The organism is Streptomyces sp. NPDC059906 (assembly GCF_042730645.1).
Lineage (GTDB): Bacteria > Actinomycetota > Actinomycetes > Streptomycetales > Streptomycetaceae > Streptomyces > Streptomyces rubrogriseus.
In genome coordinates this window covers 115,773-171,498 of the sequence record NZ_JBHWKU010000009.1, presented here as the reverse complement: position 1 = coordinate 171,498, position 55,726 = coordinate 115,773, and the positions used below count along the sequence as shown (strand labels likewise).

52 protein-coding genes, 1 tRNA gene and 1 pseudogene (1 of these 54 running past the window's edge) are annotated in these 55,726 nt (G+C 72.0%); 24 read left to right on the top strand and 30 right to left on the bottom strand.

Annotation, left to right across the window (positions count from 1 at the left end; translation table 11 throughout):
* The 4 genes from ACFV9J_RS16765 to ACFV9J_RS16750 all read right to left on the bottom strand — a co-directional run.
* Positions 1-173: the 5' portion of a DUF397 domain-containing protein gene (locus ACFV9J_RS16765; RefSeq protein WP_385354781.1), read on the bottom strand. Its footprint begins 133 nt before the window's first position; only the first 173 of its 306 coding nucleotides appear in the window; the start codon lies at positions 171-173; its stop codon lies beyond the left edge, outside the window.
* Positions 170-1,024, bottom strand: a complete 855-nt coding sequence (locus ACFV9J_RS16760) for a Scr1 family TA system antitoxin-like transcriptional regulator (RefSeq protein ID WP_385354962.1) — start codon at positions 1,022-1,024, stop codon at positions 170-172. Before ACFV9J_RS16760 ends, ACFV9J_RS16765 begins: the two co-directional genes overlap by 4 nt.
* 124 nt (positions 1,025-1,148) lie before the next feature.
* On the bottom strand, positions 1,149-1,868 hold the full coding sequence (locus ACFV9J_RS16755) for an ArsR/SmtB family transcription factor (RefSeq protein WP_385354779.1): 720 nt from the start codon (positions 1,866-1,868) through the stop codon (positions 1,149-1,151).
* Positions 1,869-1,932: 64 nt separating this feature from the next.
* On the bottom strand, positions 1,933-2,574 hold the full coding sequence (locus tag ACFV9J_RS16750) for a TetR/AcrR family transcriptional regulator (RefSeq protein WP_385354777.1): 642 nt from the start codon (positions 2,572-2,574) through the stop codon (positions 1,933-1,935).
* 89 nt (positions 2,575-2,663) lie between these two features.
* Between ACFV9J_RS16750 and ACFV9J_RS16745 the strand changes: the two genes are divergently transcribed.
* From ACFV9J_RS16745 to ACFV9J_RS16735, 3 genes are all read left to right on the top strand, one after another.
* Positions 2,664-3,815: an acyl-CoA dehydrogenase family protein gene (locus tag ACFV9J_RS16745; protein WP_385354775.1), complete on the top strand. Its 1,152-nt coding sequence runs from the start codon at positions 2,664-2,666 to the stop codon at positions 3,813-3,815.
* An 88-nt stretch (positions 3,816-3,903) separates the two neighbouring features.
* Entirely contained in the window at positions 3,904-4,221 is a 318-nt protein-coding gene (locus tag ACFV9J_RS16740) for a YiaA/YiaB family inner membrane protein (RefSeq protein WP_385354773.1), read from the top strand.
* Positions 4,222-4,281: 60 nt separating this feature from the next.
* Positions 4,282-4,929 carry a TetR family transcriptional regulator gene (locus ACFV9J_RS16735; protein WP_385354771.1) on the top strand — a complete coding sequence of 216 codons (648 nt, stop codon included), beginning with the start codon at positions 4,282-4,284 and terminating at the stop codon, positions 4,927-4,929.
* Here the strand turns inward: ACFV9J_RS16735 and ACFV9J_RS16730 are convergent.
* The gene (locus tag ACFV9J_RS16730; RefSeq protein WP_385354769.1) at positions 4,920-5,381 is read right to left on the bottom strand and encodes a MaoC family dehydratase; all 462 of its coding nucleotides are present in this window, start codon (positions 5,379-5,381) and stop codon (positions 4,920-4,922) included. The two genes, ACFV9J_RS16735 and ACFV9J_RS16730, sit on opposite strands and share 10 nt — an antisense overlap.
* Before the next feature lie 130 nt (positions 5,382-5,511).
* On the opposite strand from ACFV9J_RS16730, the gene soxR reads away from it, so the two are divergent.
* Positions 5,512-6,039 (top strand): redox-sensitive transcriptional activator SoxR, encoded by a 528-nt coding sequence (soxR, locus tag ACFV9J_RS16725; protein WP_385354767.1) that lies wholly within the window; start codon positions 5,512-5,514, stop codon positions 6,037-6,039.
* 194 nt (positions 6,040-6,233) lie between these two features.
* Here soxR and ACFV9J_RS16720 read toward each other — a convergent pair whose 3' ends face one another.
* The gene (locus ACFV9J_RS16720; RefSeq protein WP_385354765.1) at positions 6,234-6,836 is read right to left on the bottom strand and encodes a hypothetical protein; all 603 of its coding nucleotides are present in this window, start codon (positions 6,834-6,836) and stop codon (positions 6,234-6,236) included.
* 224 nt (positions 6,837-7,060) lie between these two features.
* On the opposite strand from ACFV9J_RS16720, the gene ACFV9J_RS16715 reads away from it, so the two are divergent.
* Complete coding sequence (locus ACFV9J_RS16715; RefSeq protein WP_385354763.1) at positions 7,061-9,895, top strand: penicillin acylase family protein; 2,835 nt, start codon at positions 7,061-7,063, stop codon at positions 9,893-9,895.
* Between the two features lie 16 nt (positions 9,896-9,911).
* Here ACFV9J_RS16715 and ACFV9J_RS16710 read toward each other — a convergent pair whose 3' ends face one another.
* Complete coding sequence (locus ACFV9J_RS16710) at positions 9,912-11,177, bottom strand: exo-beta-N-acetylmuramidase NamZ domain-containing protein (RefSeq protein ID WP_385354761.1); 1,266 nt, start codon at positions 11,175-11,177, stop codon at positions 9,912-9,914.
* Positions 11,178-11,349: 172 nt separating this feature from the next.
* On the opposite strand from ACFV9J_RS16710, the gene ACFV9J_RS16705 reads away from it, so the two are divergent.
* The gene (locus ACFV9J_RS16705; RefSeq protein WP_385354759.1) at positions 11,350-12,120 is read left to right on the top strand and encodes an SDR family oxidoreductase; all 771 of its coding nucleotides are present in this window, start codon (positions 11,350-11,352) and stop codon (positions 12,118-12,120) included.
* 167 nt (positions 12,121-12,287) lie between these two features.
* A complete protein-coding gene (locus ACFV9J_RS16700; RefSeq protein ID WP_109033621.1) occupies positions 12,288-12,881 on the top strand; it encodes a TetR/AcrR family transcriptional regulator in 594 nt (197 codons plus the stop codon).
* Positions 12,882-12,891: 10 nt separating this feature from the next.
* Here ACFV9J_RS16700 and ACFV9J_RS16695 read toward each other — a convergent pair whose 3' ends face one another.
* The 6 genes from ACFV9J_RS16695 to ACFV9J_RS16670 all read right to left on the bottom strand — a co-directional run bounded on the left by ACFV9J_RS16695 (position 12,892) and on the right by ACFV9J_RS16670 (position 17,945).
* On the bottom strand, positions 12,892-14,106 hold the full coding sequence (locus ACFV9J_RS16695; protein ID WP_385354756.1) for an acyl-CoA dehydrogenase: 1,215 nt from the start codon (positions 14,104-14,106) through the stop codon (positions 12,892-12,894).
* Positions 14,107-14,111: 5 nt separating this feature from the next.
* Positions 14,112-15,137 carry a phosphotransferase family protein gene (locus ACFV9J_RS16690; RefSeq protein WP_385354754.1) on the bottom strand — a complete coding sequence of 342 codons (1,026 nt, stop codon included), beginning with the start codon at positions 15,135-15,137 and terminating at the stop codon, positions 14,112-14,114.
* 151 nt (positions 15,138-15,288) lie between these two features.
* Positions 15,289-15,618, bottom strand: coding sequence for a DUF202 domain-containing protein (locus ACFV9J_RS16685; protein WP_385354752.1), 330 nt, complete (start codon positions 15,616-15,618; stop codon positions 15,289-15,291).
* Between the two features lie 2 nt (positions 15,619-15,620).
* A complete protein-coding gene (locus ACFV9J_RS16680) occupies positions 15,621-16,013 on the bottom strand; it encodes a YidH family protein (RefSeq protein WP_109033625.1) in 393 nt (130 codons plus the stop codon).
* 473 nt (positions 16,014-16,486) lie between these two features.
* The gene (locus ACFV9J_RS16675; protein ID WP_385354750.1) at positions 16,487-17,020 is read right to left on the bottom strand and encodes an NUDIX hydrolase; all 534 of its coding nucleotides are present in this window, start codon (positions 17,018-17,020) and stop codon (positions 16,487-16,489) included.
* A 31-nt stretch (positions 17,021-17,051) separates the two neighbouring features.
* The gene (locus ACFV9J_RS16670) at positions 17,052-17,945 is read right to left on the bottom strand and encodes a DMT family transporter (protein WP_385354960.1); all 894 of its coding nucleotides are present in this window, start codon (positions 17,943-17,945) and stop codon (positions 17,052-17,054) included.
* Between the two features lie 320 nt (positions 17,946-18,265).
* On the opposite strand from ACFV9J_RS16670, the gene ACFV9J_RS16665 reads away from it, so the two are divergent.
* Together ACFV9J_RS16665 and ACFV9J_RS16660 are read left to right on the top strand one after the other, a co-directional pair.
* Positions 18,266-19,216, top strand: coding sequence for a hypothetical protein (locus ACFV9J_RS16665; protein ID WP_385354748.1), 951 nt, complete (start codon positions 18,266-18,268; stop codon positions 19,214-19,216).
* 53 nt (positions 19,217-19,269) lie between these two features.
* On the top strand, positions 19,270-20,808 hold the full coding sequence (locus ACFV9J_RS16660; RefSeq protein ID WP_385354746.1) for an APC family permease: 1,539 nt from the start codon (positions 19,270-19,272) through the stop codon (positions 20,806-20,808).
* Between the two features lie 24 nt (positions 20,809-20,832).
* On the opposite strand, the gene ACFV9J_RS16655 is transcribed toward ACFV9J_RS16660, so the two are convergent.
* The 4 genes from ACFV9J_RS16655 to ACFV9J_RS16640 all read right to left on the bottom strand — a co-directional run bounded on the left by ACFV9J_RS16655 (position 20,833) and on the right by ACFV9J_RS16640 (position 24,730).
* Positions 20,833-21,909, bottom strand: coding sequence for an L-idonate 5-dehydrogenase (locus ACFV9J_RS16655; protein WP_385354744.1), 1,077 nt, complete (start codon positions 21,907-21,909; stop codon positions 20,833-20,835).
* Complete coding sequence (locus ACFV9J_RS16650; RefSeq protein ID WP_385354742.1) at positions 21,906-22,667, bottom strand: SDR family oxidoreductase; 762 nt, start codon at positions 22,665-22,667, stop codon at positions 21,906-21,908. The genes ACFV9J_RS16655 and ACFV9J_RS16650 overlap by 4 nt, the downstream gene beginning before the upstream one ends.
* 46 nt (positions 22,668-22,713) lie before the next feature.
* Positions 22,714-24,111: a GntP family permease gene (locus ACFV9J_RS16645; RefSeq protein ID WP_385354740.1), complete on the bottom strand. Its 1,398-nt coding sequence runs from the start codon at positions 24,109-24,111 to the stop codon at positions 22,714-22,716.
* Positions 24,112-24,202: 91 nt separating this feature from the next.
* Positions 24,203-24,730, bottom strand: a complete 528-nt coding sequence (locus ACFV9J_RS16640; RefSeq protein WP_104634654.1) for a gluconokinase — start codon at positions 24,728-24,730, stop codon at positions 24,203-24,205.
* A gap of 136 nt (positions 24,731-24,866) precedes the next feature.
* On the opposite strand from ACFV9J_RS16640, the gene ACFV9J_RS16635 reads away from it, so the two are divergent.
* Entirely contained in the window at positions 24,867-25,568 is a 702-nt protein-coding gene (locus tag ACFV9J_RS16635; protein ID WP_385354737.1) for a FadR/GntR family transcriptional regulator, read from the top strand.
* A gap of 33 nt (positions 25,569-25,601) precedes the next feature.
* On the opposite strand, the gene ACFV9J_RS16630 is transcribed toward ACFV9J_RS16635, so the two are convergent.
* Both ACFV9J_RS16630 and ACFV9J_RS16625 read right to left on the bottom strand, forming a co-directional pair.
* The gene (locus tag ACFV9J_RS16630; RefSeq protein WP_385354735.1) at positions 25,602-25,976 is read right to left on the bottom strand and encodes a YchJ family protein; all 375 of its coding nucleotides are present in this window, start codon (positions 25,974-25,976) and stop codon (positions 25,602-25,604) included.
* A gap of 67 nt (positions 25,977-26,043) precedes the next feature.
* Positions 26,044-26,131, bottom strand: a tRNA-Leu gene (locus ACFV9J_RS16625).
* Between the two features lie 149 nt (positions 26,132-26,280).
* On the opposite strand from ACFV9J_RS16625, the gene ACFV9J_RS16620 reads away from it, so the two are divergent.
* The 3 genes from ACFV9J_RS16620 (at position 26,281) to chpC (ending at position 28,903) form a co-directional block, all read left to right on the top strand.
* On the top strand, positions 26,281-27,612 hold the full coding sequence (locus ACFV9J_RS16620; RefSeq protein WP_385354733.1) for a M20/M25/M40 family metallo-hydrolase: 1,332 nt from the start codon (positions 26,281-26,283) through the stop codon (positions 27,610-27,612).
* Positions 27,613-27,744: 132 nt separating this feature from the next.
* The gene (chpH, locus tag ACFV9J_RS16615) at positions 27,745-27,978 is read left to right on the top strand and encodes a chaplin ChpH (RefSeq protein ID WP_003977150.1); all 234 of its coding nucleotides are present in this window, start codon (positions 27,745-27,747) and stop codon (positions 27,976-27,978) included.
* Between the two features lie 178 nt (positions 27,979-28,156).
* Entirely contained in the window at positions 28,157-28,903 is a 747-nt protein-coding gene (gene chpC, locus ACFV9J_RS16610; protein ID WP_385354731.1) for an LAXTG-anchored chaplin ChpC, read from the top strand.
* A 64-nt stretch (positions 28,904-28,967) separates the two neighbouring features.
* Here the strand turns inward: chpC and ACFV9J_RS16605 are convergent, their stop codons facing one another.
* Positions 28,968-29,156, bottom strand: coding sequence for a DUF5703 family protein (locus tag ACFV9J_RS16605; RefSeq protein WP_003977152.1), 189 nt, complete (start codon positions 29,154-29,156; stop codon positions 28,968-28,970).
* A gap of 47 nt (positions 29,157-29,203) precedes the next feature.
* Here ACFV9J_RS16605 and ACFV9J_RS16600 point away from each other — a divergent pair, with 47 nt between their 5' ends.
* The gene (locus tag ACFV9J_RS16600; RefSeq protein WP_385354728.1) at positions 29,204-29,953 is read left to right on the top strand and encodes a hypothetical protein; all 750 of its coding nucleotides are present in this window, start codon (positions 29,204-29,206) and stop codon (positions 29,951-29,953) included.
* Positions 29,954-30,022: 69 nt separating this feature from the next.
* On the opposite strand, the gene ACFV9J_RS16595 is transcribed toward ACFV9J_RS16600, so the two are convergent.
* On the bottom strand, positions 30,023-32,332 hold the full coding sequence (locus tag ACFV9J_RS16595; RefSeq protein ID WP_385354726.1) for a helix-hairpin-helix domain-containing protein: 2,310 nt from the start codon (positions 32,330-32,332) through the stop codon (positions 30,023-30,025).
* Positions 32,329-33,315 (bottom strand): aldo/keto reductase, encoded by a 987-nt coding sequence (locus ACFV9J_RS16590; RefSeq protein ID WP_385354724.1) that lies wholly within the window; start codon positions 33,313-33,315, stop codon positions 32,329-32,331. Before ACFV9J_RS16590 ends, ACFV9J_RS16595 begins: the two co-directional genes overlap by 4 nt.
* Positions 33,316-33,428: 113 nt before the next feature.
* On the opposite strand from ACFV9J_RS16590, the gene ACFV9J_RS16585 reads away from it, so the two are divergent.
* Both ACFV9J_RS16585 and ACFV9J_RS16580 read left to right on the top strand, forming a co-directional pair.
* Positions 33,429-34,484, top strand: coding sequence for an LLM class F420-dependent oxidoreductase (locus ACFV9J_RS16585; protein WP_385354722.1), 1,056 nt, complete (start codon positions 33,429-33,431; stop codon positions 34,482-34,484).
* A gap of 235 nt (positions 34,485-34,719) precedes the next feature.
* Positions 34,720-35,508: a ferritin-like domain-containing protein gene (locus tag ACFV9J_RS16580; RefSeq protein WP_385354720.1), complete on the top strand. Its 789-nt coding sequence runs from the start codon at positions 34,720-34,722 to the stop codon at positions 35,506-35,508.
* Between the two features lie 34 nt (positions 35,509-35,542).
* On the opposite strand, the gene corA is transcribed toward ACFV9J_RS16580, so the two are convergent.
* The gene (gene corA, locus ACFV9J_RS16575) at positions 35,543-36,538 is read right to left on the bottom strand and encodes a magnesium/cobalt transporter CorA (protein ID WP_385354718.1); all 996 of its coding nucleotides are present in this window, start codon (positions 36,536-36,538) and stop codon (positions 35,543-35,545) included.
* 61 nt (positions 36,539-36,599) lie between these two features.
* On the opposite strand from corA, the gene ACFV9J_RS16570 reads away from it, so the two are divergent.
* The 4 genes from ACFV9J_RS16570 (at position 36,600) to mshC (ending at position 40,088) form a co-directional block, all read left to right on the top strand.
* Positions 36,600-37,286, top strand: coding sequence for a histidine phosphatase family protein (locus tag ACFV9J_RS16570; protein WP_385354716.1), 687 nt, complete (start codon positions 36,600-36,602; stop codon positions 37,284-37,286).
* Between the two features lie 85 nt (positions 37,287-37,371).
* Positions 37,372-37,962: a DUF3090 domain-containing protein gene (locus ACFV9J_RS16565; protein WP_385354714.1), complete on the top strand. Its 591-nt coding sequence runs from the start codon at positions 37,372-37,374 to the stop codon at positions 37,960-37,962.
* Positions 37,926-38,756 carry an SCO1664 family protein gene (locus ACFV9J_RS16560; RefSeq protein WP_385354712.1) on the top strand — a complete coding sequence of 277 codons (831 nt, stop codon included), beginning with the start codon at positions 37,926-37,928 and terminating at the stop codon, positions 38,754-38,756. The genes ACFV9J_RS16565 and ACFV9J_RS16560 overlap by 37 nt, the downstream gene beginning before the upstream one ends.
* A 102-nt stretch (positions 38,757-38,858) precedes the next feature.
* Complete coding sequence (mshC, locus tag ACFV9J_RS16555; RefSeq protein WP_385354710.1) at positions 38,859-40,088, top strand: cysteine--1-D-myo-inosityl 2-amino-2-deoxy-alpha-D-glucopyranoside ligase; 1,230 nt, start codon at positions 38,859-38,861, stop codon at positions 40,086-40,088.
* 160 nt (positions 40,089-40,248) lie between these two features.
* Here mshC and parJ read toward each other — a convergent pair whose 3' ends face one another.
* From parJ to ACFV9J_RS16530, 5 genes are all read right to left on the bottom strand, one after another.
* A complete protein-coding gene (parJ, locus tag ACFV9J_RS16550) occupies positions 40,249-41,265 on the bottom strand; it encodes a filament polymerization regulator ParJ (protein ID WP_385354708.1) in 1,017 nt (338 codons plus the stop codon).
* Between the two features lie 154 nt (positions 41,266-41,419).
* Complete coding sequence (locus tag ACFV9J_RS16545) at positions 41,420-43,033, bottom strand: FAD-dependent oxidoreductase (RefSeq protein ID WP_385354706.1); 1,614 nt, start codon at positions 43,031-43,033, stop codon at positions 41,420-41,422.
* An 18-nt stretch (positions 43,034-43,051) separates the two neighbouring features.
* Positions 43,052-44,590 carry a glycerol kinase GlpK gene (gene glpK, locus ACFV9J_RS16540; protein ID WP_385354704.1) on the bottom strand — a complete coding sequence of 513 codons (1,539 nt, stop codon included), beginning with the start codon at positions 44,588-44,590 and terminating at the stop codon, positions 43,052-43,054.
* A 90-nt stretch (positions 44,591-44,680) separates the two neighbouring features.
* Complete coding sequence (locus ACFV9J_RS16535; RefSeq protein WP_385354702.1) at positions 44,681-45,475, bottom strand: MIP/aquaporin family protein; 795 nt, start codon at positions 45,473-45,475, stop codon at positions 44,681-44,683.
* Between the two features lie 316 nt (positions 45,476-45,791).
* Entirely contained in the window at positions 45,792-46,556 is a 765-nt protein-coding gene (locus ACFV9J_RS16530) for an IclR family transcriptional regulator (protein ID WP_003977167.1), read from the bottom strand.
* A gap of 414 nt (positions 46,557-46,970) precedes the next feature.
* On the opposite strand from ACFV9J_RS16530, the gene metH reads away from it, so the two are divergent.
* The 3 genes from metH to ACFV9J_RS16515 all read left to right on the top strand — a co-directional run bounded on the left by metH (position 46,971) and on the right by ACFV9J_RS16515 (position 53,358).
* Complete coding sequence (gene metH, locus ACFV9J_RS16525; protein ID WP_385354699.1) at positions 46,971-50,483, top strand: methionine synthase; 3,513 nt, start codon at positions 46,971-46,973, stop codon at positions 50,481-50,483.
* A 125-nt stretch (positions 50,484-50,608) separates the two neighbouring features.
* The gene (locus tag ACFV9J_RS16520) at positions 50,609-51,310 is read left to right on the top strand and encodes an HAD family hydrolase (RefSeq protein ID WP_385354697.1); all 702 of its coding nucleotides are present in this window, start codon (positions 50,609-50,611) and stop codon (positions 51,308-51,310) included.
* Positions 51,311-51,753: 443 nt separating this feature from the next.
* A complete protein-coding gene (locus ACFV9J_RS16515; RefSeq protein ID WP_385354695.1) occupies positions 51,754-53,358 on the top strand; it encodes an ABC transporter substrate-binding protein in 1,605 nt (534 codons plus the stop codon).
* Between the two features lie 118 nt (positions 53,359-53,476).
* On the opposite strand, the gene ACFV9J_RS16510 is transcribed toward ACFV9J_RS16515, so the two are convergent.
* Complete coding sequence (locus tag ACFV9J_RS16510) at positions 53,477-54,148, bottom strand: response regulator transcription factor (protein ID WP_003977171.1); 672 nt, start codon at positions 54,146-54,148, stop codon at positions 53,477-53,479.
* Between the two features lie 16 nt (positions 54,149-54,164).
* A complete protein-coding gene (locus tag ACFV9J_RS16505; RefSeq protein WP_385354693.1) occupies positions 54,165-55,163 on the bottom strand; it encodes a RecB family exonuclease in 999 nt (332 codons plus the stop codon).
* Between the two features lie 171 nt (positions 55,164-55,334).
* On the opposite strand from ACFV9J_RS16505, the pseudogene ACFV9J_RS16500 reads away from it, so the two are divergent.
* Positions 55,335-55,726, top strand: a pseudogene (locus ACFV9J_RS16500) (hypothetical protein); the annotation flags it as partial.

Sequence of the window (55,726 nt, the reverse complement as noted above, 5' to 3'; positions counted from 1 at the left end):
GAACCGCTGCTGCTGTAGCTGGACTTGTGCCAGGACAGGGCGACCTCGACGCAGTCTCCGGAGCCGCCGCTGCTGTAGCTGGACTTGTGCCAGGACAGGGCGACCTCGACGCAGTCGTCTCCCGAGCCGCTGCTGTAAGTGCTCTTGAACCACTTCAGGGCGGTGCTGTTCATACGTCTCCTCGCATCCGCTGCAACAAGCCCACGGATTCCTCCATGGGCAGAGCCTGCGAACGCATCCTGGCATACCGCATCTGCAGGGTGCTGACCACCTTGGGTGCATGGACGAGCTGGCCGCTCTCCTGACCTTCGCAGTAGGCGAGCCACTTGTTGTCCGGCGTCTCCAGGAGCTGCACGGGGCCGTGCAGTCCGGCGTGCTTCTCGCGACGCACCGGCATCACCTGCACTTCGACATTCCGCAACTCCGCCAACTCCAGCACATGGTCGATCAGCCCACGCGTCACATCCGCTCCACCGGTCCACCGCAGGAACAGGTGCTCCTCAAGGATGAAGCTGAATGCCGTGTTCGGCCGCTCCCGCAACAGCCGCTGCCGTTCTGCCCGCGCCACCCACTGGGCCTCGACCTGTTCGTCACCCAGGGGCGGCAGTTGCTCCACGAACAGCGTGCGCGCATACGCCTCCGTCTGCAACAGGCCCGGGATCAGGCGGCACTCGTACGTGTGGAGACTCACCGCCGTCTCCTCCAGCCGCGCCCACTGCCGGAACCAACTGGCCAGCCCGGGCTGCCGCGACAGATGCCGCGCCGCGCCCCGCAGCGCCCCGAACGCGTCCAGCACCTCCTCCGCCCGCTCCACGAACTCCTGCGTCGGGAAGCGCCGACCCTGCTCGATGGAGGCCACGGTCGGAACCGAGTACCGCACCCGCGGAGCGAACTGCTCCTGCGTCAGACGCGCCCGCTTCCTGAACGCCTTGACGACCTCGCCGAACGTCCTGAGGCTGTCCGACACCTCCGGTTCGCCGCCGCCGCAGCCCGGGGCACCCGCCCCGCCCGTACCGTCCGCCATGTCAGGCCCTCCGCCCACCCGTGCCCACACCAACTCCGCCAACACGGCAAGGGTCACGGACGGTTACCTCTACTGTCCACTGCGTGAACCCGTACGCCGGGTGCGCGTAGGAGTGGTGGGACACTCAGGCGCGCAGCGCCACCGCGTCGATGCCCAGCAGTTCGGACAGCGCGGCCTCGCCCACCGGCGTCACCTTCACCGCCCGCTCCGAGCCGATGCGCACGCACCAGCCCGTGTCCAGGGCGTGCCGGCACAGGGCGGCGCCCGCCACGCCCGCGAGGTGCGGACGGCGTTCCGTCCAGTCCAGGCAGGCCCGGGCCAGCGGCCGGCGACCGGTCGGCCGCAGCGGGATCCCGGCGGCGTCGAACCAGCCGAGGCCCGCGTCCGTGAGCGCGAACCCGGTGTCCTGGCGCAGCAGCCCGCGCCCGGTAAGCGCGTCGGTGACCGCGATGCCGAGCCGTCCGGCGAGATGGTCGTAGCAGGTGCGCCCCCGGGCCATCGCGGACCCGGCGCTGGACGCTCGCAGGGTGCACGGACGGCGGGCGGCGGCGTCCTGGGGCGCGACCTGCGCGGCCAGGTCCTCCACCAGCTGCGCGACCCGCTCGTCGGCCAGCCGCACGTACCGGTGCCGCCCCTGCCGTTCCTCCGCGAGCAGCCCGCCCGCGACGAGCTTGCCCAGGTGCTCGCTGAGCGTCGACGCGGCGACCCCGGCGTGCCGGGCCAGCTCACCGGCGGTCCACGCCCGCCCGTCCAGCAGGGCCAGCAGGCAGGCGGCACGCGTCTCGTCGGCGAGCAGCCCGGCCAGTCGTGCGAGCCCGGGAGCCCGGGCGTCCCTCTCGGTCATGCGTCCAGGATGCGCCACGCACGGTTCGGCGGACGCCGAAGTGTCCGGGAAGCCCCCAGCGTCCTCAGACGCCCTGCGCCACCTGCGCGTACTGCTGCGCCAGCCCGTCCAGGAGTGCCGTCAGACCCGTCTCGAAGGCGCGCTCGTCGATCTTCTCCTGCTGCTCGGCCAGCAGGTGGGCCTGCTGGAGGTGCGGGTAGTCGGCGGGGTCGTAGGCACCGGCGTCGGTCACGAAGCCGCCGGCGAAGGAGCCGAGCGCCGAGCCCATGATGAAGTAGCGCATCAGCGCGCCGATGGAGGTGGCCTGGGCCGGGGGCCAGCCCGCCCGGACCATGGCGCCGTAGACGGCGTCCGCGAGGTGCAGCGCGGCCGGGCGGCGGCCGGGGCCGTGGGCCAGCACCGGCACGATGTTGGGATGGTCGCGCAGCGCCGTCCGGTAGGAGACGGCCCAGTCGTGCAGCGCGGTCCGCCACTCCCGGCCGTCCTCGAACATCGACAGGTCCACCTGCGCGCTGACCGAGTCGGCGACCGCCTCGAGGATCTCGTCCTTGGTGCGGAAGTGGTTGTAGAGGGAGGGTCCGCTGACCCCCAGTTCCGCGGCCAGCCGGCGCGTGGAGACGGCCGCGAGGCCCTTCGCGTCCACCAGCGCGCGGGCCGTCTCGACGATCCGGTCGGTGCTGAGCAGGGGCTTGCGCGGTCGGGCCATGGCGCACATAGTAGGGCTGCGAGCTGAAACTAGCAGTGCTAATTTAAATGTACGGCTTTCAAGATTTCTTTCCTGTGGGGTGACTCGGCATGAACCTGGAGCTCAGCGAGGAGCAGACCGCCGTACGGCAGCTCGCCCGGGACTTCGTGGAGCGGGAGATCGCCCCCCATGTCGTCGAGTGGGACCGCGCCGAGGAGGTGGACCGCTCCCTGGTGAAGAAGCTCGGCGAGGTCGGCTTCCTCGGCCTCACGATCGACGAGGAGTACGGCGGCAGCGGCGGCGACCACCTCGCGTACTGCCTGGTCACGGAGGAACTGGGCCGCGGCGACAGCTCCGTGCGCGGGATCGTCTCGGTCTCCCTCGGCCTGGTCGCCAAGACCGTCGCCGCCTGGGGCGACGAGGAGCAGAAGCGGCGCTGGCTGCCGGGGCTCACCTCCGGCGAGTACGTCGGCTGCTTCGGCCTCACCGAGCCCGGTACGGGGTCGGACGCCGGGAACCTCACCACCCGCGCGGTCCGGGACGGCGACGACTACGTCGTCAACGGCACCAAGATGTTCATCACCAACGGCACCTGGGCCGACGTCGTCCTGCTCTTCGCCCGCTCCACCGACGCCCCCGGCCACCAGGGCGTCTCCGCCTTCCTCGTGCCCACCGACACGCCCGGCCTGAGCCGCCGCACCGTCCACGGCAAGCTCGGACTGCGCGGCCAGGCCACCGCCGAACTGGTCCTGGAGGACGTCCGCGTCCCCGCCTCCGCGATGCTCGCGCCCGAGGGCAAGGGATTCTCGGTGGCCATGTCGGCCCTCGCCAAGGGGCGGATGTCGGTCGCCGCAGGCTGCGTCGGCATAGCCCAGGCCGCGCTGGACGCGGCCGTGCGCTACGCGGGCGAGCGGGAGCAGTTCGGCAAGACCATCGCCCACCACCAGCTCGTGCAGGAGCTGATCAGCGACATCGCCCTCGACGTGGACGCGGCCCGGCTGCTGACCTGGCGGGTCGCCGACCTGGTCGACCGCGGGCAGGCCTTCACCGTCGAGTCCTCCAAGGCCAAGCTCTTCGCCTCGGAGGCCGCCGTGCGCGCCGCCAACAACGCCCTCCAGGTCTTCGGCGGCTACGGCTACATCGACGAGTACCCGGCCGGCAAGCTGCTGCGCGACGCCCGCGTGATGACGCTCTACGAGGGCACCAGCCAGATCCAGAAGCTGGTCATCGGGCGTGCGCTGACCGGGGTTTCGGCATTCTGACCGCCGGGTTCCGAGTGCGCGAACTGAGTACGCGAACTGAGTACGACGGCGGATGTGGTGCGGGCCACATCCGCCGACTCTTGTCCCCATGAGCGACACACCGGTCAAGCAGCAGAACACGGCGGCCTTCTACGGGCAGGCCGTCGCCTCGTTCGCGGTGGCCATGGCCGCCACCGCCATCGGCATCTACCAGCTCCAGGCCGACGCCTGGGTGCGCGCCTTCCTCGCGATCGCCGTCCTGTACCTCGTCACCTCGGCCTTCACCCTGGCCAAGATCATCCGGGACCGCCAGGAGGTCGGCCAGATAGTCAGCCGCGTCGACCAGGCGCGCCTCGACAAGATCCTCGTCGAGCACGACCCGTTCCACCAGAAGCCGGGCGGCTCCCCCGCCGGGCAGCGCCCCTAAGCGCCCGCTCACCTTCGGCGGTATGGTGGTGCTCCTGTCACCGAGAGGGGCGAACAAGCGATGAGTACGGCGGCCGAGACGACGGGCGGCGACATCGAGCCGTGGGAAGAGGTCACGCCCGACGCGGCCCGGCGGCTCCTGGTCGCCGCCGTGGAGGCGTTCGCCGAACGCGGGTACCACGCGACCACGACCCGCGACATCGCCGGACGGGCCGGCATGAGCCCGGCCGCGCTCTACATCCACTACAAGACCAAGGAAGAGCTGCTCCACCGCATCAGCCGCATCGGTCACACCCGGGCGGTGGCCATCCTGCGCTCCGCGGCCCAGGGCGAGGGCAGCGCGACCGAACGGCTCGCCGACGCCGTGAGTTCCTTCGTCCGCTGGCACGCCGGGCGGCGTACCACCGCGCGGGTCGTGCAGTACGAGCTGGACGCCCTCGGTCCCGAGGCCCGGGAGGAGATCCTCACGCTCCGCCGGCAGTGCGACGCCGCGGTCCGCGGCATCATCGACGACGGCGTGGCCACGGGCGAGTTCGACGTGCCGGACGTCAAGGGCACGACGCTGGCCGTGCTGTCCCTCTGCATCGACGTGGCCCGCTGGTTCAACGTCAACGGCCCCCGTACGCCCGACGAGGTCGGCGCGCTCTACGCCGACCTCGTGCTGCGCATGGTGGGTGCCGAACCGTCCGGGGCGACGGCTCAGAGGTAGTAGCGCGAGACCGACTCGGCGACGCACACCGGCTTGTCGCCGCCCTCGCGCTCCACGGTGAAGGCGACGCTCACCTGGATCCCTCCCTTGACGTCCTCGACGCCGGTGATGGCCGCCGTGGCGCGCAGCCGCGAGCCGACCGGGACGGGGGAGGGGAAGCGGACCTTGTTGGTGCCGTAGTTGACGCCCATCGTCACGCCGTCGACCCGGATCAGCTGCGGTCCGAACAGCGGGAGCAGGGACAGGGTCAGATAGCCGTGCGCGATGGTGCCGCCGAACGGGCCCGCGGCCGCCTTCTCCGGATCCACGTGGATCCACTGGTGGTCGCCGGTCGCCTCGGCGAACAGGTCGATCCGCTTCTGGTCGACCTCCAGCCAGTCGGTGTACCCCAACCGCTCGCCCACCGCCGCCTTCACCTCGTCGGCGGACGTGAAGATCCTCGGCTCTGCCATGTTCCGGCCTCTCTGCTCGCTCACCCGGTGCACTCGTTTCTAAGCGACTGCTTAGCATGGTCGCCCGTGGCGCGCCTGTCAACGGACCGGACCGGTCCGCGAGGGCGAGCGGGTCGGTAGGGTTCGAGGGGTGCCCCAGATTCCAGAGAAGATCCAAGAGCTCACGGTCGGCCAGCTCGCCGCCCGCAGCGGCGCCGCGGTCTCGGCCCTGCACTTCTACGAGTCCAAGGGTCTGATCAGCAGTCGTCGCACCTCGGGCAACCAGCGCCGCTTCGCCCGTGACGCGCTGCGCCGGGTCGCCTTCGTCCGTGCGGCGCAGCGGGTCGGCATACCGCTGGCCACGATCCGCGAGGCGCTCGCCGAGCTGCCGGAGGGGCGCACGCCCACCGAGGACGACTGGGCCCGGCTCTCCGAGTCCTGGCGCTCCGAGCTGGACGAGCGCATCAAACAGCTCAACCGGCTGCGCGACCACCTCACCGACTGCATCGGCTGCGGCTGCCTGTCCCTGGAGACCTGCGTCCTGTCCAACCCCGACGACGCCTTCGGCGAACGCAGTGCGGGCTCCCGCCTGCTCGTGGAGCGCCGCGGCTCCACCGCCAGGGGCGGCCGGGCGCCGAGCCGCGCCCTGGAACCGGAAGTGCCGTGCTGCGGTGACTGACCGCACGGTCAGCCGGGCCCGGTCGTCAGCCCTCGCCCCGGCGCGCCGCGGCCCACTCCCGCGCTTGTCCGCGCCCCGTTCACGCAGAGTTGCACCATTCCCCATGGTGCCGGGCGCCACCGGCAGTGCCCGCCGGACCCGGTGCCGTACCGGCCGCCGGGGGTGCGGCATCCCCGGCACACCCCCGCGGTCGGCTACGCCGACATCAGCAGCCGGCCCCGCCGGGCGTCCGCGCGCGCGTCGGGAGTGAGGACGGGCCGCGGCACCAGGATGCCGCAGTCCGAGCAGACGGGGCCCGTCGAGGGTTCGTGGTCCAGGTCGTACCTCCAGACGAGTCGCTCCCCGTCGCACACCGGGCACACGGCGCCCGGCTCACGCTCCAGCGCGGAGATCAGCCGGCGCAGCACCTCCGCCAGCGGTCCGTCGGGATGGACCCGGGGGTCGTCGCACCAGGCCACTCCGAACCCGCCCCAGGTCAGCCGGTGCCAGTCGTCCGTGCTGCCCGGCCTGCGCAGCCCGTCGTGCTTCTCCTTCCTGCGCCGCTCGGCGAAGGCGACCTCGTAGGCCAGCCACACCGAACGCGCCTCCTCCAGCTCCTCCAGTGCGGCCACGAGCCGCGCTGGGTCGGGGGAGCGGTCCTCGGGACCGAACCCGGCCCGGGAGCAGAGATGGTCCCAGGTCGCCCTGTGCCCATAAGGGGCGAATCGCTCAAGGCACTTGCGCAGCGAATAGCGCCGCAGCGCCAGGTCGCACCGTGGATCGCGGACCTGTCTCGCCAGACTTCGGAAACCGGCCATCGCCCTGCACCTCCGTCACACCTGCACCTGTACTTGGGTCACTTCGGCGTCGTCGTACGGACGTCGCCGAATAGACGTATCGACAACCGATTCGGCTCCATCCGATTTCCGATGCCCCCCATAAGCCGATCCACCCGCTCCCAAAAAAAGTGACGCATGTTCACCTTCCCACTCGGGGATACCGGCGGTAACGTCCCGCCACACCCCCGTCGGGAGGAGCTGCCATGCCACGGCGCACCCCACGCAACGCCCTCGACAGACTGAGAACTCCCCGCGGTCTCCACGGGTTCCTGAAGACCGCATCCGTATGCGCCCTCGTTGCCGGACTTTTGTCACCGCTTTCCCCGGCGATGGCCGCCGGGACCGGATCCGCCGAGGCCACGGCCGCCGAGGCCACGGCCGCCGAGGCCACGGCCCAAGCGGCCCCCAACGACCACTGCGGCGGCCAGTGTTCCGACATCCTGCCGCCCGGCCAGAACGGCAACGCCACCCTCGCCCAGATCCTCCTCAACCAGGCCTTCGGCACCCAGCCCGCGCACGCCGAGGACCAGCTGGGCCCCTACGCGAACCTCGCCACCGGCTACTCCGGCCTCACCAACGACAAGATCAACACCTTCTTCAACGACGCCTCCTTCGGTGTCCCCGAGGGCCAGGCCGCCTCCACCGTCCGCCCCGCCGGACGCGACGACGTGACCATCGTCCGCGACAAGAAGACCGGCGTGCCGCACATCACCGGCACCACCCGCTACGGCACCGAGTTCGGCGCCGGCTACGCCGCGGCCCAGGACCGGCTCTGGCTCATGGACCTCTTCCGGCACGTCGGACGCGGCCAGTTGACCCCCTTCGCCGGCGGCGCCCCCGCCAACCAGGGCCTGGAGCAGCAGTTCTGGCGCAGCGCCCCCTACACCGAGGCCGACCTGGAGGCGCAGATCGAGAGCGCCGCCGCCAAGGCCGGGGAACGCGGCGAGCTGGCCCTGGCCGACGTGGACGCCTACGTCGCCGGCGTCAACGCCTACATCGACGCCTCGGACAAGGGCCGCTACTTCCCGGGCGAGTACGTCCTGACCGGCCACAAGAACGCCATCACCAACGCCGGCACCATCGAGCACTTCAAGCGCAGCGACCTGATCGCGCTGGCCTCCGTCATCGGCTCCCTCTTCGGCGCCGGAGGCGGCGGCGAGGTCAACAACGCGCTCTCCCTGCTCGCCGCCCAGGAGAAGTACGGCGTCGCCGAGGGCACCGAGGTCTGGGAGTCCTTCCGCCAGCGCAACGACCCCGAGGCCGTCCTCACCCAGCAGGACGGCAGCTTCCCGTACCTGCCCACCCCGGACGACCCGCAGGGCCGCGCCCTGCCCGACGCCGGGTCGGTCGAGCCGGAACCGCTGGTGTACGACCGTACGGGCAGCGCGGGTGCGGCGAGCGCGACCGGTGCCTCCGCCAAGTCCGCGGACGCGGCCGTGTCCTCGGCGCGGCGCGGCATGTCCAACGCCCTCGTCGTCAGCGGCGAGCACACCGCGAGCGGCCACCCGGTCGCCGTCTTCGGACCCCAGACCGGGTACTTCGCGCCGCAACTGCTCATGCTCCAGGAGATCCAGGGCCCCGGCATCAGCGCCCGCGGCGCCTCCTTCGCGGGCCTGAGCATGTACGTCGAACTCGGCCGCGGCCAGGACTACGCCTGGAGCGCGACCACCTCCGGCCAGGACATCATCGACACCTACGCGGTCGAGCTGTGCCAGGACGACTACCACTACCTCTACCGCGGCACCTGCACGCCCATGGAGAAGGTCGAGCGGCACAACGCCTGGAAGCCCACCGTCGCCGACTCCACGGCGGCCGGCTCCTACACCATGCGCGTCTGGCGCACCAAGTACGGACCGGTCGAGTCCCGGGCCACGGTCGGCGGCAAGAAGGTCGCCTACACCACCCTGCGCTCCTCCTACCTGCACGAGGCCGACTCCATCATCGGCTTCCAGATGCTGAACGACCCGGACTACCTCAACAGCCCCGAGCGCTTCAAGGGCGCCGTCCAGCACATCAACTACACCTTCAACTGGTTCTACGCCGACTCCGAGCACACCGCGTACTACAACAGCGGCGACAACCCGGTGCGCGCGGGCGGCGTCGACGCCGAGTTCCCGGTCTGGGCCCGGTCCGCCTACGAGTGGCAGGACTGGGACCCGGCCGACAACACCGCCCGGTACACCGGCGCGTCCGCCCACCCGCAGTCGGTCGACCAGGACTACTACATCTCCTGGAACAACAAGCAGGCCAGGGACTACCCGGCCGCCTCCTGGGGCAACGGCTCCGTCCACCGCGGCAACCTCCTCGACGACCGGGTGAAGAAGCTGGTCGCCGACGGCGGCGTCACGCGGACCGCGCTGGTGAAGGCCATGGCCGAGGCGGCCCTCGCCGACCTGCGGGCCGAGGACGTCGTGCCCGACCTGCTGAAGGTGGTCGAGTCCGCGCCGGTGACCGACCCGGCGGCCAAGGAGGCGGTGGCAGGGCTCAAGGCGTGGCTGTCCGCGGGCGGGCTGCGCACGGAGACCTCGGCGGGCTCGAAGAAGTACGCCCACGCCGACGCGATCCGCACCCTGGACGCCTGGTGGCCGCTGCTGGTGAAGGCCGAGTTCGAACCCGGCCTGGGCGCGGACCTGTACACCGCCTTCACCCGCAACCTGCCCGTCGACGAGTCCCCGTCCGCCGCCCACGGCCCGACCGGAGCCCACGCCGGCAGCGCCTTCCAGTACGGCTGGTGGAGCTATGTCGACAAGGACGTCCGGTCCGTGCTCGGTGAGCCCGTCAAGGGTCCGCTGGCGCGTCCGTACTGCGGCGACGGCGACCTCGCCGCCTGCCGGGACTCCCTGGTCTCCACCCTGAAGGAGGCGGCGGGCCGCACGGCCGCCCAGGTCTACCCCGGGGACGACAGCTGTTCCGCCGGGGACCAGTGGTGCGCCGACTCGGTGATCCACCGCACCCTCGGCGGCATCAAACACGGAGGTATCAGCTGGCAGAACCGGCCGACCTACCAGCAGGTCGTGGAGTTCACCTCACACCGGTGACCGGCCGGCCCGACCGTCATCTGTAGAGCAGGTACTGGCGGCGTGTCCTGCGGAACGCCGCCAGTTCCCGCTCCCAGCCGTGCACCACCTCGTCGGTGTCCGCGCCCGCGTCGATCATCGTGCGCACCTGCGTGGAGCCGGTGAGCTTGTCGATCCAGTGGTCCGACCGCCAGGCGAAGCCGTCCCAGGTCCGCCGGGCGGTCACCAGGAGGGCGATTCCGGTGCGCACCGGGTCGAACGCGGCCCGGTCGTGCACGTGGAGCTGCACACCGCCGACGGTCTTGCCCTGGAACTTGGAGAAGGTGGGCGCGAAGTACGCCTCCCTGAAGCGCACTCCCGGCAGTCCGGCGTCGTTCGCGGCGGCGGCCCAGCCCCCGTCGATGCCCTCCGCGCCCAGCAGTTCGAACGGGCGGGTCGTGCCGCGGCCCTCGGACAGGTTCGTGCCCTCGAAGAGGCAGGTCCCCGAGTACACCAGCGCACACTGAGGCGTGGGCATGTTCGGGCTCGGCGGCACCCAGGGCAGCCCGGAGGCGTCGTAGAACTCCGACCGCTTCCAGCCCGTCATCGTCACCGTCTCCATCGGCACCGGCGACGGCAGGAACTCGCCGTTGAAGAGCAGCGCCAGCTCGGCGACCGTCATGCCGTGCGCCTGCGCGATCGGCTGCCGCCCGACGAAGGTCGCGAACTCCTTGTGCAGGATCGGGCCGAGGGCCGCCCGCCCGGTCACCGGGTTCGGCCGGTCCAGCACCACGAACCGCTTCCCCGCGAGAGCGGCCGCCTCCATGCAGTCGAACAGCGTCCAGATGTACGTGTAGAAGCGCGCGCCCACGTCCTGGATGTCGAAGACGACGGTGTCCACGCCGGACGCCGTGAACACGTCCGCGAGCGGCTGCCCGCTCTTCAGGTACGTGTCGTAGACCGGCAGCCCGGTTGCGGGGTCGTCGTAGCGGCCCTCGGAGCCGCCCGCCTGCGCCGTACCGCGGAAGCCGTGCTCGGGGCCGAAGACGGCGGTCAGGTTCACCCGGTCGTCGGCGTGCATGACGTCGACGATGTGGCGCACGTCCCGGGTGATGCCGGTCGGGTTGGTGACGACGCCGACCTTCTGTCCCCTGAGCGGCGCGTAGCCGGCGTCGGCGAGGCGCTCGAAGCCGGTGCGCAGCCGGCGGCCCCCGCCCCCGTGGCCCGCGGGTGCCGCGTGTGCCGTGCCCGCCGTCGCGGCGGCGGTGGTGCCGGCCGCCACCGCGGCCGTCGTGGCGAGCAGGTTGCGTCTGGACAGCGTCATGCGGTGACCTCCGTGATCGCGGCGGGTGTCATGCGCACGCACGCTAACCCGCACTGCCGGGCGCGGGGAATGGAGTAGACCGCGGTTCGCCTCTTCCGTCGCACATACCGACTGGTTAGTCTGGCGCTGCAACGGGGAGCGAGCAGTGCCCGAGCCGTGTCGAAGGAGACCGATGGTGGAAGCCGTGCAGGATGCCGGAGTCGTCGTCACCGGAGCGGGAGGCGGCATCGGGGCCGCGCTGGCCCGCCGCTTCGCCGCCGAGGGAGCCAGGGTCGTCGTCAACGACCTGGACGCCGCCCGGGCGAAGGACGTCGCCGACGAGATCGGCGGCATCGCGGTCCCCGGCGACGCCTCGGCGATCGTCGCCGAGGCCCGTGCGGCGCTGGGCGGCACGGTCGACGTCTACTGCGCCAACGCGGGCGTCGGGTCCGAGGGTTCGCAGGCCGCGGAGGAGGCCGTCTGGGCACTCGCCTGGGACGTCAACGTCATGGCCCACGTGCGGGCGGCCCACGAACTGCTCCCCGACTGGCTGGAGCGCGGCAGCGGCCGCTTCGTCTCCACCGTGTCGGCCGCCGGGCTGCTCACCATGATCGGCGCCGCCCCCTACAGCGTCACCAAGCACGGCGCGTACGCCTTCGCCGAGTGGCTGTCCCTGACGTACCGCCACCGCGGGATCAAGGTGCACGCCATCTGTCCGCAAGGGGTGCGCACCGACATGCTTGCCACCAGCGGCAGCGCGGGCGACCTGGTGCTGCGGCCCACCGCGATCGAACCGGCGGACGTCGCGGACGCCCTGTTCCAGGGCATCGAGGAGGACCGCTTCCTGATCCTGCCGCACCCCGAGGTGGCCGGGTACTACCAGGCCCGGGCGGCCGACCCCGACCGCTGGCTGCACGGCATGAACCGGCTCCAGCGGCAGTGGGAGGAGACGACCGCCCGGTGACCCCCTCCCGGGTGCGCGCCCCGGCCCGGGCCGCCCTGCCCGACGCGCCGGGGAGCGCAAGTGGGAAGATCCTCGGTCGGGAACCGCGTTCCCACAGGCATCAGGACGGACACTGAACGCACTGAACGCACAAAACGCACAGTGCAACGGAAAGGCAGGTGACGGCAGTGCCCAGGACCACGGACGGGGACGGCACTCCGGTGCCGCAGCGGCTCCTGGCCGCCGCCACCCGGCTCTTCGCCGAGCAGGGCTACGACCGCACCTCGGTACAGGAGATCGTCGAGGCGGCGGGCGTCACCAAGGGCGCGCTCTACCACTACTTCGGCTCCAAGGACGACCTCCTGCACGAGGTGTACGCGCGCGTGCTGCGCCTCCAGCAGGAACGCCTGGACGCCTTCGCGGACGCCGACGAGCCGGTCGAGAAGCGGGTGCGGGACGCGGCGGCCGACGTCGTCGTCACGACCATCGAGAACCTCGACGACGCGTCGATCTTCTTCCGCTCCATGCACCAGCTCAGCCCGGAGAAGAACAAACAGGTGCGCGCGGAGCGCCGGCGCTACCACGAGCGCTTCCGCGCGCTGATCGAGGAGGGGCAGCGGACCGGCGTCTTCACCAAGGAGATCCCGGCCGACCTGGTGGTGGACTACCACTTCGGGTCCATCCACCACCTGTCCACCTGGTACCGCCCCGACGGCCCGCTCAGCCCGCAGGAGGTCGCCGACCACCTCGCCGACCTGCTGCTGCGCGCCCTGCGCCCTTGAGGCGCCCGCCTCACAGGTACTTCTTGAGCTCCCTGCGGGCCAGCGAGCGCTGGTGCACCTCGTCGGGGCCGTCGGCGATCATCAGCGTCCGCGCGCCCGCGTACAGCTCGGCCAGCGGGAAGTCCTGACTCACGCCGCCCGCGCCGTGCAGCTGGATCGCCCGGTCGACGATGGCGACCACCGCGCGGGGCGTGGCGATCTTGATGGCCTGGATCTCGGTGTGCGCGCCCCGGTTGCCGACCGTGTCCATCAGCCAGGCCGTCTTCAGCACCAGCAGCCGCAGCTGCTCGACGGTGACCCGGGCGTCCGCGATCCAGTTGTGGACCACGCCCTGCTGGGCCAGCGCCTTGCCGAAGGCGTCGCGGGACACCGCGCGGCGGCACATCAGCTCGATCGCCCGCTCGGCCATGCCGATCAGCCGCATGCAGTGGTGGATCCGGCCGGGACCGAGCCGGGCCTGGGCGATGGCGAAGCCGCCGCCCTCCTCGCCGATCAGGTTCGACACCGGCACGCGCGCGTGGTCGAAGGTCACCTCGGCGTGGCCGCCGTGGTAGTGGTCCTCGTAGCCGAACACCTGCATGGCCCGGTCGACCGTCACCCCGGGCGTGTCGCGCGGGACCAGCACCATCGACTGCTGGCGGCGGATGTCCTCGCCGTCGGGGTCAGTCTTGCCCATCACGATGAAGACCTTGCAGTCCGGGTTCATCGCCCCGGAGATGTACCACTTGCGGCCCGTGACGACGTACTCGTCGCCGTCGCGCTCGATGTGCGTGGTGATGTTCGTGGCGTCCGAGGAGGCCACCTCCGGCTCCGTCATCGCGAAGGCCGAGCGGATCTCCCCGGCGAGCAACGGCTCCAGCCACTGCTTGCGCTGCGCCTCGTCGGCGAACTGGGCCAGCACCTCCATGTTCCCGGTGTCCGGTGCCGCGCAGTTCGTCGCGGTCGGTGCCAGCTGCGGGCTGCGGCCGGTGATCTCGGCGAGCGGGGCGTACTGGAGGTTGGTGAGGCCGGCTCCGTGCTCGGTGTCGGGGAGGAAGAGGTTCCACAGGCCCTGGCGGCGGGCCTCGGCCTTCAGGTCCTCCACGACCTGCGGCGTGTCCCACGGCGAGGCGAGGCGGGCGCGCTGCTCGTGGGCGACCTGCTCGGCGGGGTAGACGTACTCGTCCATGAAGGCGAGCAGCTTGGCGCGGAGTTCCTCGGTGTGTGCGTCGTACGCGAAGTCCATGCGGGTCAGCCCTTCTGAAGGGTGGTCAGGCCGTGCTCGATGAAGACCGGGACGAGGTCGCCGATGCGGTCGAAGCCGCGGCCGACCGTCTGGCCCAGCGTGTAGCGGTAGTGGATGCCCTCCAGGATCACGGCGAGCTTGAACCACGCGAACGCGGTGTACCAGGCGACCGTGGAGACGTCGCGTCCCGAGCGGGCGGCGTACCGCTCGATCAGCTCGGCGGGGGCGGGGTGGCCGGGGGCCTGGGCGGTGGTGGAGACGGGGGAGTCGGGCATGCCGAGCGGGCTGCTGTACATCACCAGCAGGCCGAGGTCGGTGAGCGGGTCGCCGAGGGTGGACATCTCCCAGTCGAGGATCGCCCGGATCTCGTCGTCCTCGCCGCCGATCAGGACGTTGTCGAGGCGGTAGTCGCCGTGGACCACGGTCGGGGCGGGGGAGCGGGGCAGTTCCCGGCCGAGCGTGGCGTGCAGTTCGTCGATGCCGGCCAGGTCGCGGTTGCGGGAGGCGTCGAGCTGCTTGGCCCAGCGGCGCAGCTGGCGGTCCAGGAAGCCCTCGGGGCGGCCGAAGTCCGCGAGGCCCACCTCGGCGGGGTCCACCGCGTGCAGTCCGACCAGTGTGTCGACGAGGTTCAGCACGGCGGCGCGGGTGCGCTCGGGGCCGAGGGGGGCGAGCTGCTCGGCGGTGCGGTACGGGGTGCCGTCCACGAACTCCATCACGTAGAAGGGCGCTCCCAGCACCTCCTCGTCCTCGCACAGGAGTACCGGGCGCGGCACGGGCACGTCGGTCGGGTGCAGGGCGCTGATGACGCGGTGCTCGCGCCGCATGTCGTGCGCGGTGGCCAGGACGTGGCCGAGCGGGGGGCGTCGCACCACCCAGCGGGCGGTGCCGTCGGTGACGGCGTAGGTGAGGTTCGACCGTCCGCCCTCGATCAGCCGGCCGGACAGCGTGCCGGACACCAGGCCGGGCCGCTCGCGGTCGAGCAGGACGCGCAAGCGGTCGAGATCGAGTCCGGGCGGGTGGTCGGGGCTCATCGGCTCTCCCTGGGACAGGTGAACAGTACCCGACACATGATGCCGACCGGTCGGTATGCCGTCCAGTGGGTCGGCGGAACGTGATCGGCGTTACGGGGTGGCGGGGCGGGGCGGGGGTGGCGGGGCGGGGGCGGCCCCGGGCCTCATGTCCTCAGAGGACGAGGAACGCCCCGCAGACGGCGAGGGCGAGTGTGCACATCGCCGCCGCGGCGGCGTGCGGCGGGGCGAGGGCCCGGGGTCGGGTAGCCGCGGCGAGGGTGCGGATGCGGCCGTGGGCGATCAGGAGGAAGGCCAGCCAGAGGACGCAGCACAGGGAGACGGCGAGCACCGAGAGGGCCGTCGCCCCGCCGTGCAGCGCGGCCTTCGCGGCGAGCACGGCGACGACCGTGCCGGACAGGGTGGTGCGGCGCCAGGCGAGCCGGGTGCGCTCGGGCTGGAGCCCGGGGTCGCGGTCCGGGGGTGCCGGGTCGGTCCCGCGCACGCTCAGACCTCCCAGCCGACGAGGACCACGACGACCATGACGACGGCGACCACGGCCACGACCAGGCTGAGCAGCGCCGGGAAGCGGGAGACGGGGAGGTCCTCGCCCCGGCGCATGGCGCGTTCGCAGCGCGCCCAGTGGTTCACGGCACGCAGCGAGCACAGCACGCCCGCGGCGAGCAGCGCGAGTGCGAGGCCGACCCGCCAGCCCCAGCGCAGGTCGGGCAGGAACTGATCCACCGCGAACCCGCCGCCGATCAGGGCGAGGGCGGTACGCAGCCAGGCCAGGAACGTACGCTCGTTGGCCAGCGAGAACCGGTAGTCGGGGGTGGTTCCCTCCCGCCGCACCTCCGCAGGCACGAACCACAGCCGAACGCTCCGCACGAATCCGATCACTCGGGGACCATATCCGGCACCCGCCGCGGGTGCCTGCGGCGGCCTGCGCGGGTGCGGTGGGGGTGCGCGTAGCGCGTTGTCTCCGGTGGGTGGGTCGGGGTCGCGCCGGGGGGTGTCCGTCCTCGGAACGGCGCGAAATCGGTTGGCTACGGAGGCTCACCGCGTTGACGCGCCAACCACTGCGGGCGAACACCCCCCGACACGCCCCCTCCTCGCCGTACGCGGCTGACCGCCCGTCCCCCTAGCTGCGGGCCGCCGCCACTCCGCCGCCCCTCGCCATAGCTGCGGGCAGTCGTGCCGCTGGGGCGGCACGGGTGGGCGCAGCGGCACCCCGCAACGCCGGGCCGCGTCCCCCTCGCGCCCGCACCCACCCCGGGTGCCAAGAGCACGCCGGGTCGCGCGACACCCCGCGCCCGCACCCACCCCGGGTGCCAAGACCACGCCGGGTCGCGCGACCCACCGCACCCCGGGGGTCACCCGGCCGACCCCGGCCCACTCGACCCCCGCCAAGCCCGCAGCCGCGCATACGCCGACAAGCCGTCCGGCACGAACTCCCACTCCCCGAGCCGTCCCTCCAGCTCCGCCTCCGGCAGGAACCCGTGCCACGCCACCTCCTCCACCTGAGGAGACACCGCCCCCGCCACCCGCACCTCGTACACCGCCGACCACCACGTCCGCCCGGCCCCGTCGTCGTACAGGAACCTGAACAGGAACTCGGGGCGAGGCAGTCCGCTCACCCCCAGTTCCTCCTCCGCCTCCCGCAGCGCCGCGTCGTCGTAGGACTCGCCCGCGCCGACCACCCCGCCGACGAACATGTCGTACAGCGCGGGAAACACCAGCTTCGTCGCCGTGCGGCGGTGGACGAAGACCCGCCCCCCGGGGTCCCGGGCCCACACGAACACGCACCGGTGCCGCAGCCCCCGCGCGTACGCGTCACCCCGCCGGGCCCGGCCGACGACACGGTCGTTCTCGTCGACGATGTCGAGGATCTCATCAGCAGAGCTCATGCGCCCATCCAAGCAGCAGCCGCCGCAGGCCTCAGCTTCGTTCCAGCGCCCGTTCGCGCCCGCTCTCGCCCGTGCCCTGCGGCATCGCCGGGTGCAGGCCCAGCAGGACGATGCCCGCCACGACCGCCGTGAGGCCGCCCGCCTGCCAGGCGAGCGCCCCGGCGTCGGTGTGCAGCCGGTCGCCGAGGAAGCCGACCCCGCAGGCGATGCCCGCGAGCGGCTGGGCCGCCGTCAGCGCGGGCAGCGACCTGCGCAGGGGCGCCGTCTCGAAGGCGCTCTGGACCAGGACCAGGCCGGTGATCCCGAGCACCGCCACGGCGTACGGCTGCCAGCCCGTCAGCACTTCCGCGAGGCCGCCCGCCGAGAAGCGTCGGCCGCTGACCCGGGTCAGCGCGTCCTGCACCCCGTACACCAGGCCGGCGGCCAGCGCCAGGAGGGTCGGGCCCCAGGTCAGCCGCAGGCGGGCGGCGCACAGAGTGAGCAGGAGGGCCAGGCCCAGCATCACGCCGACGATCAGCCAGTGCCGCAGCGGGTCGGTCACCGCACTGCCCCCGCGCGGCTCGCCCGCCAGGATGAACGCGGTCACCCCGCCCGCGAGCAGCGCCAGACCGGCCCAGCCCTGGCGGCCCAGCGGCTGCCGGGTCTGGATGCGGGAGAGGGCCAGGGCGAAGAGGAGGTTCGTCGCCAGGAGGGGCTCGACGAGGGTCAGTTCGCCGCCGCCCAGCGCGATCGCGCCGAGGACCAGTCCGGCCACCATCAGGCCCATGCCGGCCAGCCAGCGCGGCACCCTGACGAGGTCGAGCAGCAGGCGGGGCGAGAGGAAGTCGCCCAGCGGGGCGCGCTGGGCCGCGTTCTGCTGGAGGACGAAGCCGAACCCCAGACAGCATGCGGCGCACACGGCGAGGACCAGGACGAGAACCGACACGCTGCGTACCTCGATCGTCAGTCGGGTCACGGGGGCGTCGGGGACGACTCTAGTGCGGGCGGGCGACGGGTGCCGGGCGAGTGGCGCATTAGGGGGCGGGGGAGGGCGCGGCGGGTGGACGGCGGCGGCGAGGGGGTGGTGAGGGGGTGGTGAGGGGGTAAGTTCCGCTGTTGTCATGTGAGTTGACGCGTGTAACGGGCTGGTTCCTCTTGACGTCAAGCATTGGCTGCCGGTTTGCTGTGCGTGATCAGTTCATGGCAATCCGGTCATGACAGTCCGGCTACGACGACCTACCGCGTCGCGTGAGGAAGTTTCCCGCGGTGTCCCCACCCCCGCCTCCCCTCGGCCGCGGCCGCAAACGCGCGGCCCAGGCCTTCGACGAGGCCCTCGACGACGCCGAACTCGTCGCCGCGCGTGCCGCGTTGGCCCAGGGGCGGTGGCAGTCCGTCCGCTCGCTGCTGGTCCACACGGGTGACGACTGGGACCGCCGGGGGCACCGGGTGGCCGTTCTCGCCAAGGAGTCCCACTGCGCGCCCTGGGCCCGCGAGTGGCTGCTCGCCGAGCCCGACTCCGCCGACGCGTCGGTACTGCTCGCCCACGCCCTGGTGCACCGCGCCCTGCGCGGGAAGGAGAAGCCGGACCGGGTCCGCGAGGCGTGCCGGGCCGCTGCCGCCCTCGTACCGGACGACCCCACGCCCTGGCTCGGGCTCCTCGCGCTGGAACGCTCCCTGGGCGCCGACGAGGACGTCATCCGGGTCTTCGACGAGGTGCGCGGACGGTACGCCGACCACCACCACGCCCACCACCTGATGGTGGCCCGGCTCGCCGAGCGCGGCGGCGACGGCGGCCCCGACCCGCTGCACGAGGTGTACGACTTCGCCAACTGGGCCGCCGAGCAGGCGCCCGCCGACTCCCCGCTGGCCATCCTCCCGGTCGTCGCGCACGCCGAGCGCTACCGCGTGCTGGCCGCCGCGGGCCACGAGTCCCCCGACCCGCGCGCCTCGGGGCACTGGGTCGGCCGGCGCGCCCGGCTGGTGATGAAGGCGGCCTTCGACTGGTGGCTGGAGTGGGAGCAGGACGGTCACCCGCGCCGGCTGATCGACCTGAACTTCCTCGCCCACGCCAAGTCCTGCGAGGGCCGGGGCGCCGAGGCCGCCGCCCTGTTCCACCGCATCGGCGAGCACGCCACGCCGGCCCCGTGGTCGTACCCGGACCGCGACCCGTTCGCCGCCTTCCGCGCCGCCCGCGCGGGCGCGCTCGGCACCGGCTGACCCGCCCGAAAGACCCGACGCACACCACACACACGAGAGAAGGACGTCCTGCGATGACCACGGGCAGTTCGAGCACGAGCAGAACCGCGAGCGGTGGCGCCATCAGCACCTTCAAGGGCGAGGAGCGCGCGCTGCGCGCCGACCGGCTGGGCACGGGAGGGCTGCTCCTGTCCGTGCTCGCCGCCACCGCCCCGCTGATGGTGGTCGCGGGCGTCATGCCCACTACTTTCGCGGTCATGGGCATCGTCGGGCAGCCGCTGCTCTTCGTGCTGCTGGGCGTGGTGCTGATCCTGTTCAGCATCGGGTACGCCGAGATGAGCCGGCACGTCCACAACGCGGGCGCCTTCTACGCCTACATCTCCCGCGGACTCGGCGGCACCGCCGGCGCGGGCGCGGCCCTGGTCGCGCTGGTCGCCTACAACGCCCTCCAGGTCGGCATCTACGGCATCTTCGGCTTCGAGGTCTCCGGTCTGCTCGCCACCTACGCCGACCTCGACGTGGCCTGGTGGATCCCGGCCTTGCTGGCGGTGCTCGCCGTCGGTGCGCTGGGCTGGCTGAAGATCGACGTCAACGCGCGCGTCCTGGGCGTCCTGCTGCTCATCGAGGTGGTGCTGGTGGTGGTGTTCGACATCGCCGCCGTCTCCGACCCGGGGGCGCAGGGGCTGTCGCTGCACGCCTTCAACCCGGACACCCTCAGCGGCGCCGGGGTCGGCACCGCGCTCTGCTTCTGCATCGCCGCCTTCCTCGGCTTCGAGCAGGCGCCCGTGTACGCCGAGGAGACCAGCCGGCCCCACGTGCTCGTTCCGCGTGTCATGTTCCTGGCGGTCGGCGGGGTGGCGGTCTTCTTCGCGCTCAGCAGCTGGGCCCTGACCGTGGCCACCGGCCCCGACAAGATCGTCGGCACCGCGCAGGAGCAGAGCGCCGGACTGCTGTTCTTCCTGACCGAGTCACGGCTCGGCGACACCTTCACCGACGTGCTGCACGTCCTGTTCGTCACCGGGATGTTCGCCGCGCTGCTGAGCTTCCACAACGTCGTCGCCCGGTACGCCTTCGCCATGGGGCGCGAGGGGCTGCTGCCCGCCGCCTTCGGGCGCACCAGCGGCACCAGCGGCGCGCCCGGGACGGGCTCGCTGCTCCAGACCGCCGTGTCCGCGGTCGTCGTCATCGGCTTCGCGATCGCCGACGACAAGCCGAACGGCGACCCGACCGAGCCCGTACTGCACCTGTTCACCTGGGGCGGCAACATCGGGGCCCTCGGCGTGATCGTGCTGATGGCCGCCGCCTCGTTCTCGGTCGTGGCCTTCTTCGTCCGGCGCGGCGCCGCCGGGGCCCAGGGCGTACGCCTGGTCACCTCCACCGTCGCGGGCATCGCCCTGCTGGTGATCGCCGGGTACACGGTCAAGGACTTCGACGTCCTCGTCGGCGCGGGACCCGGCTCCGCCCTGAGCTGGATGCTGCCCGGCATCATCGGCCTGGCCGCCGTCGCCGGCGTCGTGCAGGGCCTCGTCCTGCGCTCCCGGGCGCCCGAACGGCACGCCCGCATCGGCCAGGGCAACGAGGCGTTCCAGCTGGACAAGGCCGCGTCGTCCTGACGCGGGTGGGGAGCGCTCCGGGACTCAGACGGAGGCCGGGGCCGCGCCGAAGTCCAGCAGCACCTTGCAGGACCGGCTCCGGTCCGCGGCCAGTTCGAACGCCGATGCCGCGTCCCGCACCGGCACCACCGCGCTGACCAGCGCGTCGAACGCGGGCTCGGCCGCGAGCAGGCGCAGCGCGTCGTCGAACTCGCCGTCGAAGCGGAACGCCCCGCGCAGCTCGATCTCCCGGCTCACCAGCAGGTTCCCGGCGAAGGGGCTCTGTCCCGGGGGCAGCATGCCGAGCTGGACGACCACACCGCCGCGCCGCACCAGCCGCAGGCAGGTGTCGAGGCCCGCGGCCACCCCGGAGGCCTCGACGGCGGTGTCCACCTCCACCGGCCAACCGGCGTCGTCCGGGTCGTCGGCCCGTACGAGGGTGTCGGCGCCGGCGGCCCGCGCGTACTCCAGGGCCGCGGGCAGCAGGTCCGTCACGGTCACGTGGGCCGCGCCCGCCGCCTTCGCCGCCGCGACCACCAGGCAGCCGATCGGCCCGGCACCGGTGACCAGCACGTGCCGGCCGGACAGGTCCCCGGCCCGGCGCACGGCGTGCAGCGCGACGGACAGCGGCTCGGCGAGGGCGGCGCGGCGCGGGTCGAGCCCGGGCGGGAGCGGGCGCAGCTGCTCGGCGGGGACCACGATCCGCGCCGCGAAGCCGCCCTGGACGTGCGGGAAGCGGGCCGCGCTGCCCAGGTAGCGGGTGTCCCGGCAGACGTTGCGCCGCCCGTCCACGCACTCCGGGCACACCCCGCACGGGGTCGCCGGGTGCACCGCGACGGACGTACCGGCCGCCGGCCCCGGTGTGTCCGGGGAGCCGTACGCCATGACCGTGCCGACCACCTCGTGCCCGAGCAGCATCGGCTCCCGCAGGTGGAAGTCGCCGACCCCGCCGTGCCGCCAGTAGTGCAGGTCCGAGCCGCACACCCCGCCGTAGCGGACGGCGACCAGCGCCTCGCCCGGGCCGGGCAGCGGGGCCGGTACGTCCGTCACCCGCAGGTCGCCCGCGCCGTGGATCACACAGCCCGGCACGCAGTCCGCCGGGGCCCTCTCGCCGGCGCTCACAGCACGCTCGTCATTCCGCCGTCGACGTACAGGATCTGTCCGCCGACGAAGTCCGCGGCCGGCGAGGCGAGGAACAGCAGCCCGCCCACCAGGTCCTCCGTACGGCCCCAGCGGCCCGCCGGGGTGCGGCCGCGTACCCAGGCGCTGAACTTCTCGTCCTCGACGAGCGGCCGGGTCAGTTCGGTCTCGATGTAACCGGGGCCGAGACCGTTGACCTGGACGCCGTACGGGCCCCAGTCGGCGCACATGCCCTTGGTGAGCATCTTCAGCGCGCCCTTGGTGGCCGCGTAGGGCGCGATGCCCGGGCGGACCACCTCGCTCTGCAGCGAGCAGATGTTCACGATCTTTCCGTGGCCGCGTTCCGTCATCCGGCGCGCGGCCTCCCGGCCCACCAGGAAGGCGCTGGTGAGATTGGTGTCCAGGATGCGGTGCCAGTCGGCGTCCGCGAACTCCAGCAGGGGCGCCCGCAGCTGCATCCCGGCGTTGTTGACCAGGATGTCGAGCGGGCCCACCCGCTCCTCTACCTCCGCGATCCCGCCGGTCACGGACGGGCCGTCGGTCACGTCGAACACCGCCGTGTGGACCTCGCCGGGCAGTCCGGCGGCGGCCTCGGCGAGGCGGTCGCCGTCGCGTCCGTTCAGGATCACCCGGCAGCCGGCCTCCGCGAGGCCCCGGGCCAGCGCCAGCCCGATGCCCCGGCTGGAGCCGGTCACCAGGGCGGTGCGCCCGCCGATGTCGAAGAGGGGGTGGGCCGTCATCGTCGTACTTCCGTTCTTTCTGGCTGGTGCCCGATGCCTGGTGCGGCTATATGACCAGGGACAACAGCAGGACCAGGGCACCGGCGACCACCGAGATGATCGTCTCCATCACGGACCAGGTCTTGACGGTCTGGCCGACGTTCAGCCCGAAGTACTCCTTCACCAGCCAGAAGCCGGCGTCGTTGACGTGGCTGAAGAACAGCGAGCCGGCACCGATGGCCAGGACCAGCAGGGCGGTGTGCGTGGTCGACATGTCGGCCGCGAGCGGCGCGACCAGACCGGCCGCCGAGACGGTCGCCACGGTCGCCGAACCGGTCGCCAGCCGGATCACCACCGCGATCAGCCAGGCCAGCAGCAGCGCCGGGATCGACCAGTCCTTGGAGATCTCCAGGATCATCTGGCCCACGCCGGAGTCGATCAGCGTCTGCTTGAAGCCGCCGCCCGCGCCGACGATCAGGAGGATGCCGGCGATGGGCGCCAGCCCCTTCTCGACCAGGCCGGAGAGGCGGTCCTTGCCGAACCCGGCGGGCCGCAGCAGCGTGAAGATGCCGACGATCACGGAGACCAGCAGGGCGATCAGCGGGTTGCCGATGACGTCGAAGGTGCGCTGCACCCCGTTCTCGGGGTCGTCGACGATGATGTCGACCAGGGCCTTGAGCAGCATCAGCACGACCGGCAGCAGGATCGTGGCCAGGGTGGCACCGAAGCCGGGACGCTTGTCCAGCTGCTCGGAGGCGCGCTGCGGGATCATGCGGTCGGGGGCCGGGACGTCCACCCAGCGGGCCGCGTACTTCGAGAAGACCGGACCGGCGATGATCACGGTGGGGATCGCGATCAGCACGCCCAGCGCCAGGGTCACCCCGAGGTTGGCGTCCACCGCGTCGATGGCGACCAGCGGACCGGGGTGCGGCGGGACCAGACCGTGCATCACGGACAGACCGGCCAGCGCCGGGATGCCGATCCGCATCAGTGAGTAGTTGCCGCGCTTGGCGACCATCAGGACGACCGGGATCAGCAGCACGATGCCGACCTCGAAGAACAGCGGCAGTCCGATGACCGAGGCGATCAGCACCATCATCCACGGCATCGAACGAGGCGTGGCCTTGGCGAGGATGGTGTCCACGATCTGGTCGGCGCCGCCGGAGTCGGCGAGCATCTTGCCGAGGATCGCGCCGAGGGCGATCAGCACGCCGACACCCGCGACGGTGGAGCCGAGCCCGGCGGTGAAGCTGGTGATGACCTTGTCCAGCGGCGCACCGGCGAACGCGCCGAGCGCCAGCGACCCGATGGTCAGCGACAGGAAGGCATGCAGCTTGAACTTGGTGATGAGCAGGACGATGACGGCGATGCCCAGGAGCACGGCGATGCCGAGCTGGGCGTGGCCCGCCGAGGTGATCGGCTCGACGGGGTCCGCTGCCAGCATCTCGACGCTGAGTCTGGTCACGGTGGTTCCCTTGCGGTGATGGGGATTCGGGGGAGTTCGGGGCCGTGTGCGCGGAGGGCGGCACGACCCCGGGGGAGGTGGGGGTGCGGGGTTACCGGACCGGCTCGGGGAGGTCCTTCAGGGCGTCGACCGCCCGTTCGGTGATCTCCTCGGGGGTGCCGGCGACGTCCACCGCGACTCCCGCCTCGTCCGGCTGCAGCGGCTGGAGCGTGGCGAACTGGGAGTCGAGCAGGGCCGTCGGCATGAAGTGGCCCTGCCGGTGCGACATCCGGTCCTCGATCAGCTCACGGCTGCCCGTGAGATGCACGAAGACGACACCGGGAGCGGCGGCCCGCAGCCGGTCGCGGTACGACCGCTTCAGCGCCGAACTGCTCACCACCCCACCGAGCCCGGCACGCCCGTGCGCCCAGCCGCCGATGGCGTCCAGCCAGGGCCAGCGGTCCTCGTCGGTGAGCGGGGTGCCGGCCGTCATCTTGGCGATGTTGGCCGGAGGGTGGAAGTCGTCGCCCTCGGCGTAGGGAACGCCGAGCCGGGCCGCGAGCAGGGGACCGATGGTGGTCTTCCCGGTGCCCGCGACGCCCATGACCACGACCACGTGGGGGGTGTGCAGTTGCTGCATCGCACTCTCGCTGTCTGCTGTCTTCGTCGACACCTGATGTCGACGCAACTGAAACTTATTAGTACGACAACTTCAAGAGTCTGTGACATATAAGTCTGACTTTTTGTTCCCGTGACGTGCCCCGTACGCTGAGTGCATGAGCACACTGGGCCGGGGGCTGCACGGCCGCGTACTGGACACCCTCGGCCCCGCGATCACAGCGGGCGAATACCCCGCGGGCAGTGTCCTGCGCACGGACGAACTCGCGCAGCGCTTCGAGGTCTCGCGCTCCGTGATGCGGGAAGCGGTCCGGGTGCTGGAGTCCATGCACCTCGTCGAGTCGCGCCGCCGCGTGGGCGTCACCGTCCTGCCCGAGTGCGAGTGGAACGTCTACGACCCGCAGGTCATCCGCTGGCGCCTGGCCGGCTCCGAACGCCCCCGGCAGCTGCGCTCCCTGACCGTGCTGAGGTCGGCCGTCGAACCGGTCGCGGCCGGCCTCGCCGCACGCCACGCCACCGCGGAGCAGTGCGCCGAGCTGACCGAGTGCGCGCTCGGCATGGTCGCCAACTCACGCGGTCACCGGCTGGAGGAGTACCTCTTCCACGACGTGGCCTTCCACCGCGTCATCCTCACCGCGTCCGGCAACGAGATGTTCGCCCGCCTCGGCGGCGTCGTCGCCGAGGTGCTGGCCGGCCGCACCCACCACGACGTGATGTTCGAGGACCCCGACCCGGCCGCCGTCACCCTGCACGTCCAGGTCGCCGAGGCGGTCCGCGCCCGCGACGCCGAGCGCGCGGAACGACTGACCCGGGAGATCACGGAGGGGGCCCTCCAGGAGCTGGACATCCTGGCGCCGTAGAGAGCCGTGGCGTGCCGGGGGGGGGAGGGAGCGTCAGTCGAGGAACTCCCCGTCCACGTACACCCACGCCCCGTCCGCCCGCTCGAAGCGGCTCCGCTCGTGCAGCGAGCCGCCGCGGTAGGACGCCCGGAACGTCACGGTCCCGGTGGTGTGGAAGGCGGAGCCGTCGGCCGTGGCCAGGATCTCCAGCCCGGACCACCGCATGCCCGGATCGAGGTCGACCCGCGCGGGCCGCGTGCGCGGGTGCCAGGTGCGCCGCAGATAGGCCGCGTCCAGGCGCACGAACGCGCTGTAGCGCGAGCGCATCAGGGCCTCGGCGGTCGGGGCGGCGGCGGTCCCGGCGTGGAAACGGCCGCAGCACTTCTCGTACGGCTCGGACCGCCCGCAGGGGCAGGGAGGGGTGGGCATGGCGACCACTGTAGAGGAGAAACGCTGCGGGAAAAGCAGAAAACCCCTGCTCAGCAGGGGTTTCAGCTGGTGTCCGAGGGGGGACTTGAACCCCCACGCCCGATAAAGGGCACTAGCACCTCAAGCTAGCGCGTCTGCCATTCCGCCACCCGGACAAGGTGTCTGTCGTGCGGGTCTTTTCCCGCGGCGACGACGTAAACATTACCAGGCTTTCCGGGGTGGCCGATCACCCCCTTCTTGGGTCCGGACGGCTCAGGGAGGAGGATGAGGGGGACCCACCAGCAGTGACAGCGGGAGGAACCACGTGAGCGACTCGGGCACGGGCACGGCCAGGACCGTCACCGGCGAGGACGAGGTCGTCGACCTCTGCCGCGAGCTGATCCGGATCGACACCAGCAACTACGGCGACCACTCGGGGCCGGGCGAGCGCAAGGCCGCCGAGTACGTCGCCGAGAAGCTCGCCGAGGTGGGACTGGAACCGAAGATCTTCGAGTCCCACCCCGGACGCGCCTCCACGGTGGCCAGGATCGAGGGCGAGGACCCGTCCCGGCCCGCGCTGCTCATCCACGGCCACACCGACGTCGTCCCGGCCAACGCGGACGACTGGACCCATCACCCCTTCTCCGGCGAGGTCGCCGACGGGTGCGTGTGGGGGCGCGGTGCCGTCGACATGAAGGACATGGACGCGATGACCCTCGCGGTCGTCCGCGACCGGCTGCGCAGCGGGCGCAAGCCCCCGCGGGACATCGTGCTGGCGTTCCTCGCCGACGAGGAGGCCGGCGGCACCTACGGCGCCCGGCACCTCGTCGACCACCACCCCGACCTCTTCGAGGGCGTCACCGAGGCGATCAGTGAGGTGGGCGGCTTCTCCTTCACCGTGAACGAGCAGCGCCGCCTGTACCTGATCCAGACGGCCGAGAAGGGCATCCACTGGATGAAGCTGACGGTGGCCGGCACCGCGGGGCACGGGTCGATGATCCACCGCGACAACGCCATCACCGAGCTGTCGGAGGCCGTCGCGCGTCTGGGCCGGCACAAGTTCCCGGTCCGCGTCACCAAGACCACCCGGGCCTTCCTCGACGAACTCGGCGACGCGCTCGGCACCGACCTCGACCCGGAGAACATGGAGGGCACGCTCGCCAAGCTCGGCGGTATCGCCAAGCTCATCGGCGCGACTCTCAGCAACACCGCCAACCCGACCCAGCTGGGCGCGGGTTACAAGGTCAACGTCATCCCCGGCGAGGCCACCGCGCACATCGACGGGCGCTACCTGCCCGGGTACGAGGAGGAGTTCCTCGCCGACGTCGACCGCATCCTCGGACCGCACGTGCGGCGCGAGGACGTGCACGCCAACAAGGCCGTCGAGACCACCTTCGACGGAGCGCTGGTCGACGCGATGCAGTCCGCCCTGGTGGCCGAGGACCCGGCCGCGAAGGCGGTGCCCTACATGCTCTCCGGCGGAACGGACGCCAAGTCCTTCGACGAACTGGGCATCCGGGGCTTCGGCTTCGCGCCGCTCAAGCTGCCGCCGGAGCTGGACTTCGCGGGCATGTTCCACGGAGTGGACGAGCGGGTGCCGGTCGAGGGACTCCAGTTCGGCGTGCGGGTGCTCGACCGCTTCATCGACGCGTCCTGAATTCGCCCGTGCGTGCGGGAGGTGACCGGGGCGAGTGAATGCGCTCATAAGCTCGTAGCCTCATTACTCCCTCCTCGTTACAGGTGATGCGATCGGCAATTTTGGGATCGCGTTTGCCAACTAGGAGGAACAATGCTCAAGAAGGTCGTCGCCGCCGCGGCAGCCACCGGTGGTCTGGTTCTCGCGGGCGCGGGCATGGCCGTCGCCGACTCCGGTGCCCAGGGTGCCGCCGTGCACTCGCCCGGCGTCCTTTCCGGCAACGTCGTCCAGGTTCCCGTGCACGTGCCGGTGAACGTCTGCGGCAACACGATCTCCGTGATCGGTCTGCTGAACCCCGCCTTCGGCAACGTCTGCATCAACAAGTGACGTTGTGCCTCGCCCCGTGAGGATCTGATTCCGCCGGCCCCGGAGTGCACGCCATGCGCTCCGGGGCCGACGGCCTTTCGGGGGACATTCGAGGCAGCGGGGCGACGGCAGCGCCGGAATTCCGGCACGCTCGGCATTCTCGGTACCACGGGACCAGGACAAGGCAGGGATTCAGGAAATGCGACAGGCTACCCGCAAGGGCCTGATGACGATGGCGGCGGCCACCGGCGTGATCGCCGCCGCGGGCGGCACCGCCCACGCGGACTCCGGCGCGCACGGCTCGAGTTCGGGTTCGCCCGGCGTGCTGTCGGGCAACACGGTGCAGGCCCCGGTGCACGTGCCGGTGAACGTCTGCGGCAACACGGTGGACGTGGTCGGCGTCCTCAACCCGGCGATGGGCAACGCGTGCGCCAACCAGGGCGGCGGTGCCTCCGGCGGCGAGGGCGGGTCGCACGGCGGTTCGCACGGGGGCTCCCACGCGGGCGGTCACGCGACGGACTCGCCGGGCGTCGGTTCCGGCAACCACGTCGAGGTGCCGATCGACGTGCCGGTGAACGTCTGCGGCAACAGCATCGACGTCGTCGGTGCCCTCAACCCGACTGTCGGCAACGACTGCGGCAACGGAGGCGGCGGGGACCACTCGACGCCCCCGGGCGACCACGAGACGCCTCCCGAAGAGCCGCACAACCCGGGCAATCCCGGCAACCCGGGTACCCCGGACAAGCCCTCCGGGCCGGACGACGAGACGCCGGGCGACTCCACGGACGGCAACCGGCCGGGCGCTCAGACCGTCGACCAGCCCCGCGGCGACGCGGCGCTCGCCGAGACCGGCAGCGATCTGCCGCTGGGCCTCGTCCTGCCGGTGGGTGCCGGCGCGCTGCTCGCGGGCACGGTGCTCTACCGCAAGGCGCGCGCCTCGGCGTGAGACGGGCGCGGTGGCGCATACGGCGGGCTCCGCATCGGCGGGGCCCGCCGCGTGTACGCCTCCGTCACCAGGTGGCGCGCACCTGGCGGATGATCCGCCGCCGCAACCGCACCTTGCGGCTGCCGTCGCGCAGGAGCGTCAGGCGGTACAACTCCCAGTGTCCGTACTCGGCATGGTCCGTCAGCTGACGTGCCGCCTCCTTGCGGGTGACCCCGCGCGGTAGGTACACATCGACAAATTCGTATTCCGGCATCGAATCTATTGTGCGGGCTGGGCCCCGGTACGGATAGCGTCTGCACTATGTCTGATGCTGCGCAGCCCACCGCTGCCGAGGTACGCGCCGCCGCCGAGGCGGTCAAGACCGCGCTCGACCGCCACCTTGCCGCGGTCGAACGCCGGTCGGGAGAAGAAGACCCGGCCGTCTACGACGCGTTCAACGAGCTGGCCGCGGCCGCGGAGGCGTACGACGAACTGCTCTACGACCGGTACGACGAGGTCACTCCCTTCGAGATCCCCGGGGAGGACACGCTGCCGCCGTACACGGGCCCCGAGGAACCCAGTGCGCTGAGCGTGCTGATCCGCCGCGACTACGCCGTGGCCGAGCCGCAGCGGCTGATGGCCCAGGCCCGACGGGTCGAGGCGGCGGACGAGGAAGCGCCGGACGTCGAGGCCTCGGGCACGGTGCACGGAGCCCTCGGTCTCCTCTTCGGCGAGTTCGAGCCGGACGAGATCGCCTCCCGGCACAAGGAGTTCGGGCTGGAGGAGGGCGACTCCACGCTCTGGGTGACGGCCGCGGACGAGAGCGCCGACCCCGGTGAGTGGCTGGAGGCCCCGTTCGAGGAGGTCGACCCGGAGCGGGTGGTCTGCCGATTCGACGTCAGCACGGTCTTCGACGAGGAGTTCGACGACGACGAGGACATCGAGGACGACGAGGACCGCGACGCCGGCCTGACGGAGCTGGACGGGGACCTCGACACCGACCTCGACACGGATCTGGACACGGATCTGGACGAGGACGACGAACCGGCCCGCCTGGAGGCGGACCGCTGAGACGCGTGGCCGCCCGGCCCGGGGTGGTCGGGCAGCGGGGGGCGGACTGCCGAAGGGCGGGGTTCTTGGTCAGTCGGCGGCCCGGGTCTGCGGTGCGAGAAGCACCGGCAGGCGGGTCGTGCGCGGTTTGGCCGGGACCTCCGCCACGGCGCGGGGGAGTGCCTGCTCCACGCCGTGCACCACGGACAGGTGCCGGGCGGCCCGGCCGAACGCCGTGTAGATCCAGGGGCGGCTGAGGGCCGGCACGGCGTCGCCGGGCAGCACCACGACCACCGCGGGCCAGCGGCCGCCCAGTGCCTGGTGGGCGGTCAGCGCCCAGCCGTGCCGTACGGACCCTTCCACCCGGTCCCTGGGTACGACCACGGTCTCGCCCGCGCACGACAGGCGCAGTCCGTCGGCGTCGGCCCCGACCACCCGGCCCGGCAGCACCCGGCCCGGCGCGGGGGTGTGGACGACCCGGTCGCCGGGGTCGAAGCCGCCGAAGCGGCCGGGGCCGGGGTTGAGCCGTTCCTTCAGCGCGGCGTTGAGCGCCCGCGTGCCCACGGCACCGCCGTGGCCCGGCGTGATGACCTGGGTCTCCTCGGCCGGGACGCCGATCGCGCGCGGCACCGAGTCCGCCACGAGCTGGACGGTGCGGTGCACGGCCTCGCCCGGGTCCCGCACCGGCACGATCACGACCTCCTTGCCGGGTGCCTCGACCTGGCTCAGTTCGCCGATGCCGATGCCGGAGACCAGCTCGCCGAGCGGACCGGGGTCCGGACGCCGCGAGGCGATCTGGGGGCAGACCCGTGCCGCCAGCAGGTCCGCGAAGACCCGCCCGGGTCCCACGGACCAGAGCACCGCAGGATCCCCGGCCAGCACCAGCCGGGCCCCGTCCGGCAGCGACTCCGCGAGCAGGGCGCCCGCCTCGACGTCGAGCTGCGGCGCGTCGAGCACGACGAGCAGATCGAGGTCCAGTGCCCCCTCGGCGTCCCGCCCCGGTCCCTCCGCGCCGGTCAGCAGCCCGGCCACGGTGACCGCGGCGGGAGCGGCCGGACCCGGGGAGGGCGGCTCGGCCGACGGGTCGCCCAGCAGGGCGCCGAAGCGGTCGCGGCCGAGCGGTCCGGGCGCGGCGGCCCAGGCCCGCAGGCCCAGGGCGTGCGCCGCGTGCAGCAGGGCGGCGGGCTCGGCCAGGGACGCCTCCCCGCCGGTGTGCAGGACCAGCCCGTGGGCCGCGACGGCCCGGATCAGTTCGGCGCCGGAGCCCTGCGCGGAGGCGGCGGCCTGCTCCCAGTCCGCCGCGGCCCCGTCCTGCTTGGGCGTCGAGTTGACCAGCCGGGCCAGACCGTCGGCGAGGCTCTCCTCGGCCAGCGCGTACCGCTCCAGACCGATCAGCACCCGGACGGGACGCTCCTCGCCCCCCTCGTCTTGCTCCTCCGCCCGGTCCGGCCCGGCCGTGCCGCTCGCCGCGGCCTCCCGGTCCAGGCCGGTCTCCTCCAGGGCGTCCTGGAAGGCGAGTGCCTCGCCCTCGGCGAGCGTGCTCTGCACGGCGGCGTCGGGATCCGGCACGCCCCGCTGGGCCAGCGTGGCCACGAGCCGCGGCAGCTCCAGCGCCGTGTGCCCGGCCAGGGCCGCCTGCTCCAGGAGCCAACCGGTGACGGCACGGCCGCGCCGCTCGTCGTCCGGGCCGCACTCCGCGCCGAGCAGCGCCCGGGCGAAGCCGTCGGCCTGCTCCGGCCGCACCCCGCCGACCCTGAGCAGCTGCCAGGGGTCCGCCCGCAGTGCCTCCTCCGCGCCCTCACCGAGGAGCGCGGCCGTCTGCGGCGCGAGCGCTTCGGGGGCGCCCCCCTCGGCCAGTACGCGCCGCACCGTCTGCACGGTCTCCGGTGCCGGTCCGGCGGAACCGGCGGACGCGGCGGCCGGCTCGGCGGGCGCCGGCCGGGGCGGTCGCACCGGCTCCGGCGCGGGGCGGCGCGCGGGCTCGGGGGCCCCGAAGACGGCGGCCGCCGGCTTCTCACCGCTCTCCACGGCGCGCACGGCGGCGAGCAGGTCGGCCGCCGAGCCGCTGAGCTTGCCCCCGGCGTCGATCGGTCCCTGCTTCTCGGCCTTCCGCCGCTCGATCCGCTCCCGCTCGGCCCGCTGCGCGGCCAGTTCGGCCTCGGCCTCGGACACCTGCGCGGCCGCCTCGCTCCCGCCTTCGGCGTCCGGCCCCTGTCCGGCGGGCTCGGCCGGCCGCGTGCCGGAGTCGGCCCCGGCATCGGCCGGCTCGCGCTCGCCCTCCGGCCGGACGCTCCCCCCGGCGGCCTCCGTCGCGGGCGCCGCCGCGTCGCCCGGGGTCTCCGGCCCGGCGTCCACGGCGTCCGTGGTGTCCTCGGTGACGGGCTCGGGCTCCGTGCTCACAGCGTGCTCCAGTCGTGATCGGGATAGCGGTGCACGGGCGCCGACACGTCGTCGAGCGCCCGGCAGATCTCGTCAGGAAGACTAAGGGTCTCCACTGACAACGCCGCCGTGAGCTGCTGCGCGTTGCGCGGGCCGATGATCGGGGCGACCACCCCGGGCCGGTCGCGGACCCAGGCCAGCGCGACCTGGTGGGGCGTCACCGCCAGCCCGTCCGCCGCCGTCGCCACCGCGTCCACGATGTGCCCGGCCGTGTCGTCGAGGTAGGGCTCGACGAACGGGGCCAGATGGTCCGAGGCGCCCCGCGAGTTCGGCGGGGTCGCGTCCTTGCGGTACTTGCCGGTGAGCACCCCGCGGCCCAGCGGGGAGGAGGGCAGCAGGCCGATGCCCAGGTCCAGGGCGGCCGGCAGCACCTCCCGCTCCACGCCCCGCTGGAGCAGCGAGTACTCCATCTGGGTGCTCGCCACCCGGTTGCGCACACCGGGTGCCGCCAACTGCCAGGTCGCCGCCTTGGCCAGCTGCCAGCCGCAGAAGTTGGACACCCCCGCGTAGCGTGCCCGGCCGCTGCCGACCGCCACGTCGAGGGCGTGCAGCGTCTCCTCCAGCGGGGTGTGCGGGTCGAAGGCGTGCAGGTGCCACACGTCGACGTGGTCCGTGCCCAGACGGGCGAGGGAGGCGTCCAGCGCGGAGAGCAGATGGGCACGCGAACCGTCGAACCGGCGGTCGGGATCCGGAACGCTGCCGGCCTTCGTCGAGATCACCAGGTCCCGGCGCGGCACCAGGCCCTCCATGAGGCGGCCGAGCAGGTACTCCGACTCGCCGTCGCCGTAGACGTCCGCGGTGTCGACGAGCGTCCCGCCCGCCTCCCAGAAGGTCTTCAAGAGGTCCGCGGCGTCGTGCTCGTCCGTGTCCCGGCCCCAGGTCAGGGTGCCGAGACCGATGCGGGACACGCGCAGGCCGGTGCGGCCGAGATGCCTCTGCTCCATGAACGCCGACATTACTGGCCACGGCTTGTGCTGTGGGGGCCTGTGGACAACCGATTTCCGCGCGCTAAGGTCGGGGCACCAGCCACGTTACTGATGGGTAAGGGGAATCGGCCATGCAGCTCGGTATCAACCTCGGCTACTGGGGTGCCGGAATGGACGCGGACAATCTGGCCGTCGCCCAGGAGGCCGACCGGCTCGGATACGCCGTGTGCTGGGCCGCGGAGGCCTACGGCTCCGACGCGGCCACCGTGCTGACCTGGGTCGCCGCCCAGACCGAGCGCATCGACGTGGGCTCGGCCATCTTCCAGATCCCGGCCCGCCAGCCCGCGATGACCGCGATGACCGCCGCCACCCTGGACTCCCTCTCCAAGGGCCGCTTCCGCCTCGGCCTCGGCGTGTCGGGACCGCAGGTCTCCGAGGGCTGGTACGGCGTCAAGTTCGACAAGCCGCTCGCCCGCACCCGCGAGTACGTCGAGATCGTGCGCAAGGCGATGACCCGGGAGCGGCTGTCCTACGAGGGCCGGCACTGGACGCTGCCGCTGCCCGACGGCCCCGGCAAGCCCATCAAGCTGACCGTGCACCCGCAGCGCGAGCACATCCCGCTGTACATCGCGGCGATCGGCCCGAAGAACCTGGAGCAGACCGGCGAGATCGCCGACGGCGCCCTGCTCATCTTCCCCTCCGCCGACCACCTGGAGGAGACCGCGGTCAAGCACCTGCGCGCCGGACGCGAGAAGGCCGGTCACACCCTCGACGGGTTCGACATCTGCCCGACCCTGCCGCTCGCCCTCGGCGACGACAAGGACGTCCCCTCCCTCGCCGACACCTTCCGGCCCTACACCGCGCTCTACGTCGGCGGCATGGGCAGCCGCAAGCAGAACTTCTACAACCAGCTCGCCCAGCGCATGGGCTACGAGCGCGAGGCCGCCGAGATCCAGGACAAGTACCTGGCCGGCGACAAGCAGGGCGCCGCCGGGGCCGTCCCGCACGAGCTGATCGACCAGACGACCCTGCTCGGCTCCGTCGACCGCATCGCGGACCGGATGAAGGCCTACGCCGCGGCCGGCGTCACCACCCTGACCCTCGCCCCCGCGGGCTTCACCCTGGACGAGCGGCTCGCCGCCCTCCGCGCCGGCACCGAGGCCCTGGAGCGCGCCGGACTGGCGTAGCACCACGGAGGAAGTCCGCGGCCGTGGTGGGGGCTCGGGGGTCTTCCCCGCCACGGCCGTCACGAGGAACAACGCGCCCACGCGCGCGGGGTTACGCCTCCACACCACCCCGGCAGTCCTTCGTTCGGCGGAGTTGTGCGCCGCACCTGTTGCCGTGCCCCCTCGCCCGCACTTGACTCGGCTTCGCGGAGTGTGCGGAACCTGCGGACCACGCAGCGGCAGAGAGGTGCCACCGATGCTTTCGGCCAAGAGCCTTTTCCAGGAGATCCTCGACAACGACGAGTCGTACCGTCTCTTCTGCTCCATCGCGGCCAGTGGCGAGTCCCAGGGCGGCTGGGAGAACGCGCGCATCGCGGCGCTGGTGCCCGAGAGCGAACGCGCCCTCGCTCCCAAGATCGCCCGGCACGGGGCCGACGAGGACAAGCACGGCCGGATCTTCAACGCCCTGCTGAAGAAGCGCGGCCTCGAACCCGTCGGCGTACCGCCCGAGGCCGACTACACGATGCTCCTGGAGCGGCACGGCATCGGCCTCGCCCACGAGCAGCTCAAGGCCGACCAGCCGCTCACGGTGCGGGACGTCATCACCTACCTCGCCCACAGCAGGGTCACCGAGCAGCGCGCCGCCGAGCAGATGGCGATGCTCCTCAAGTACTTCGCGGACCATCCGGAACTCGGCCGGGCCGTCCGGATGATCTCGGCCGACGAGGACAACCACCTCGCCTACTCCCACGAGGAACTGCTGCGCTACGCCGCCGCCGGGCACGGCCCGTACATCCGGCGGACGCTGCGCGAGTGCGCGCTCGCCGAGATCCGCGTCCACCGCGACGTCAGCCTCGCCGTGATGGGCCACATGGGACGCCTCCTCGGCTGGTCGCGCACCAGGTCGGCGCTGCTCGCGGCGGGCATCCACGCCATGTACGCCGCCGAGCGGCTCGCCGGCTGGCGCCGCATGGTGACCCTGCGGACGCCCGAACGGCGCGACGCGCTCGGCGGACCCGCCACGGCGGCCCCCGAGGTCGCCTGAGCCCGAGGTCGCCCGGGGCCGGGGCCCTCTGCCCCTACAGCCAGCCCCGGTGTTTGAACTGCCGGTACAGCAGCAGCTCCAGGACGGCCATCAGCGCGATCACCGCCGGATAGCCCCACACCCAGTGCAGTTCCGGCATGTGGTCGAAGTTCATGCCGTAGATCCCCGCGACCATCGTGGGGACCGCTGCCATGGCCGCCCACGCCGAGATCTTCCGCATGTCGTCGTTCTGCCGGACGCTCGTCTGCGCCAGGTGCGCCGACAGGATGTCCGAGACCAGCCGGTCCAGGCTCTCCACCGACTCGTTCACGCGCGTGAGGTGGTCGCTCACGTCCCGGAAGAACGGCCGCGCCCGGTCGTTCACGAACGGCACGCCGCCGCCGTACACCCCGGTGCCCGCCAGCCGGGCCAGCGGGGGCGCGAGCGGACCCGTCGCCCGGCGGAACTCCAGCACCTGCCGCTTGAAGGTGTAGATCCGCGACGCGGTGTGCCGGGAGCCGCCGCCGTCCGGCGAGAAGACCTCCGCCTCCAGCTCCTCCAGGTCGGTCTGGAGCTCGACCGCCACGTCCAGGTAGTGGTCGACGGTGGCGTCCGCGATCGCGTACAGGACCGCGGTGGGGCCCTTGCCGAGCAGTTCCGGTTCGTGCTCCAGGCGCCGCCGTACGGCCTTCAGGGGGGAGCCCTCGCCGTGCCGGACGACGACCGCGAAGGCGTCGCCCAGGAAGATCATGAGTTCGCCGGTGGAGACGGCGTCGCTGTCCGGCTCGTACACCACCGGCTTGAGGACGGCGAAGACCGAGTCGTCGTACACCTCCAGCTTGGGCCGCTGATGCGCCTTGAGGGCGTCCTCCACCGCCAGCGGGTGCAGCCCGAACTCCTGGCTGACCAGCTCGAACTCCTTCTCCGTCGGCTCGTGCAGGCCGATCCAGACGAAGCCGCCGGCCTCCCGTGCCTCACCGAGCGCGTCGGAGAAGTCCTCGGGCCCGTCGGTGCGGTGCCCGTCCCGGTAGATGGCGCAGTCGACGATCACCGAACCCATTCTCCCCTCGCCCCGGCGCCCCGGTACCGCGCCGTACGCCTACCCTGGCCGCATGCCCACGCTGATCCTGGTTAGGCACGGACGTTCCACCGCCAACACCGAGGGGCTGCTCGCCGGCTGGACGCCCGGCGTCGCCCTCGACGAACGCGGCGCCGCGCAGGCCGCCGCGCTCCCCGGGCGGCTCGCCGGCCTGCCGCTCTCCGAGATCGTCACCAGCCCCCTGCAGCGCTGCCAGGAGACCCTCCGGCCGCTGCTCGACGCCCGGCCCGAGCTGCGGGCCCACACCGACGAACGGATCGGTGAGTGCCACTACGGCGACTGGTCCGGCCGCAAGCTCGCCGAGCTGGGGGGCGAGCCCCTGATGGAGGTGGTGCAGGCGCACCCCTCCGCCGCGGCCTTCCCCGGCGGCGAGTCGATGCGCGCCATGCAGACCCGCGCCGCCGAGGCGGTACGCGAGTGGAACGCGCGCGTGGAGCGCGACCACGGCCCCGACGCCGTCTACCTCATGTGCTCCCACGGCGACATCATCAAATCCCTCGTCGCCGAGGCGCTCGGCCTCCACCTCGACCTCTTCCAGCGGATCTCCGTCGAGCCCTGCTCGGTCACCGCGATCCGCTACACCCGGCTGCGCCCCTTCCTGGTCCGCCTCGGCGACACGGGCGACTTCGCCTCCCTCGCCCCGCGCGAGGAGCCGTCCGGTGACGAGGCCCCGGTCGGGGGTGGTGCGGGCGCACCGTGATCGTCCGCCGCAGTAGGGTGAACCGGTCGTGGCAGTGCCCTCGATCCCGATCTTCCGCTTTCCCCGACTTCCATGGAGACAGGACGTGTCCCGTCAGGTGTTCCTCTACGACCAACCGGAACGTTTCGTGGCCGGTACGGTCGGGCTGCCCGGGCGCCGTACGTTCTTCCTCCAGGCCTCCGCCGGCTCCCGGGTGACCAGCGTGGCCCTGGAGAAGACCCAGGTCGCCGCCCTCGCCGAACGCATGGACGAGCTTCTGGACGAGGTCGTACGGCGCAGCGGCGGCAGCACCGTCGTCCCCGCCACGGCCCCCACCGGGCCCGCCGACACGGCGCCGCTGGACACCCCCGTCGAGGAGGAGTTCCGGGTCGGCACCATGGCGCTGGCCTGGGACGGCGAGGACCAGCGCATGATCGTCGAGGCGCAGGCCCTCGTGGAGCTGGACGCCGAGTCCGAGGAGGACCTGGCGGAGGCCGAGGAGAAGCTCCTCCAGGACGAGGAGAACGGCCCGCCGATGCTCCGGGTCCGCCTCACCGGCGCGCAGGCCAGGGCCTTCGCCAAGCGCGCCCTCGACGTCGTCAACGCCGGGCGGCCGCCGTGCCCGCTGTGCAGCCTCCCGCTCGACCCGGAAGGACACGTATGTCCGCGCCAGAACGGATACCGCCGCGGAGCGTGACCACCGACGCGGCCGCGGCCGAACTGCTCGCCCTGGGCGAACTGACCGTGCGCGGACGCATCCGTGACGCCTCCAACGCGGCGCTGTACTGCACGGTGACGCACGAAGGACGCGAGGCGGCCTGCGTCTACAAGCCGGTCGCCGGGGAGCGCCCGCTGTGGGACTTCCCCGACGGCACCCTCGCCCAGCGCGAGGTCGCCGCCTACGAGGTCTCCGAAGCCACCGGCTGGGGCCTGGTCCCGCCCACCGTGCTGCGCGACGGCCCGTACGGCGAGGGCATGGTCCAGCTGTGGATCGAGACCGTGCCGGAGACGGAACTGCTCGCCCTGGTGGACGAGGAGGAACCCGGGGCCGGCTGGAAGGCGATCGCCCTCGCCGAGGTCGGCGAGGGCCGCACCGCGCTGCTCGTCCACGCCGACGACGAACGGCTGCGCCGGCTCGCCGTACTCGACGCCGTGATCAACAACGCCGACCGCAAGGGCGGCCACCTGCTGCCCGCGGCGGGGGAGCGGCTCTACGGCATCGACCACGGGGTCGCCTTCAACGCCGAGAACAAGCTGCGCACCCTGCTGTGGGGCTGGGCGGGCGACCCCCTCACCGGCGAGGCCCTGGCGGTGCTCGACGCCCTCAGGCAGGCGCTGAAGGACGGCGGCACCCTGGCCATCCGGCTCGCCGCGCTCATCACCCCCGCCGAACTCGGCGCCACGCGCGCGCGGGTCGACGCCCTGCTGGCCTCCGGCAAGCACCCCGAACCGAGCGGCGAGTGGCCGGCCATCCCCTGGCCGCCCGTGTAGACCCCCGATGCCACACCGGCCGGTGGCGCGCAAGAGCGCCTCACCGGCCATCCGGCCCGGTCCGGTTCGTGTACGCGACACCCGTCCGGTTAGGCTCATGACATGCATGCCTGGCCCGCTTCCGAGGTCCCCGCCCTGCCTGGTCAGGGCCGCGACCTGAGGATCCACGACACCGCGACCGGCGGCCCCGTCACCCTCGACCCCGGTCCCGTCGCCCGTATCTACGTCTGCGGCATCACGCCGTACGACGCCACCCACATGGGTCACGCGGCGACCTACAACGCGTTCGACCTCGTGCAGCGCGTGTGGCTCGACACCAAGCGGCAGGTCCACTACGTCCAGAACGTCACCGACGTGGACGACCCGCTCCTGGAGCGGGCCGTGCGCGACGGGGTCGACTGGACCGCCCTCGCCGAGCAGGAGACCGCCCTCTTCCGAGAGGACATGACGGCGCTGCGGATGCTCCCGCCGCAGCACTACATAGGCGCCGTCGAGGCCATACCCGGCATCGTCCCGCTCGTCGAGCGGCTGCGTGACGCCGGCGCGGCCTACGAGCTGGAGGGCGACACCTACTTCTCCGTCGAGGCGGACCCGCACTTCGGCGGCGTCTCCCACCTCGACGCCGCCACCATGCGGCTGCTCTCCGCCGAGCGCGGCGGCGACCCCGACCGGCCCGGCAAGAAGAACCCGCTCGACCCGATGCTGTGGATGGCCGCCCGCGAGGGCGAGCCCAGCTGGGACGGCGGCACCCTCGGCCGCGGGCGCCCCGGCTGGCACATCGAGTGCGTCGCCATCGCCCTCGACCACCTCGGCATGGGCTTCGACGTCCAGGGCGGCGGCTCCGACCTGGCCTTCCCGCACCACGAGATGGGCGCCTCGCACGCCCAGGCCCTCACCGGCGAGTTCCCCATGGCCAAGGCGTACGTGCACGCCGGCATGGTCGGTCTCGACGGCGAGAAGATGTCCAAGTCCAAGGGCAACCTCGTCTTCGTCTCCCAGCTGCGCCGCGAGGGCGTCGACCCGGCCGCCATCCGGCTCACGCTGCTCGCCCACCACTACCGCTCCGACTGGGAGTGGACCGACCAGGTGCTTCAGGACGCCCTCGCCCGCCTCGACCGCTGGCGCGCCGCCGTCTCCCGCCCCGACGGCCCGCCCGCCGAGGCCCTGGTGGAGCAGATCCGCGAGGCCCTCGCGAACGACCTGGACTCCCCGGCCGCCCTCGACGCCGTCGACCGCTGGGCCGCCCTCCAACAGGAGTCCGGGGGCACGGACATCGGCGCCCCGGGCGTGGTCTCCCGAGCGGTGGACGCCCTGCTGGGCGTGGCCCTGTAAGACGCCCCCCGAGCTGCGGGCAGTCGTGCCGCTGGGGCGGCACGGGTGGGCGCAGGCGGCACCCGGCAAGCGCCGGTTCGCATCCCCCGCAGTGACCCGCACGGAAACGACTGAGGGGCGCTCCCACCAGGGAAGCGCCCCTCACCCATGTCCAACCGGCTCAGTCCTCCGAGGACTCCTCGTCGTCCCCGCCCGCCTGCGGCGGCTTGGGCGGCTTCGACGGCCGAGCCCGCCCACTCGGGTTGTCCCGCAGGAACGGCGTACCGGTCGGCCCGTCGCCCCCGTCCGCCGTGGCGTGCCCACCAGGCCCTCCGGGTCCGGGCCCACCGGGCCCGCCCCCGTCCCGCCGCCGCAGATACCGCTCGAACTCCCGCGCGATCGCCTCGCCCGACGCCTCCGGCAGCTCCGCCGTGTCCCGGGCCTCCTCCAGCGACTGCACGTACTCGGCGACCTCGGTGTCCTCGGCGGCCAGCTGGTCCACGCCCACCTGCCAGGCACGCGCGTCCTCGGGCAGCTCGCCCAGCGGCACCCGCACGCCGATCAGGTCCTCCAGCCGGTTCAGCAGGGCCAGCGTGGCCTTCGGGTTCGGCGGCTGCGAGACGTAGTGCGGCACCGCCGCCCACAGCGACACGGCCGGCACGCCCGCGTGCGTGCACGCCTCCTGAAGGATGCCGACGATGCCCGTGGGCCCCTCGTACTTGGTCTCCTCCAGGTCCATGCGCCGCGCCAGGTCGGCGTCCGACGTGGTCCCGCTGATCGGGACCGGACGGGTGTGCGGCGTGTCGCCCAGCAGCGCGCCCAGGACGACCACCAGCTCGACGCCCAGCTCGTGGGCGAAGCCGAGCAGCTCGTTGCAGAACGAGCGCCAGCGCATGGACGGTTCGATGCCACGGACGAGCACGAGGTCGCGCGGTTTGTCGCCGCCGACCCGGACCACCGACAGTCTGGTGGTCGGCCACGTGATCTTGCGGACGCCGTCCTCCATGAACACCGTGGGACGGTTGACCTGGAAGTCGTAGTAGTCCTCGGCGTCCAGCGCCGCGAACACCTCGCCCTTCCACTCCCTGTCGAGATGCGCGACCGCGGTGGAGGCGGCGTCACCGGCATCGTTCCAGCCCTCGAACGCGGCCACCATGACCGGGTCGACCAGCTCGGGAACCCCCTCGAGCTCGATCACCCAGCGCCTCCTTCCGACGTGCCCTCGCGTACCCCCCAACCTTACGGCGTGCCGAGGGGCCGCCCGCAGCCCCTGTGCACGGGGCAGTGAACGGATCACTGCCCCGTGCACAGGGTCCGGACACCCGCCGCGCGGTGCGGAGACGCGGGCCCTGCTACTTGTCCAGCACGTCCTGGACCTGCGCGCGGACGTCGTCCGTGGCCAGGCCGCGGATCGTCAGCGTCGTACGGCGGCGCAGCACGTCGTCCGCCGTCTCGGCCCACTCGTTGTCCCGGGCCCACACCACCTGCGCCCAGATCTCCGGGGCGTCCGGGTGGACGCGCTGCGCCAGCTCGGGGCTCTCGTTCGCGAGCCGGGCGATGTCGAAAGCGAGCGAGCCGTAGTGCGTGGCCAGGTGCCTGGCGGTGTCCGCCGCCATGCGCGGGCCGGGCGCGGAGCCGTCCACCAGCAGCCGGTGGGCGACCGCGCGCGGGTTGGCGACGCCGGGCAGCGGCAGCTTCTTCGGCAGCGACGCGATCGGCTCGAAGTCGTCGCCCAGCGGGTGGCCCGGCAGCGCCTCCAGCTTCTTCATCACCGTACGGCCGATGTGGCGGAAGGTGGTCCACTTGCCGCCCGCGACGGACAGCATGCCGCCCCGGCCCTCCGTGACGACCGTCTCGCGCTTGGCCTTCGCCGTGTCGCCGGGACCGCCCGGCAGCACCCGCAGCCCCGCGAAGGAGTACGTGATGAGGTCCCGGTCGAGCTGCTGGTCGCGGATGGAGAACGCGGCCTCGTCCAGGATCTGGGCTATGTCCTTGTCGTTGACGGCGACGTCCGCCGGGTCGCCCTCGAACTCCTCGTCGGTGGTGCCGAGCAGCAGCATGTCCTCCCAGGGGAGGGCGAAGGTGATCCGGTACTTGTCGATCGGGGTGGCCAGCGCGGCCTTCCACGGCGCGGTGCGCTTGAGCACCAGGTGCGCGCCCTTGGACAGGCGGATGGACGGGGCCGCGTCCGGGTTCTCCATGCGGCGCAGGTGGTCGACCCACGGGCCGGTGGCGTTGAGCACCAGGCGGGCGTTCACCCCGAACTCGTCGCCGGAGAGCCGGTCCTTCAGCTCGGCGCCGGTCACCCGGCCGCCCGTGAAGCGCAGGCCGGTGACCTCGGCGTGGTTGAGGACCACGGCGCCGGACTCGACCGCCGCGCGGACGGTCATCAGGGCCATGCGGGCGTCGTTCATCTGGTCGTCGCCGTACACGGCCACGGCCTTGAGGTTGTCGGTGCGCAGCTCCGGCACGTCCTGGGCGGCCCTGGCCGGGGAGAGCAGGTGGCCGACGCCGTCACCGAAGGCGGACAGCGCCGAGTACGCGAAGACGCCGGCCCCGAGCTTCGCCGCGCCGTGCGGCCCGCCCTTGTACACGGGGAGGTAGAAGGTGAGCGGGTTCGCCAGGTGGGGGGCCACCTGGCGGGAGACCGCACGGCGTTCGAAGTGGTTCTCCGCCACCAGCTTCACCGCGCCGGTCTGCAGGTAGCGCAGTCCGCCGTGGAGCAGCTTGGAGGAGGCGGAGGAGGTGGCACCGGCGAAGTCGCCGGCATCGACCACGGCCACCCTGAGGCCGGACTGCGCGGCGTGCCAGGCGGTGGAGATGCCCAGGATGCCGCCGCCGATCACGAGAAGGTCGTACGACGCCTTGGAGAGCTGCTCCCGGGTCTCGGCCCGGCTCGGGTTGGAGCCGGAGGCCGGGTGCGTCCCCAGGGCAGGCACGGACTGCAGGGTGGACTGGATGGTCATGGTGGTTCTTACTCCTCGTCAGTCTTCGTCGGCGATCCAGCCCATGGTCCGCTCGACGGCCTTGAGCCAGCTCTTGTACTCACGGTCGCGGGTCTCCGCGTCCATGCGGGGGGTCCACTCGGCGGCCCGCCGCCAGTTGGCGCGCAGGTCGTCGGTGCTGTTCCAGAAGCCGACGGCCAGGCCGGCGGCGTAGGCGGCGCCGAGGCAGGTGGTCTCGGCGACCATCGGGCGCACCACGGGGGCGTCCACGAAGTCGGCGAGGGTCTGCATCAGCAGGTTGTTGGAGGTCATGCCGCCGTCGACCTTGAGGGCGGTCAGCTCCACGCCGGAGTCCTTCGTCATGGCGTCCGCGATCTCCCGCGTCTGCCAGGCGGTGGCCTCCAGCACGGCGCGCGCGAGGTGCGCCTTGGTCACGTACCGGGTGAGGCCGGCGATCACACCGCGGGCGTCGGAGCGCCAGTACGGGGCGAACAGGCCGGAGAAGGCCGGCACGAAGTAGGCGCCGCCGTTGTCCTCGACGGTCAGGGCGAGGGTCTCGATCTCGGCGGCGGTGGAGATCAGGCCCATCTGGTCGCGCATCCACTGCACCAGCGAACCGGTGACGGCGATCGAGCCCTCCAGGGCGTAGACCGTGTCCTGGTCGCCGATCTTGTAGCCGACCGTGGTCAGCAGGCCCGAGTAGGAGTTGATGAGCTTGTCACCGGTGTTCATCACCATGAAGGTGCCGGTGCCGTACGTCGACTTGGTCTCGCCCTCGGAGAAACAGGTCTGCCCGAACAGGGCCGCCTGCTGGTCGCCGAGCGCGGAGGCGACCGGGATGCCGCCGAGCAGCTCGCCCAGGCGGCCGCCGGTGATCTCGCCGTACACCTCGGCGGAGGAGCGGATCTCGGGGAGCATCTGCATCGGCACGCCGATCGACTCGGCGATCTTCTCGTCCCACGCCATGGTGTGCAGGTTCATCAGCATGGTGCGGGAGGCGTTGGTGACGTCGGTGACGTGCTTGCCGCCGTTCACGCCGCCGGTCAGGTTCCAGATGACCCAGGTGTCCATGGTGCCGAAGAGCAGGTCGCCCGCCTCGGCGCGCTCGCGTACACCGTCGACGTTGTCGAGCAGCCAGCGGGCCTTGGGACCGGCGAAGTAGGAGGCGAGGGGAAGGCCGGTCTCGCGGCGGAAGCGGTCCTGGCCGACGTTGCGGCCGAGCTCCTTGCACAGGGCGTCGGTGCGGGTGTCCTGCCAGACGATGGCGTTGTGGACGGGCTCACCGGTGTTCTTGTCCCAGACGAGGGTGGTCTCGCGCTGGTTGGTGATGCCGATGGCCTTGATGTCGTCACGGGTGATGCCGGCCTTCTCGACCGCTGAGGCGACGACCTCCTGGACGTTGGTCCAGATCTCGGTGGCGTCGTGCTCGACCCAGCCCGGCTTGGGGAAGATCTGCTCGTGCTCCTTCTGGTCGACGGAGACGATGCGTCCGTCGCGGTCGAAGACGATGCAGCGCGAGGAGGTCGTGCCCTGGTCGATCGCGGCGATGAAGGGGCCTGCGGTGTGGGAGTCGGTCACTGTGTGCTCCTGGGGTTCCGTGGTGGGTGGCGGTGGCCGGTGCGTACGGCGCGTGGTCTGCGGCTCGATGATCGCCGAGCGGGGGCCCGCTCAGGCGAACGCGACGTTGTAGACACCTCCGGCGATCGCACCGCCGATCAGCGGACCGACGACCGGGATCCAGGCGTAGGACCAGTCGGAGCCGCCCTTGTTGGGCAGGGGCAGCAGGGCGTGCACGATGCGCGGGCCGAGGTCGCGGACCGGGTTGATCGCGTATCCCGTCGGGCCGCCGAGCGACAGACCGATGGAGACCACCACGAACCCGGTGATCAGGGCGCCCAGGATGCCGAGGCCGTTGCCCTCGTCGTTCAGGCCCTGGGTGAGGATGGCGAGCAGCAGCACGAAGGTGCCGATGATCTCGGTGGCGAGGTTCTGGACCGTGTGCCGGATCTCGGGGCCGGTGGAGAAGACGCCCAGGACCGGGCCGGCGCCCTTCTCCTGCGCCTCGACGGACTTGGCCGTCGTGTCCTGTGCGCCGGGGCCGCCGACGATCTCGCGGTCGGTGAGGTGGGCCTGGAACTGGCCGTAGTAGGCGATCCAGACCAGGACCGCGCCGATCATGGCGCCGAGGAGCTGACCCGCGAAGTAGGTCGGCGTGTTGCTCCAGTCGCCGTCCTTGATCGCGATACCGACGGTCACGGCCGGGTTGAGGTGGGCGCCGGAGAGCGGACCCGATATGTACGCCGCCGTCATGACCGCGAAGCCCCACCCGAAGGCGATGGCGACCCAGCCGGCGTTGCGTGCCTTGGAGGCCTTGAGCGTGACGGCGGCACACACGCCGCCGCCGAGCAGGATGAGCAGGGCGGTACCGATGGTCTCGCCGATGAAGATGTCGGAGCTGGACACCCGCGACTCCTTTGTCCTTCGTCCAGGGAAAGCCGAACCCCGGGTCCCTCCGGGTGTTCCGGCGCCCTCGGTGTGAGAGCGATGGCGGCCCTTGGCACTGTGGACACTCTAACGCGTATTGCCGGTAGGTGTTCGACAATGCCGACCGATGGACGCGAGTCTCGTTCGGCGTCACGCGCGCGTCAAGGGCTGTGTTATCGAAAACACGATCGTTATTGATCGTCGCGGGTTATCTATCCGCGCCGAAGGGGCGGCACGGCGGGAACGCGAAGGGCCGGAACACCCTCGGTGTCCCGGCCCGTGTCGACCCTGCGCCCTAGAACCGCCCGGCGCCCAGGTCCCGCGACACCGCGCGGGCGCAGTCCCGCACCGCCGCGACCAGCTCGGGCCGCAGCTCGCCCTCCCGGCACAGCCGTTCCACGGCCCCGGTGATGCCGACCGCGCCGACCGGCATCCGCCTGCGGTCGTGGATGGGGGCGGCGATGGAGGCGATGCCCTCCCAGGTCTCCTCGACGTCGGCGGCGTACCCCCGCGCGCGCGTGATGTCCAGGACGTGCTCGAAGCTGTCCGGTTCGCAGACGGTCCGGTCGGTGAACGCCTTGCGGTCGGCCTCCAGCGCCTCGCTGTGCGCGACCGGGTCGTACGCCGACAGCACCTTGCCCAGCGCCGTGGAGTGCAGCGGCTGCATGGCCCCGATCTCCAGGACCTGCCGGCTGTCGTCGGGCCGGAAGACGTGGTGCACGATCAGGACGCCCTGCTGGTGCAGCACCCCGAGGTGGACGCTCTCGCCGCTGGAGCGGGCCAGGTCGTCGGTCCACACCAGGGCGCGGGCCCGCAGTTCGTGCACGTCCAGGTAGGTCGTGCCCAGGCGCAGCAGCTCGGCGCCCAGCTGGTAGCGCCCGGAGGCGTCGTCCTGCTCCACGAACCCCTCCTGCTGGAGGGTGCGCAGGATGCCGTGCGCGGTGCCTTTGGCCAGACCCAGCGACGAGGCGATGTCCGACAGGCCGAGCCGCCGCTCGCCGCCTGCGAGCAGGCGCAGCATGGCGGCCGCCCGCTCGAGCGACTGGATGTTCCGTGCCATCGACCTACTGCCTCCGTCCCCTTCGACTGCCGACCTCGGCGTCGCTGACGTCGTTCGGCAATGCCGAACACTACCGGTCCATGCCGACCTCCCGCCAATGGTCGGCGGGCAACTGTTGTACTTCGGCCACCTCCCGGTGACCGCGGACGTCCCGTACGAGGTGCGTGCGCCCCGCACCTGCGCCGGGCGCGCACCGGTCGCGGGCCACCGCCGGACTGGGACGTTCCGGGCGGGGGAGGCTCGTCCGTTCGGCGGGTATTCGCCCCGCCATCCTCGTCCGTCTCGTGGACGCCCTGACCATCGGCCCCCGGTCCCGGCTACCCTGGCGGCGTGCGTTCTCCCCGGGGACGTCCACGACGGGCGGCACCGGGCAGAGGCAAAGCCGACAGCCGTCGCATCCTAGGGAGCCCTTTCATGGCCTCGTCGCCATCCACCCCGCCCGCCGACACCCGCACCCGTGTGTCCGCCCTCCGAGAGGCCCTCGCCACCCGCGTGGTGGTCGCCGACGGCGCCATGGGCACCATGCTCCAGGCCCAGAACCCCACGCTGGACGACTTCCAGCAGCTCGAAGGGTGCAACGAGGTCCTGAACCTCACCCGGCCCGACATCGTCCGCTCGGTGCACGAGGAGTACTTCGCGGCCGGCGTCGACTGCGTCGAGACCAACACCTTCGGCGCCAACCACTCCGCCCTCGGCGAGTACGACATCCCCGAGCGCGTCCACGAACTGTCCGAGGCCGGCGCCCGCGTCGCCCGCGAGGTCGCCGACGAGTTCGGCGCCCGCGACGGCCGGCAGCGCTGGGTGCTGGGCTCCATGGGCCCCGGCACCAAGCTCCCCACCCTCGGCCACGCCCCGTACACCGTCCTGCGCGACGCCTACCAGCGCAACGCCGAGGGCCTGGTCGCCGGCGGCGCCGACGCGCTGCTCGTGGAGACCACGCAGGACCTGCTCCAGACCAAGGCCTCCGTGCTCGGCGCCCGGCGCGCCCTGGACGCCCTCGGCCTCGGCCTGCCGCTCATCGTGTCCGTCACCGTCGAGACCACCGGCACCATGCTGCTCGGCTCGGAGATCGGCGCCGCGCTCACCGCGCTGGAACCGCTCGGCATCGACATGATCGGCCTGAACTGCGCCACCGGCCCCGCCGAGATGAGCGAGCACCTGCGCTACCTCGCCCGGCACTCCCGCATCCCGCTGACCTGCATGCCCAACGCCGGTCTGCCCGTCCTCGGCAAGGACGGCGCCCACTACCCGCTGACCGCGCCCGAGCTGGCCGACGCCCACGAGACCTTCGTGCGCGAGTACGGCCTGTCCCTGGTCGGCGGCTGCTGCGGCACCACCCCCGAGCACCTGCGCCAGGTCGTCGAGCGGGTCCGGGACACCGCCCCCACCGCACGCGACCCGCGCCCCGAGCCCGGAGCCGCCTCGCTCTACCAGACCGTGCCCTTCCGCCAGGACACCTCCTACCTGGCCATCGGCGAGCGCACCAACGCCAACGGTTCGAAGAAGTTCCGCGAGGCCATGCTGGGCGGCCGCTGGGACGACTGCGTCGAGATGGCCCGCGACCAGATCCGCGAGGGCGCGCACATGCTCGACCTCTGCGTCGACTACGTCGGCCGGGACGGCGTCGCCGACATGGAGGAGCTGGCCGGACGGTTCGCCACCGCCTCCACGCTGCCGATCGTGCTGGACTCCACCGAGGTCGACGTCATCCAGGCCGGCCTGGAGAAGCTCGGCGGCCGCGCGGTGATCAACTCGGTCAACTACGAGGACGGCGCCGGCCCCGAGTCCCGGTTCGCCCGCGTCACGAAGCTCGCCCGGGAGCACGGCGCCGCGCTGATCGCGCTGACCATCGACGAGGAGGGACAGGCCCGCACCGCCGAGAAGAAGGTCGAGATCGCCGAACGGCTCATCGACGACCTCACCGGCAACTGGGGCATCCACGAGTCCGACATCCTCGTCGACTGCCTGACCTTCACCATCTGCACCGGCCAGGAGGAGTCCCGGGGGGACGGCCTGGCCACCATCGAGGGCATCCGGGAACTCAAGCGGCGCCACCCGGACGTGCAGACCACGCTCGGCCTGTCGAACATCTCCTTCGGCCTCAACCCGGCCGCCCGCATCCTGCTCAACTCCGTCTTCCTCGACGAATGCGTCAAGGCCGGCCTGGACTCGGCCATCGTGCACGCCAGCAAGATCCTGCCGATCGCCCGCTTCGACGAGGAGCAGGTCACCACCGCCCTCGACCTGATCCACGACCGCCGCCGCGAGGGCTACGACCCGCTGCAGAAGCTCATGCAGCTCTTCGAGGGCGCCACCGCCAAGTCGCTGAAGGCATCCAAGGCCGAGGAACTGGCCGCCCTCCCGCTGGAGGAGCGCCTCAAGCACCGCATCATCGACGGCGAGAAGAACGGCCTCGAACAGGACCTCGACGAGGCACTCCAGGAGCGCCCGGCCCTCGACATCGTCAACGACACCCTGCTCGACGGCATGAAGGTCGTCGGCGAGCTGTTCGGCTCCGGCCAGATGCAGCTGCCGTTCGTGCTCCAGTCCGCCGAGGTCATGAAGACCGCGGTGGCCCACCTGGAGCCGCACATGGAGAAGACCGACGACGACGGCAAGGGCACGATCGTGCTGGCCACCGTCCGCGGCGACGTCCACGACATCGGCAAGAACCTCGTCGACATCATCCTGTCCAACAACGGCTACAACGTCGTCAACCTCGGCATCAAGCAGCCCGTCTCCGCGATCCTGGAAGCGGCCGACGAGCACCGGGCCGACGTCATCGGCATGTCCGGCCTCCTCGTCAAGTCCACGGTGATCATGAAGGAGAACCTGGAGGAGCTGAACCAGCGCAAGCTGGCCGCCGACTACCCGGTCATCCTCGGCGGCGCCGCCCTCACCAGGGCCTACGTCGAACAGGACCTCCACGAGATCTACGACGGCGAGGTCCGCTACGCCCGCGACGCCTTCGAGGGCCTGCGCCTGATGGACGCCCTCATCGGCATCAAGCGCGGTGTGCCCGGCGCCAAGCTGCCGGAGCTGAAGCAGCGCCGGGTGCGGGCCGCCACCGTCGAGATCGACGAACGCCCCGAGGAAGGCCACGTCCGCTCCGACGTCGCCACCGACAACCCGGTCCCCGCCCCGCCCTTCCGCGGCACCCGCGTCGTCAAGGGCATCCAGCTCAAGGAGTACGCCTCCTGGCTCGACGAGGGCGCGCTCTTCAAGGGCCAGTGGGGTCTCAAGCAGGCCCGCACCGGCGAGGGACCCTCCTACGAGGAACTGGTCGAGTCCGAGGGCCGGCCGCGGCTGCGCGGCCTGCTCGACCGGCTCCAGACGGAGAACCTGCTGGAGGCGGCCGTGGTCTACGGCTACTTCCCCTGTGTCTCCAAGGACGACGACCTGATCGTCCTCGACGACGACGGCAACGAACGCACCCGCTTCACCTTCCCCCGCCAGCGCCGCGGCCGGCGCCTGTGCCTGGCCGACTTCTTCCGCCCGGAGGAGTCCGGCGAGAGGGACGTGGTCGGCTTCCAGGTCGTCACCGTCGGCTCCCGCATCGGCGAGGAGACGGCCCGGATGTTCGAGGCCAACGCCTACCGCGACTACCTCGAACTGCACGGTCTGTCCGTGCAGCTCGCCGAGGCCCTCGCCGAGTACTGGCACGCGCGCGTGCGCTCGGAACTCGGCTTCGCCGGGGAGGACCCGGCCGAGATGGAGGACATGTTCGCCCTGAAGTACCGGGGCGCCCGCTTCTCCCTCGGCTACGGCGCCTGCCCCGACCTGGAGGACCGCGCCAAGATCGCCGCCCTGCTGGAGCCGGAGCGCATCGGCGTCCACCTCTCCGAGGAGTTCCAGCTCCACCCCGAGCAGTCCACCGACGCCATCGTCATCCATCACCCGGAGGCGAAGTACTTCAACGCCCGCTGAGGCCCCCCGGGGCCTCCCTGGCCTCACCAGGCGTTCGCGCCCCGCACGACGTACACTGGTCGGTCCACCGCAGGCCGGCTCCCTTCGTGGGAGCCGGCCTGATCGTCCCTCAAGGAGGTACGTGGATGACCAGCACGGTCCCCGCGCTCGGAACCCGTACGGCCGAAGGCTCCGCCCTGCAGGCGGTGCTCCTCGACATGGACGGCACCCTGGTGGACACCGAGGGCTTCTGGTGGGACGTCGAGCAGGAGGTCTTCGCCTCCCTCGGCCACACCCTGGACGACTCCTGGCGCCACGTCGTGGTCGGCGGCCCCATGACCCGCAGCGCGGGCTTCCTCATCGAGGCCACCGGCGCCGACATCACCCTCGCCGAGCTCAGCGTCCTGCTCAACGACGGCTTCGAGCAGCGCATCGGCCGCGACCTGCCGCTCATGCCCGGCGCCGCCCGGCTGCTCGCGGAGCTCTCCGCGCACGAGATCCCCACGGCCCTGGTCTCCGCCTCGCACCGGCGCATCATCGACCGCGTGCTCACCTCGCTCGGCCCCCAGCACTTCGCCCTGACCGTCGCCGGTGACGAGGTGCCGCGCACCAAGCCGCACCCCGACCCCTACCTGGCCGCCGCGGCCGGACTGGGCGCGGACCCGGACCGGTGCGCCGTCGTCGAGGACACCGCGACCGGTGTCGCCGCCGCGGAGTCGGCCGGCTGCCACGTCGTGGCGGTCCCCTCCGTCGCCCCCATCACCCCGGCCGCCCGGCGCACGGTGGTCGCCTCCCTGGAAGAGGTCGACCTGACATTTCTGCGTGGTCTGATGACCCGAATGCGCTAGCCCTTCACCAAGCGCGCGGCGGCGTTGGCGCGGCAATTCCGAGAAGGGCCGCGCGGCACGGCCCGACGGATGTTCACCGACCATTTCCACCGCCCCGGGTGGCCGAATTCCAGCAGCAGCCGACAAAGACCAGCTGTGATGTTCGCCACGCAACCAGGGGTCGACAGTGGGGCGCCGGTGTGCTGCTTCCCGCTTCGCGAACGTTGTCGAGGAACCTTTGTGTCCTGATTGATGAAACCCTGCACGAATCCTTCCACTGTCGGGTTTTCGGTGTGTCCACACCCGGTTTCGCTCCGTGATGAGCCCTCAACTCCGGTGGCTGCGAGCGCCCGTGCGGGCGCGGACTAACCTCGTCGCGAGAACATCGGCCACTACCCCCGTGATCCGCCGCGACACCCCTGCATGCCGGATACACGGACCGACAGCTCTGGAGAAACTCGAGCATGAACCGCAAGACTTTGGTGCTGCCGGCCGTCGTCGGCCTGCTCGCGCCGGTGCTCGCCGCCTGCGGCGGGTCGGACAGCGGCAGCGGCGACGGGGACGCGATCGCCGTCGGCACCACGGACGGGTTCAGCGTCTCGAAAGAGATCACCGCGCCCTTCGACCCGGCGTACGCCTATGACGTCGGCGCCTGGAACATCATGCGCCAGACCTCGCAGACGTTGATGGTGCTGCCCCGCGGCGACGGCGAACCCGTGCCCGAGGCCGCCCAGCAGTGCGGATTCACCGACACCGGCAACGAGCGCTACGCCTGCACCCTGCGCGACGGCCTGGAGTTCGCCAACGGCGACCCCGTCACCGCAGAGGACGTGAAGTACTCCATCGAGCGCGTCCGGAAGATCGACGCCGACACCGAGGTCGCCTCCATCCTCTCCACGGTCGACACCATCGAGACGAAGGGCGACCGCGAGGTCATCTTCCACCTCAACACCGCCGACGCCACCTTCCCGTTCAAGCTGTCGACGCCGGTCGCCGGCATCGTCAACCCGGCCGACTACGAGAAGGACAAGCTGCGCGACGGCTTCGAGCTGACCGGCTCCGGCCCGTACACGATGAAGGCCGAGGTCAAGGGCGACGAGATGACCAAGGCCGTGTTCACCAAGAACCCCAAGTACAAGGGGAGTCTCAAGGTGAACAACGACAAGGTCGAACTCGTGTCCTTCGCCGACGCCGAAGCCATGGGCGCCGCCATCGACAAGGGCGACATCGACGTCATGACCCGCGCGATGACACCGGAACAGATCCAGAACCTGTCCAAGGCCACCGACGGCGACGTCGACCTGGTCGAGGTGGCCGGTCTCGAAATCCGCTACCTCGCCTTCAACACGGACGCCGCCACGGTCAAGGACAAGGCCGTCCGCGCCGCCATGGCCCAGCTCATCAACCGCAGCGAACTCGTCTCCGCGGTCTACGGATCCCAGGCCGAACCGCTGTACTCGATGGTCCCGGCCGGCATCACCGGCCACTCCAACTCGTTCTTCAACAAGTACGGCGACCCCAGTGTCGCCAAGGCGAAGGCGATGCTGGAGGACGCGGACATCACCACGCCGGTCAAGCTGACGCTGGACTACACGACGGACCACTACGGCGCCGCGACCAAGCAGGAGTTCGAGCAGCTCCAGAAGCAGCTCAACGACAGCGGTCTGTTCGACGTCGACATCAAGGGCACGCCCTGGGAGAAGTTCCACCCGGCGGAGCGGGCGCGCGAGTACGACGTCTTCGGCATGGGCTGGTTCCCCGACTTCCCGGACGCGGACAGCTTCATCGCGCCGTTCCTCGACAAGAAGAACACCCTCAACATCCCGTACTCCAACCCGGAGATCATCAACAACCTGATCCCCGCCTCCCGCGGCGAGGCCGACCGGCTCTCCGCGGTGGACACCCTCACCGAGATCCAGGACATCACCGCCAAGGACGTCCCGCTGATCCCGCTCTGGCAGGGCAAGCAGTACGTCGCCACCCGCGACGACGTCACCGGCACGGCCTACCTCCTCAACTCCTCCTCCTCGCTCCAGCTGTGGGAGCTGGGCCGGGGCGTGAGCGACTGACGCCGGCACCGGACAAGCCCGAAGGGCGCCCTCTTCCCGTCCGGAAGAGGGCGCCCTTCGCGTTGCGCGCGGGCCGCTTGCGCGCGGGCCGCGGACAGCGGCTGCGTGCCGGGAGCGGCTACTGCGCGCCGGGACGCACCAGACCGCTCTCGTACGCGTACACCGCCGCCTGCACCCGGTCCCGCAGGCCGAGCTTGGTCAGCACATGGCCCACGTGCGTCTTGACCGTCGTCTCGCTGACGAACAGGTCCGCGGCGATCTCCGCGTTGGACAGCCCGCGGGCCACCAGCTTCAGCACCTCGACCTCACGGTCCGTGAGCGTGTGCAGGGTGTCCGGCACCGGCTCGTCCCCGGAGGGCAGATGCGTGGCGTACTTGTCGAGCAGCCGCCGGGTGATGCTCGGAGCGAGCATCGCCTCGCCGTTCGCCACCACACGGATCGCCTGCACCAGCTCGTTGGCCGGGGCGTCCTTGAGCAGGAAGCCGCTGGCGCCCGCCTTCAGCGCCTCCACCACGTACTCGTCCAGGTCGAAGGTGGTCAGCACCAGCACCTTCGCCGGGCCGTCCCGCTCCGGCCCGGTGATCTGCCGGGTCGCCTCCACACCGTCCATCCGCGGCATGCGGATGTCCATCAGCACCACATCGGGCTGCAGCGCCCGCACCTGGTCGAGCGCCTGGAGGCCGTCTCCGGCCTCGCCGACGACCGCGAGGTCCTGCTCCGCCTCCAGAATCATCCGGAAGCCCGTGCGCAGCAGCGGCTGGTCGTCGACCAGTAGGACGCGGATGGCCACGTAAGTCTCCTTCTCGCTAGTCCGGCCCCATTCTGCCCTGCGCGACGGCGCCGGAGTCGGCCGCCCTCACCGGCAGCGGGTAGGGCGGGGGAGTGCCGCCGAACTCCGGACAGTGCGCCTGATGGTCGCACCAGCCGCACAGCTTCGTGGGCCGCGGCCGCCAGTCACCCGTCTCGGTCGCCAGCCGGATCGCCTCCCACAGCGCCAGCAGCTTGCGCTCGACCCGCTCCAGGTCCGCCAGGACCGGGTCGTACGTGAGCACGTCGCCGCTGCCGAGATAGACCAGCTGCAGGCGCCGCGGGACGACCTTCTTCAGCCGCCACACCACCAGCGCGTAGAACTTCATCTGGAACAGCGCGCCCTCCGCGTACTGCGGCCTGGGTGCCTTGCCCGTCTTGTAGTCGACGATCCGCACCTCGCCGGTGGGGGCCACGTCGACCCGGTCGATGATGCCGCGCAGCCGCAGCCCGGAGTCCAGCTCGGCCTCGACGAACAGCTCCCGCTCGGCGGGCTCCAGCCGGCTCGGGTCCTCCAGGGTGAACCAGCGCTCGACGAGCCGCTCCGCCTCGGTCAGCCACTGCGCCAGCCGCTCGCCCTCCGGGTCGTCCGCGAACAGCTCACCGACCTCCGGCCTGCTCTCCCGCAGCCGGTCCCACTGACCGGGGACCAGCGCCTTCGCCCTGGGCGCGGTGCGCTCGGCCGCCGGGGCGTCGAAGAGCCGCTCCAGCACCGCGTGCACCAGGGTGCCCCGGGTCGCCGCCTCGCTGGGCTTCTCCGGCAGCCGGTCGATCACCCGGAACCGGTACAGCAGCGGGCACTGCATGAAGTCGCCGGCCCGGGAGGGCGAGAGCGAGGTGGGCGGTATCACCACGGGTGCGGGCGCGGCGGCCGCGGCCGCCGTCCCCGACGCCGGGGCCCCCGGCTCCACCGCCGCGTCCGTCCCGTGCGCCGCTGCCGCCGCCGGCCGGGCCGGTGCGCCGGTGTCCTCCGCGACATCCTCGGTACTCGTCTCCATGCCCACAGACCTTACGGCCGGGCACCGACAACGACCCAGCCCGCAGGCGTGACCCGTGTGACGGATGGAAAGCAGAGGGGTGCCGGAGCGGAACGGGCGGCGACGGACGCATACCATCGGCACGAGACCCTCCCGTCCGCAGGCGGGAGACGCTTCGAACGAGGGGACACCGTGGACGTGAGCGGCGGGAGCGGGCAGCCGCGGTCCGGCAACGACGAGTCGGCCGAGCCCCAGGCACATCCCACGGCCCCGGCCGCCGACCCCACCGACTCCGCAGAGCCGGGACCCACCGGTCCCACGGCCACGGGTCCCGAGAAGCGTGGGGCCGAAGCCGCGGGCTCCGACGGACCGCGCTCCGAGGCACCGGGCTCCGAGGCGGCGGGCCCCGGGGCACCGGGCTCCGACGGATCGGGCTCCGAGGCCCCGGGCTATGGGGCACCGGGCTCCGAGACGCCGGGCTTCGACGGACCGGGCTCCGAGGCGGCGGGCCCCGGGGCACCGGGCTCCGACGGATCGGGCTCCGAGGCCCCGGGCTATGGGGCACCGGGCTCCGAGACGCCGGG

Bases quoted from the DNA above. Each gene is read 5' to 3' on its own strand.
- ACFV9J_RS16530 (WP_003977167.1), bottom strand. From the start codon at position 46,556: ATGGCACGGAACATCCAGTCGCTCGAGCGGGCGGCCGCCATGCTGCGC.
- ACFV9J_RS16650 (WP_385354742.1), bottom strand. From the start codon at position 22,667: ATGACGGCCCACCCCCTCTTCGACATCGGCGGGCGCACCGCCCTGGTG.
- ACFV9J_RS16695 (WP_385354756.1), bottom strand. From the start codon at position 14,106: ATGGACTTCGCGTACGACGCACACACCGAGGAACTCCGCGCCAAGCTG.
- chpC (WP_385354731.1), top strand. From the start codon at position 28,157: ATGCGACAGGCTACCCGCAAGGGCCTGATGACGATGGCGGCGGCCACC.
- ACFV9J_RS16760 (WP_385354962.1), bottom strand. From the start codon at position 1,024: ATGGCGGACGGTACGGGCGGGGCGGGTGCCCCGGGCTGCGGCGGCGGC.
- ACFV9J_RS16590 (WP_385354724.1), bottom strand. From the start codon at position 33,315: ATGGAGCAGAGGCATCTCGGCCGCACCGGCCTGCGCGTGTCCCGCATC.
- ACFV9J_RS16605 (WP_003977152.1), bottom strand. From the start codon at position 29,156: ATGCCGGAATACGAATTTGTCGATGTGTACCTACCGCGCGGGGTCACC.
- ACFV9J_RS16660 (WP_385354746.1), top strand. From the start codon at position 19,270: ATGACCACGGGCAGTTCGAGCACGAGCAGAACCGCGAGCGGTGGCGCC.
- ACFV9J_RS16600 (WP_385354728.1), top strand. From the start codon at position 29,204: ATGTCTGATGCTGCGCAGCCCACCGCTGCCGAGGTACGCGCCGCCGCC.
- ACFV9J_RS16570 (WP_385354716.1), top strand. From the start codon at position 36,600: ATGCCCACGCTGATCCTGGTTAGGCACGGACGTTCCACCGCCAACACC.
- ACFV9J_RS16705 (WP_385354759.1), top strand. From the start codon at position 11,350: ATGGTGGAAGCCGTGCAGGATGCCGGAGTCGTCGTCACCGGAGCGGGA.
- ACFV9J_RS16710 (WP_385354761.1), bottom strand. From the start codon at position 11,177: ATGACGCTGTCCAGACGCAACCTGCTCGCCACGACGGCCGCGGTGGCG.
- ACFV9J_RS16630 (WP_385354735.1), bottom strand. From the start codon at position 25,976: ATGCCCACCCCTCCCTGCCCCTGCGGGCGGTCCGAGCCGTACGAGAAG.
- ACFV9J_RS16735 (WP_385354771.1), top strand. From the start codon at position 4,282: ATGAGTACGGCGGCCGAGACGACGGGCGGCGACATCGAGCCGTGGGAA.
- ACFV9J_RS16585 (WP_385354722.1), top strand. From the start codon at position 33,429: ATGCAGCTCGGTATCAACCTCGGCTACTGGGGTGCCGGAATGGACGCG.
- ACFV9J_RS16520 (WP_385354697.1), top strand. From the start codon at position 50,609: ATGACCAGCACGGTCCCCGCGCTCGGAACCCGTACGGCCGAAGGCTCC.
- ACFV9J_RS16745 (WP_385354775.1), top strand. From the start codon at position 2,664: ATGAACCTGGAGCTCAGCGAGGAGCAGACCGCCGTACGGCAGCTCGCC.
- ACFV9J_RS16505 (WP_385354693.1), bottom strand. From the start codon at position 55,163: ATGGAGACGAGTACCGAGGATGTCGCGGAGGACACCGGCGCACCGGCC.
- ACFV9J_RS16675 (WP_385354750.1), bottom strand. From the start codon at position 17,020: ATGAGCTCTGCTGATGAGATCCTCGACATCGTCGACGAGAACGACCGT.
- ACFV9J_RS16740 (WP_385354773.1), top strand. From the start codon at position 3,904: ATGAGCGACACACCGGTCAAGCAGCAGAACACGGCGGCCTTCTACGGG.
- ACFV9J_RS16720 (WP_385354765.1), bottom strand. From the start codon at position 6,836: ATGGCCGGTTTCCGAAGTCTGGCGAGACAGGTCCGCGATCCACGGTGC.
- ACFV9J_RS16640 (WP_104634654.1), bottom strand. From the start codon at position 24,730: ATGCAGCAACTGCACACCCCCCACGTGGTCGTGGTCATGGGCGTCGCG.
- ACFV9J_RS16580 (WP_385354720.1), top strand. From the start codon at position 34,720: ATGCTTTCGGCCAAGAGCCTTTTCCAGGAGATCCTCGACAACGACGAG.
- ACFV9J_RS16715 (WP_385354763.1), top strand. From the start codon at position 7,061: ATGCCACGGCGCACCCCACGCAACGCCCTCGACAGACTGAGAACTCCC.
- chpH (WP_003977150.1), top strand. From the start codon at position 27,745: ATGCTCAAGAAGGTCGTCGCCGCCGCGGCAGCCACCGGTGGTCTGGTT.
- ACFV9J_RS16635 (WP_385354737.1), top strand. From the start codon at position 24,867: ATGAGCACACTGGGCCGGGGGCTGCACGGCCGCGTACTGGACACCCTC.
- ACFV9J_RS16515 (WP_385354695.1), top strand. From the start codon at position 51,754: ATGAACCGCAAGACTTTGGTGCTGCCGGCCGTCGTCGGCCTGCTCGCG.
- ACFV9J_RS16730 (WP_385354769.1), bottom strand. From the start codon at position 5,381: ATGGCAGAGCCGAGGATCTTCACGTCCGCCGACGAGGTGAAGGCGGCG.
- ACFV9J_RS16560 (WP_385354712.1), top strand. From the start codon at position 37,926: ATGTCCGCGCCAGAACGGATACCGCCGCGGAGCGTGACCACCGACGCG.
- ACFV9J_RS16750 (WP_385354777.1), bottom strand. From the start codon at position 2,574: ATGGCCCGACCGCGCAAGCCCCTGCTCAGCACCGACCGGATCGTCGAG.
- metH (WP_385354699.1), top strand. From the start codon at position 46,971: ATGGCCTCGTCGCCATCCACCCCGCCCGCCGACACCCGCACCCGTGTG.
- mshC (WP_385354710.1), top strand. From the start codon at position 38,859: ATGCATGCCTGGCCCGCTTCCGAGGTCCCCGCCCTGCCTGGTCAGGGC.
- ACFV9J_RS16755 (WP_385354779.1), bottom strand. From the start codon at position 1,868: ATGACCGAGAGGGACGCCCGGGCTCCCGGGCTCGCACGACTGGCCGGG.
- ACFV9J_RS16690 (WP_385354754.1), bottom strand. From the start codon at position 15,137: ATGAGCCCCGACCACCCGCCCGGACTCGATCTCGACCGCTTGCGCGTC.
- ACFV9J_RS16545 (WP_385354706.1), bottom strand. From the start codon at position 43,033: ATGACCATCCAGTCCACCCTGCAGTCCGTGCCTGCCCTGGGGACGCAC.